The organism is Janthinobacterium salmonicoloratum, from assembly GCF_051380845.1.
Lineage (GTDB): Bacteria > Pseudomonadota > Gammaproteobacteria > Burkholderiales > Burkholderiaceae_D > Janthinobacterium > Janthinobacterium lividum_F.
In genome coordinates this window covers 57,672-115,342 of the sequence record NZ_JBNYXV010000008.1, presented here as the reverse complement: position 1 = coordinate 115,342, position 57,671 = coordinate 57,672, and the positions used below count along the sequence as shown (strand labels likewise).

36 protein-coding genes and 4 pseudogenes (2 of these 40 cut by a window edge) are annotated in these 57,671 nt (G+C 52.6%); 20 read left to right on the top strand and 20 right to left on the bottom strand.

Features of this window, described 5'->3' with window-relative positions; translation table 11 throughout:
- The 6 genes in view from trbC to ACQ4WY_RS25740 are tightly spaced (at most 38 nt apart) and all read left to right on the top strand, a layout consistent with a single transcriptional unit that may run on beyond the window.
- Positions 1 to 435, top strand: partial view of a type-F conjugative transfer system pilin assembly protein TrbC gene (gene trbC / locus ACQ4WY_RS25765; protein ID WP_436506529.1) — the 3' portion only. It extends 339 nt beyond the left edge of the window; 435 of the gene's 774 nt are visible here — the last part of the coding sequence; its start codon lies off the left edge, out of view; the stop codon is at positions 433 to 435.
- A gap of 2 nt (positions 436 to 437) precedes the next feature.
- The gene (traN, locus tag ACQ4WY_RS25760; protein WP_436506528.1) at positions 438 to 1,751 is read left to right on the top strand and encodes a conjugal transfer protein TraN; all 1,314 of its coding nucleotides are present in this window, start codon (positions 438 to 440) and stop codon (positions 1,749 to 1,751) included.
- Positions 1,745 to 2,158 carry a hypothetical protein gene (locus tag ACQ4WY_RS25755; RefSeq protein ID WP_436506527.1) on the top strand — a complete coding sequence of 138 codons (414 nt, stop codon included), beginning with the start codon at positions 1,745 to 1,747 and terminating at the stop codon, positions 2,156 to 2,158. Before traN ends, ACQ4WY_RS25755 begins: the two co-directional genes overlap by 7 nt.
- Positions 2,155 to 3,015 carry a conjugal transfer protein TraF gene (gene traF / locus ACQ4WY_RS25750; RefSeq protein ID WP_436506526.1) on the top strand — a complete coding sequence of 287 codons (861 nt, stop codon included), beginning with the start codon at positions 2,155 to 2,157 and terminating at the stop codon, positions 3,013 to 3,015. The genes ACQ4WY_RS25755 and traF overlap by 4 nt, the downstream gene beginning before the upstream one ends.
- Before the next feature lie 12 nt (positions 3,016 to 3,027).
- The gene (locus ACQ4WY_RS25745; protein WP_436506525.1) at positions 3,028 to 4,449 is read left to right on the top strand and encodes a conjugal transfer protein TraH; all 1,422 of its coding nucleotides are present in this window, start codon (positions 3,028 to 3,030) and stop codon (positions 4,447 to 4,449) included.
- 38 nt (positions 4,450 to 4,487) lie between these two features.
- Entirely contained in the window at positions 4,488 to 7,361 is a 2,874-nt protein-coding gene (locus tag ACQ4WY_RS25740) for a conjugal transfer protein TraG N-terminal domain-containing protein (RefSeq protein WP_436506524.1), read from the top strand.
- Positions 7,362 to 7,366: 5 nt separating this feature from the next.
- Here the strand turns inward: ACQ4WY_RS25740 and ACQ4WY_RS25735 are convergent, their stop codons facing one another.
- Positions 7,367 to 7,696, bottom strand: coding sequence for a hypothetical protein (locus ACQ4WY_RS25735; protein ID WP_436506523.1), 330 nt, complete (start codon positions 7,694 to 7,696; stop codon positions 7,367 to 7,369).
- A gap of 140 nt (positions 7,697 to 7,836) precedes the next feature.
- Between ACQ4WY_RS25735 and ACQ4WY_RS25730 the strand changes: the two genes are divergently transcribed.
- The 3 genes from ACQ4WY_RS25730 to ACQ4WY_RS25720 all read left to right on the top strand — a co-directional run bounded on the left by ACQ4WY_RS25730 (position 7,837) and on the right by ACQ4WY_RS25720 (position 10,801).
- Complete coding sequence (locus ACQ4WY_RS25730; RefSeq protein ID WP_436506522.1) at positions 7,837 to 8,406, top strand: hypothetical protein; 570 nt, start codon at positions 7,837 to 7,839, stop codon at positions 8,404 to 8,406.
- Positions 8,407 to 8,438: 32 nt separating this feature from the next.
- Positions 8,439 to 9,437, top strand: a complete 999-nt coding sequence (locus ACQ4WY_RS25725; protein WP_436506521.1) for a S49 family peptidase — start codon at positions 8,439 to 8,441, stop codon at positions 9,435 to 9,437.
- A 122-nt stretch (positions 9,438 to 9,559) separates the two neighbouring features.
- A complete protein-coding gene (locus ACQ4WY_RS25720) occupies positions 9,560 to 10,801 on the top strand; it encodes an RNA-guided endonuclease InsQ/TnpB family protein (RefSeq protein ID WP_436506520.1) in 1,242 nt (413 codons plus the stop codon).
- A 551-nt stretch (positions 10,802 to 11,352) separates the two neighbouring features.
- On the opposite strand, the gene ACQ4WY_RS25715 is transcribed toward ACQ4WY_RS25720, so the two are convergent.
- The 9 genes from ACQ4WY_RS25715 to ACQ4WY_RS25675 all read right to left on the bottom strand — a co-directional run bounded on the left by ACQ4WY_RS25715 (position 11,353) and on the right by ACQ4WY_RS25675 (position 23,334).
- Positions 11,353 to 12,351, bottom strand: coding sequence for a hypothetical protein (locus ACQ4WY_RS25715; protein ID WP_436506519.1), 999 nt, complete (start codon positions 12,349 to 12,351; stop codon positions 11,353 to 11,355).
- Between the two features lie 47 nt (positions 12,352 to 12,398).
- Positions 12,399 to 12,686 carry a hypothetical protein gene (locus tag ACQ4WY_RS25710; RefSeq protein WP_436506518.1) on the bottom strand — a complete coding sequence of 96 codons (288 nt, stop codon included), beginning with the start codon at positions 12,684 to 12,686 and terminating at the stop codon, positions 12,399 to 12,401.
- Between the two features lie 26 nt (positions 12,687 to 12,712).
- A complete protein-coding gene (locus ACQ4WY_RS25705; protein ID WP_436506517.1) occupies positions 12,713 to 13,084 on the bottom strand; it encodes a hypothetical protein in 372 nt (123 codons plus the stop codon).
- 166 nt (positions 13,085 to 13,250) lie between these two features.
- The gene (locus ACQ4WY_RS25700; RefSeq protein ID WP_436506516.1) at positions 13,251 to 13,538 is read right to left on the bottom strand and encodes a hypothetical protein; all 288 of its coding nucleotides are present in this window, start codon (positions 13,536 to 13,538) and stop codon (positions 13,251 to 13,253) included.
- 112 nt (positions 13,539 to 13,650) lie between these two features.
- Positions 13,651 to 14,019 (bottom strand): hypothetical protein, encoded by a 369-nt coding sequence (locus ACQ4WY_RS25695; protein WP_436506515.1) that lies wholly within the window; start codon positions 14,017 to 14,019, stop codon positions 13,651 to 13,653.
- Positions 14,020 to 14,687: 668 nt separating this feature from the next.
- Positions 14,688 to 15,479: a hypothetical protein gene (locus ACQ4WY_RS25690; protein ID WP_436506514.1), complete on the bottom strand. Its 792-nt coding sequence runs from the start codon at positions 15,477 to 15,479 to the stop codon at positions 14,688 to 14,690.
- A 547-nt stretch (positions 15,480 to 16,026) separates the two neighbouring features.
- A complete protein-coding gene (locus ACQ4WY_RS25685) occupies positions 16,027 to 21,165 on the bottom strand; it encodes an NACHT domain-containing protein (protein WP_436506513.1) in 5,139 nt (1,712 codons plus the stop codon).
- 532 nt (positions 21,166 to 21,697) lie between these two features.
- The gene (locus tag ACQ4WY_RS25680; protein ID WP_436506512.1) at positions 21,698 to 22,996 is read right to left on the bottom strand and encodes a phage exclusion protein Lit family protein; all 1,299 of its coding nucleotides are present in this window, start codon (positions 22,994 to 22,996) and stop codon (positions 21,698 to 21,700) included.
- Positions 22,993 to 23,334: a hypothetical protein gene (locus ACQ4WY_RS25675; protein ID WP_436506511.1), complete on the bottom strand. Its 342-nt coding sequence runs from the start codon at positions 23,332 to 23,334 to the stop codon at positions 22,993 to 22,995. The genes ACQ4WY_RS25680 and ACQ4WY_RS25675 overlap by 4 nt, the downstream gene beginning before the upstream one ends.
- A gap of 417 nt (positions 23,335 to 23,751) precedes the next feature.
- Here ACQ4WY_RS25675 and ACQ4WY_RS25670 point away from each other — a divergent pair, with 417 nt between their 5' ends.
- The 4 genes from ACQ4WY_RS25670 (at position 23,752) to ACQ4WY_RS25655 (ending at position 27,437) form a co-directional block, all read left to right on the top strand.
- Positions 23,752 to 23,931, top strand: a complete 180-nt coding sequence (locus ACQ4WY_RS25670) for a hypothetical protein (protein ID WP_436506510.1) — start codon at positions 23,752 to 23,754, stop codon at positions 23,929 to 23,931.
- 247 nt (positions 23,932 to 24,178) lie between these two features.
- On the top strand, positions 24,179 to 24,586 hold the full coding sequence (locus ACQ4WY_RS25665; protein ID WP_436506509.1) for a hypothetical protein: 408 nt from the start codon (positions 24,179 to 24,181) through the stop codon (positions 24,584 to 24,586).
- Positions 24,587 to 25,015: 429 nt separating this feature from the next.
- A complete protein-coding gene (locus ACQ4WY_RS25660; protein ID WP_436506508.1) occupies positions 25,016 to 25,933 on the top strand; it encodes an HNH endonuclease in 918 nt (305 codons plus the stop codon).
- A gap of 676 nt (positions 25,934 to 26,609) precedes the next feature.
- A complete protein-coding gene (locus ACQ4WY_RS25655) occupies positions 26,610 to 27,437 on the top strand; it encodes a hypothetical protein (RefSeq protein ID WP_436506507.1) in 828 nt (275 codons plus the stop codon).
- A 66-nt stretch (positions 27,438 to 27,503) separates the two neighbouring features.
- Here the strand turns inward: ACQ4WY_RS25655 and ACQ4WY_RS25650 are convergent.
- A pseudogene (locus ACQ4WY_RS25650) lies at positions 27,504 to 27,902 on the bottom strand (integrase core domain-containing protein); the annotation flags it as partial.
- A 376-nt stretch (positions 27,903 to 28,278) separates the two neighbouring features.
- On the opposite strand from ACQ4WY_RS25650, the gene ACQ4WY_RS25645 reads away from it, so the two are divergent.
- Both ACQ4WY_RS25645 and ACQ4WY_RS25640 read left to right on the top strand, forming a co-directional pair.
- On the top strand, positions 28,279 to 29,544 hold the full coding sequence (locus ACQ4WY_RS25645; RefSeq protein ID WP_436506506.1) for a hypothetical protein: 1,266 nt from the start codon (positions 28,279 to 28,281) through the stop codon (positions 29,542 to 29,544).
- A gap of 840 nt (positions 29,545 to 30,384) precedes the next feature.
- Positions 30,385 to 30,513, top strand: a complete 129-nt coding sequence (locus ACQ4WY_RS25640; protein WP_436506624.1) for a zinc ribbon domain-containing protein — start codon at positions 30,385 to 30,387, stop codon at positions 30,511 to 30,513.
- Positions 30,514 to 30,609: 96 nt separating this feature from the next.
- Here the strand turns inward: ACQ4WY_RS25640 and ACQ4WY_RS25635 are convergent, their stop codons facing one another.
- Positions 30,610 to 33,567, bottom strand: coding sequence for a KAP family NTPase (locus tag ACQ4WY_RS25635; RefSeq protein ID WP_436506505.1), 2,958 nt, complete (start codon positions 33,565 to 33,567; stop codon positions 30,610 to 30,612).
- Between the two features lie 894 nt (positions 33,568 to 34,461).
- Between ACQ4WY_RS25635 and ACQ4WY_RS25630 the strand changes: the two are divergent.
- From ACQ4WY_RS25630 to ACQ4WY_RS25620, 3 genes and pseudogenes are all read left to right on the top strand, one after another.
- A pseudogene (locus ACQ4WY_RS25630) lies at positions 34,462 to 34,773 on the top strand (Tn3 family transposase); the annotation flags it as partial.
- 157 nt (positions 34,774 to 34,930) lie between these two features.
- On the top strand, positions 34,931 to 35,602 hold the full coding sequence (locus ACQ4WY_RS25625; RefSeq protein WP_436506504.1) for a hypothetical protein: 672 nt from the start codon (positions 34,931 to 34,933) through the stop codon (positions 35,600 to 35,602).
- Positions 35,599 to 36,834, top strand: coding sequence for a hypothetical protein (locus ACQ4WY_RS25620; RefSeq protein WP_436506503.1), 1,236 nt, complete (start codon positions 35,599 to 35,601; stop codon positions 36,832 to 36,834). The genes ACQ4WY_RS25625 and ACQ4WY_RS25620 overlap by 4 nt, the downstream gene beginning before the upstream one ends.
- A 383-nt stretch (positions 36,835 to 37,217) precedes the next feature.
- Here the strand turns inward: ACQ4WY_RS25620 and ACQ4WY_RS25615 are convergent.
- Positions 37,218 to 37,393, bottom strand: a pseudogene (locus ACQ4WY_RS25615) (IS481 family transposase); the annotation flags it as partial.
- A gap of 249 nt (positions 37,394 to 37,642) precedes the next feature.
- Between ACQ4WY_RS25615 and ACQ4WY_RS25610 the strand changes: the two are divergent.
- The gene (locus ACQ4WY_RS25610; RefSeq protein WP_436506502.1) at positions 37,643 to 42,124 is read left to right on the top strand and encodes a hypothetical protein; all 4,482 of its coding nucleotides are present in this window, start codon (positions 37,643 to 37,645) and stop codon (positions 42,122 to 42,124) included.
- A gap of 242 nt (positions 42,125 to 42,366) precedes the next feature.
- On the opposite strand, the gene ACQ4WY_RS25605 is transcribed toward ACQ4WY_RS25610, so the two are convergent.
- From ACQ4WY_RS25605 to ACQ4WY_RS25580, 6 genes and pseudogenes are all read right to left on the bottom strand, one after another.
- The gene (locus ACQ4WY_RS25605; RefSeq protein WP_436506501.1) at positions 42,367 to 44,025 is read right to left on the bottom strand and encodes a glycoside hydrolase family 13 protein; all 1,659 of its coding nucleotides are present in this window, start codon (positions 44,023 to 44,025) and stop codon (positions 42,367 to 42,369) included.
- A 312-nt stretch (positions 44,026 to 44,337) separates the two neighbouring features.
- Positions 44,338 to 45,060, bottom strand: coding sequence for a hypothetical protein (locus ACQ4WY_RS25600; protein WP_436506499.1), 723 nt, complete (start codon positions 45,058 to 45,060; stop codon positions 44,338 to 44,340).
- A gap of 104 nt (positions 45,061 to 45,164) precedes the next feature.
- A pseudogene (locus tag ACQ4WY_RS25595) lies at positions 45,165 to 45,410 on the bottom strand (IS481 family transposase); the annotation flags it as partial.
- Between the two features lie 234 nt (positions 45,411 to 45,644).
- Positions 45,645 to 50,441 carry a calcium-binding protein gene (locus tag ACQ4WY_RS25590; protein WP_436506498.1) on the bottom strand — a complete coding sequence of 1,599 codons (4,797 nt, stop codon included), beginning with the start codon at positions 50,439 to 50,441 and terminating at the stop codon, positions 45,645 to 45,647.
- A gap of 48 nt (positions 50,442 to 50,489) precedes the next feature.
- Positions 50,490 to 51,944 carry an HlyD family type I secretion periplasmic adaptor subunit gene (locus tag ACQ4WY_RS25585; RefSeq protein ID WP_436506497.1) on the bottom strand — a complete coding sequence of 485 codons (1,455 nt, stop codon included), beginning with the start codon at positions 51,942 to 51,944 and terminating at the stop codon, positions 50,490 to 50,492.
- 32 nt (positions 51,945 to 51,976) lie between these two features.
- On the bottom strand, positions 51,977 to 54,073 hold the full coding sequence (locus tag ACQ4WY_RS25580; protein WP_436506496.1) for a peptidase domain-containing ABC transporter: 2,097 nt from the start codon (positions 54,071 to 54,073) through the stop codon (positions 51,977 to 51,979).
- A 221-nt stretch (positions 54,074 to 54,294) separates the two neighbouring features.
- Here ACQ4WY_RS25580 and ACQ4WY_RS25575 point away from each other — a divergent pair, with 221 nt between their 5' ends.
- On the top strand, positions 54,295 to 54,774 hold the full coding sequence (locus tag ACQ4WY_RS25575; protein ID WP_436506495.1) for a hypothetical protein: 480 nt from the start codon (positions 54,295 to 54,297) through the stop codon (positions 54,772 to 54,774).
- 191 nt (positions 54,775 to 54,965) lie between these two features.
- Here ACQ4WY_RS25575 and ACQ4WY_RS25570 read toward each other — a convergent pair whose 3' ends face one another.
- A protein-coding gene (locus ACQ4WY_RS25570) for an error-prone DNA polymerase (RefSeq protein WP_436506494.1) crosses the window boundary here: on the bottom strand, positions 54,966 to 57,671 show its 3' portion. The gene runs 444 nt beyond the window's last position; only the last 2,706 of its 3,150 coding nucleotides appear in the window; its start codon lies off the right edge, out of view — the gene reads right to left on this strand; its stop codon occupies positions 54,966 to 54,968.

Genomic DNA, 57,671 nt, shown 5'->3' with positions numbered 1-57,671 from the left:
CCAAACGCGCTTGCCGCGTTGAATGGCGACCGGCTACTGGTCTTTGTGACCTTTGCTATGCCGGAAGCCGCGCTGAATAAGCTGGCGATGCAAGCGGCGCAGCTGCAGGCGACCCTGGTGCTACGGGGCCTGGACGACGGATCACTGGTCAAAACCGTGGCGCATGCCCAAAAGATCATGGGCGAGCGCAAGGTGGCATGGCAAATCGATCCGCAGGCATTTGAGCGCTTTGCCGTACGCCAGGCACCGACCTTCGTTTTGCTGCGTGCCGGTGCACCCGCCCAGGCCTGCGGGGCAGGGAGTTGTTTCGCACCGGATGCTTATGTTCGCGTCGCCGGCGACGTCTCGCTTGAGTACGCGCTCAAAACTATCCAGCAGCGCGCACCGCGCTTCGCCGGCAGCGCCGGCCGCTTTCTGGACAAGATGGGAAAATAGCCATGCGCCGCCTGATCGCCCTGACGACCGCCTGCTGCTTGAGCAGCGTGCAGCCTGCCATTGTCCTGGCGCAAGTCGACGAGGATCTGGCCGGCGCCACGGCTGCCAACCAGGCGGCCCGGGCCAGCGTCACCACCCAGAGCGCCGCTGCCCACGTGCCCGGCTATACGCTGACGCCACCCGAAACCGTCTACCACGGCAAGAGCAACCTCAAAAGCGATGCCAATGCACATCTGGCGGCCTGCGCCCTGACACCCGGCGACCCGGCCTGCGCGGCGCAAGTGGGTGCCCTGAACTCGGCCAACACGCCGCGCCCGCCCGTGCTGGCCACCGATCCGGCTATCGCCGCCGCGCAAGCCATCGCCCGCGATCCATTGAGTGCCGAGACGGCGCTGGCCGCGTACACCACCGGCTGCCCCGCTGGCGCTACTTGTGCGCCAAAAACGTTCTGTCTCGGTACGCAATGCTTCAGTACCGGCTATACGAATGACGTCGATTTTGCCCAGGCGATGACCTATATGGAGGCCGTGCGCGAGGCCGGCGTCTATCTCGATCCGAAGACCATGACCTTGTTCAACGGCGAGGGTAATACGTGCCGCAACCGCTTGCTGAAGAATTGCTGCTATACGGACGGCGCCGGGGCCCACTTTACTAACCAGTCCCTGTTTGGCATCGGCTCGCGCCTGGTATTCGACATCTTGATGAACAGTGGCAACCGCGAGTTCATCACGCAAGGCGCCAAGGCACTGCTGACCAGTGGCGGTTTCAGCGGCAGTTATACGACGTTTGGTGTGACGGTGGCCGTCAATGGCACGGCGCTGCCGGCGGGATCGGTCACGCTGGCGACTACCGAACACCTGGCGATCGCGTTCAATCCCTGGAGCCTGGCGATGACTGCGGTGATGTACATCGCGGTGTCGATGATGTCCTGCAACGCCGGCGAGGGCAAGCTGGCGATGAAGGAGGGCGCCCAGCTATGCCACACCATCGGCACTTGGTGCAGCTCCTGCATCCGGGTATTTGGCAAATGCGTGTCGTGCATTGAGCACACGACCTCTAAATGCTGTTTTAACTCGCGCCTGGCCAGGATGATCAACGAACAGGGGAGGGCGCAACTCGGCATAGGGTGGGGCGCGCCGAAAAATCCTGCCTGTTCCGGCTTTAGCGTGGCGCAACTGGAAAGCATCGACTTCGCAAAACTGGATCTGGCCGAGTTCTATGCCTCGATCGTGCCGACGCTGCCCAACGTGGCGGCACTGAGGAACGCTGCCGCCCAAGGCGCGCCAAGCTGTTATATGGGGAGAGGGAAATGCTGAATCGAACCACTACGCGCAGGGTTTCGCTTGCCCTCTGCGCCGCCATGCTCTGCGCCGCAACCAGTGCGGCCTCGGAAGCCACACCACGCGTGGCGGTGAACGATCCAAAAGCACTTATGCTCGCGGCCATCGATGCACCCGACGGCCGCGCAGCCGGCATGTTGACGGGAGAACTGGCGGACGCGATCACCCAGCGCTTCTCTGCCACCTCTGCGCTCTTCATGGATGTCACGACACTGGCACGCTACGCTCAGGACGGCTGCCGCCGGCTCAACGTCCGCTTTTGGCAGGAAGGCGTCAGGCTCGCAGCAGGGCAGGCACCAAACAAGCAAACGATCGATATCGGCATCAATTATTGCCGCAATGGCCAGCCGCCCGCCAATCTGCGCCTGGAGAAAACGCCATGAGAAAGTACCCCTATTGTCTGGCAGTGCTGCTCGCATGTGGAGCAGTACACGCCCAGGTTCCCGCCAGTGTCCCTGCAATAAGCCACGCTTCTGGCGCGCAGGCCGATGTGCGGCGCGGCTGGCATTTCTATGACGACCCGGCAATGCACGAACCGCAGAAGGAAGTAATACCGCCTGCGCAAGTCGCGCCGCCAAAGCCCAAGCCCGCCGCGCCGCAGCCACCGCCTGAAGTGAAGGCGCTGCGTGAGCTGCAGGTGCAGCTGGAACAGCTCAAGGCCGTCGCCGTCATGAATCCGACTGTCACCAATGTGCGCCGCTACATGGAGCTCGAATCGAAGGTCGTCAGAAATGCTTCGCTGTTCGCCGACGTGTCGCAGAAAGTGGCATGGGCCAATCCGGACCTGGACCCCACCACGCAGGGCCGGCCCGTAAATGCCCAGGCGCTGGAAGTATTTGAACAGGTGCAGATGCAGGAGCGGTCATCCGCCCTCGCCAACATCGGAACCGACCACATCCTGATGTTCTTCTTCCGCGGCGATTGCCCGTACTGCCATGCCTTCGGGCCGGTGTTGCGGGCGTTTTCCACAAAATACCGCATCCAGGTGCTGCCGGTCAGCCTGGACGGCGGCAAGGTTCCAGGCTTCGCTGATGCGCGCACCGACAACGGCTCTGCCGCCACGCTCAACGTCAAGCGAGTGCCGGCGTTGTTCCTGGCTCAGCCCATCAGCGGCAAGATCATGCCGGTCGGCATCGGTGTCCTGTCGGAACGGCAGCTGGTTGAACGGATCGACGCCCTGCGGCCGCGCGCCGTTGAGACCGTCGAAACACCTTTCGGAAAAACACTTTCATCTCGTTAAGGAGGATTCATCATGCCAATACGCAAACTGATCATCGCGCTGTCCCTGTCCACCAGCGCGCTATACGCCCATCCGATCTTCGCTGGCGATCTGAATAGCGAGGTCAACAAAATGTTCAACGACCTCGGCGCCATAGGCAACTACACGGCGCCGGGCGCCTTCCGCGGGCAGGTCTATAACACCTTCAGCGGCGGCGGCCTGATGCTGCGCGCGCCAAACAAGACCTACCAACTCATGGCCATCGATTATCCGACGGCCAAAGCCGGCTGCGGAGGCATCGATATTTTCGGCGGCTCGTTCTCCTTCATTTCGGCGGCCGAATTCAAGAACATGCTGAAAAACATCACGGCCGCGCTGCCTGGCGTGGCGTTTCAGCTCGCGCTCGAATCGGTGTCCCCTCTGCTCGGCGGTATCACCAAGTGGACCAAAAACCTAGAGTCCATGATGACGAATGCCCAAATCAATTCCTGCAACACCGCCAAATCCCTCGTGTCGACTGCCGCCGAGGCCACCGGATTTAGCTCCAGCAAGGCCTGCGAGGACATCGCCGTCTCGCTGGGCCTCGAATCGGACTATGCCGCCGCGGCCGTCCGCTGCAAATCCGACAAAGGTTCCATTCTGGATACCGCGCGAAAATCTTCCGATCCTCTGGTTAAAAATAAGGCGCCGTTCGTCGGCAACCTCACCTGGGAATCGCTCAAGCTCGCCGGTAACTACCTGGACGACAAGGAGCGGGAAATGATCATGAGCATGGTCGGGACCGTCATTTTCTATTCGGAAGGACGAGACCCGAATCCGATCGCGCCGACCTTCACGTCGATCTCCCAGCTGCTCTATGGCCAGTCGGATGCCGGGGGCGGCAATGTCAACCAAACAGTGTTGCGGTGCAATAACTATACAAACTGCGACCAGGTCACCATTGATTCCGCATACGTCCATACCCCTTTTACGGTCAAGGTCGAAAAGCTGATGCGCTCGATCGCCTACAAAATCGAGACGCGCACACCGATCCCCAACATGTCGCCGGAGGTCGGTTTTGTGAACCAGACCAGTGAGCCTGTCTATCGCATGCTATCGATCGGCGCATCGTTTCCCTCTGCGACAGCCAATGAGCAGCTAATTGCCACGTATCGGGATGTGATTGCAGCGGATTACGCCTACATGTTTCTGGAAAAAAATCTCCGCCTTGGCATGAATGCCTTGGAAAAAGATTTCAATCTAAATAAAGATCAGAATGAGCGCTCCAAAATTATCCGGCAGCGCACCAGCGATATGCTGGCCCAGCTCTCCCGTGAAAAGGCTCTCGTCTACCAGAAAGTAGGCTCCATTACGGTGGTGTCCAATCACCTGGAGCAGCTGGAACGGCAAATGCGCGCCAATATGCCGCAGCAGGTACTCGATCTGCTGGGACGCCAGGCCGCCTATCTGCGGTGATAAAAAGGTGGGGAATTAAAAGGAGGAGGTAAATAGTCATGTGGGAAATTTTCGCTTACCAGAACTCGGACAGTTTGTACGGGCTGATGAATGCCGTGGCCGCCATGGTCGGCGCCAACACCTACCGAAATGCCCTCGGCATCGTCGCCGTGTGCGGCTTCGTGGCCGCCCTGGTGGGTTATGCCCTTGCTCCGGAAAAGATGGTGGGCTGGAAGTGGCTCGCCTCGGTGGTCCTGGTCTTGTCGGTACTCCTGGTGCCGAAGGTCACTGTCGGTATCGTCGACAAGACGGGCGGTTCGGCCGAAGTCTTCGTCGACAACGTCCCGTTCGGCCTGGCGGTGCTCGCCTCGCTGACCAGTACGGTCGGCAATAGTCTGACGGAACTCGAAGAAACGGCCATGCAGGTGATCCCGGGGGCGGCCGGCATGCCCGACAAGCTCACGTACCAGCAAAACGGACTGATGTTTGGGAGCCGGATGGTGCGTGAGGCTTCCAAAGTGGTATTCCAAAGCCCGTATTTCCGAACTGACCTCATCAATTTCATCCACAATTGCACCATGTTTGATCTGGCCTCTGGCTACCTTTCGCCGGAGGCATTTGCAACCTCGGGCAACGTGTGGGACCTTATGAACGACCCGAATCCCGCCCGGTTTAGCAGCATCACGAATGCGGCCGGCACCGCGGAAGTGCTCACCTGTCCCCAGGCATATACAAAGCTATCGGCGAAAATGCCGGCCGAAGTTCAGCGCATCCAGGGCACACTGGCATTCCGCATGAATCCGACGCTTCCTGGGACGGTAGCCTCGGCCCTGATCGCGGACCAGATTCAGCAAGCCTACCTGAAAGCAAAAATCGCCGACGCCTCGGCCACCGCAGCCAATATTATTCGGCAAAATGCTCTCATCAATGCTGTGAACGATACCAGTCTGATGGCCGGGCAAAAAATCAACGATCCGGCTACGATGCTGCTGGCCGTCGGCCGCGCGCAAGCGGTGGCCCAAACGAACGCCGCGTGGATTAACAACGGCAAGGTGGCGGAGCAAGCGCTGCCCGTGATCCGCAACGTGGTCGAAGCGGTGGCGTACGCGATATTCCCGCTGTTAATCCTCATCCTGATGTTGACCAACGGCAAAGATACCGTGGCCGGCTTCAAGAACTATGCGTCTGTGCTCATCTGGATCCAGCTTTGGCCGCCGCTCTATGCCATCCTGAACTATATGGCGACCATGTATGCGATGCGTGACTTGGCCGCCGCGGCCAGCGTAGGCAACGGCGTCAACGCCTTGTCGCTGACCACCTCCTCGACCATTTTTTCCAGCGCCATTTCAGGCGAAGCCGTCGTCGGCTATATGACCATCAGCATTCCTTTCATTGCCTGGGCTGCCCTCAAGCGCATGGAGAACTTTGGCACCGCGCTCGTCGATGGCATGCGCCCGTTGCAAAGTAATGTGACCAGTGCCACCAATTCGGCGGCAACGGGCAACGTATCCATGGGGAATGTCGCCATGGACCAGATGACCTTAGCGCCTGTCCGCTCGTCACCGTTCTTCAGAAATCGGCAAAACGATCTTTCAGGAAATAGCTATATTACTAATGCGTTGTCCGGCCTCACTGCTGGCAAAGCACTGGCCAATGAAGGACCAGTATCCAGAACAGTGGAGGGGAAGGTCACGGAAAATCATGTCGCAGCTGCCACGCAACAAGTATCCGCAGCCGAGTCGAAGGCTGTCGCAGCAACAAGGGACAAAGCTGCCGCCTTCTCGAATGCCCTGTTGCATGTCGACGGAACTAGCGCTACAACGAATCGGTCTAAAGGTGTCACAAGAAATAGTATTGAAGGATTTGGCGCGCGTGCGCAAGAACTTAAGCAAATTGCCGACGTAATTGGGAAAGCAGTGGGGGCCAGCGAGCAACAGGTCGCAAGTGTAGCTTTTGGGGTAGCGGCCGATCTTAACATTGGTACACCGCAAGTCGGCGTAATTCCGGGTAGTAAATTTGCAATATCAGGTCGCGGCAGCAAACAGTACGCCGCCTCCATAGACAAAAAAGAAACGGAGATCAAAAATTATCTCAGTAACGACGAAGTTTCCAAATTTCGGGACTGGGCGGAGACACTTGGAAAGAATACCAGTCTATTGAACTCCGTTACTTCTGAGCAACGGACAGCCACCGAAAATGCATCCCGAATCACACAGACGGTTGCGACTTCGGCGCGTGCAGATGCGACGTTGCGTGAACAAATAAACTATGCGACTACAGTATCGGCAGCGTATTCGCGTGGTGAATCTTTTAATCTGGACCTGGCAAAGGATCCGAAAAACATCCAACTGTTTGAGTCACTTTTGTCACACAACCAGAATAGTGCCTCCGCCAAAATCATCATCGATTCATATCTTGGGAGCATTGCAAACACACCCATATTGCCAACCACGAACAGCAATCTTCCAAACTCATTTGAATCAGTAAGAGAGGCGTATCGGGACATGAAAGAAAATCCGTCACTGCATCCCGACATCGATAAGCAGCATCAGGCTAACAAATCACGGACCCATTCGAAAATGTCAAATAATTCTGCAAACAATACGGAAAGCCACGATGGACCGACTCTACCGGTAGAAGGACAAGATTGGATGGTAGAAGAGCAAGCTAGAATTAAAAAAACACCTACGCAAGTTCAGTCAGATGTAGAAAAAATAGACGAAAAAGCCGAGGCGGAAAAAAATAAAGCGCGACAAAAATTTAGAAACGACAGTGGAATTGTCGAGACGCCGTCTGGCAACGTGTCATCGAACAAATCGTTGTTCGGTAAGGCGAATAAACAAGTTACCGAGGATCCAGACATCGTTGCAGAAGGCATAAAAGAAATTGCCACCAAAGGTCTGAAAAAGATAAAAGGAATTTTCAAGAAATGACAATTTTATTGCGGCTCTCGTATGAGCCATTGGGGATCTGAAGTAGGGTCGCCATTTTCATCTATGCGATAGGCGGGATTGCTAAAATATTTAGTTCCACCATATTCATAGTCATCCATATTAATGACCTTTTGTGAGAGATTAACTTGGCCATCCTTGGGGATTTTATCGTTAACAAATACAGCAAGAAAAATTATTCCATATAAAAATAGAAGTGTAAAAATCCCCATAATTGAAACCGCAACAGCTAATAGTAAGGGTTCGCCGCGGCTTAGCAATATACCAATTATCGCCCCAGCAAGTCCACAAAAAAACATCTGTTTAGCCGTTTTCATGACTCCCTCACAAATTAATTAAATATACTCAATAGTAATAGAATTTTTTATATTTTCAAGATGCGGTAGGAAATATATATAGATAAAATTTTTAATTATCATGCGGCATGAATTGGAAATTTCATGGGGAGCATCAAAAAATGAAAAAATATCAATTAATTCTGGTGTTTTATTTAGGGCTACATTTACAAATGAGCCATGCGGTGTCGCTAGCACACCGCGAGACAGACGACAGCGTCTGCGATCTTGCACCGTTAACTACGTATCGCCTAGGACTTAAGCCATTTGTGCCTGCGGGAACCAGGGATGAAGCCGAAATATATTTTCGTTTGGCGGTGAAGTTTATTACGAACGAATGCAAGAATAAGCAGACACTACTGCTCCATTCAGAGATGGGCACATCCTTCGATGATGGATATTTTAGGAAGGTAGGTAACCAAGTCTGCGCGGCTACGGAAATAAAACGCGAACCAGCTGGAACCCAAGAGTTTCCCCAGGGTTTCATTCTTCGTTGCACGATCTCAAAGCTCAAAGAAGCCACTGCGGCATTAGCCGAAATGGAAAAAGCAAAACCGACGGAAGCCATGATCGAGGAAGGTGCGCCGATGCGAAGTGCACAGCCAAACCGGAGAGAAGAAGAAAAAAAACCGTGCGGTGACAAGATGACCTGGGAAACTGTCGTACTGGGTTGGGGGGGCAGTTGTCGCTAACTTATCGCGCCTAGCCCCCCCAAGGAAACGCCATGGAAAACAAAGACGATAAGAGTCAAGCTGAACTGCAGGCCACCAATCTCGCACTACTAATGTTGGCTGAGATACGCGAACAACGCGCGGGATTCAGGGAAGAACGCCTGGCGCTTGAACGGGATCGAAAATTTGCTCGCCGCCTCACCTTGACGCTCAAGTCGTTGCTCGTTCTCATGCCACTCTTGTTCGGCCTGTACTTTTTCATGCAAATGTTGCAGTTTAAAATAGGTCCCTTCAGCCCGGTCATAGGCATTGTGCACATCGAAGGCGAGATCGCTGCAACCTCACTCGCGTCCGCAGACAAGATCGTGCCGGCCCTGAAGCGCGCGTTTGAGTCCAGCAACGTTACGCAGATAGTTCTGGCGATAGATAGTCCCGGTGGCGCGCCAGTCGAGGCCGAGCGTATCGGAAACGCGATTCACTCTTTCAGGAAAAAGCACCCGAAACCGGTAGTGGCGGCGATCAGCAACGTCGGCGCGTCGGCTGCCTACATGATTGCCTTGCACGCCGACAAGATCATCGCGGGAAAATACAGTCTGGTAGGATCGATCGGCGCCATCATCGCGCCGTGGCAACTGTCGCGTGCGCTGGACCGCCTGGAAATCTCGCAGCAGGTATATGCATCCGGTCACCTGAAGGCATTCTTGAATCCGTTCACACCGCCTAGTCAGGACGCGCAAGCCAAGGCGCAGGATTTGGTGGACAGGGTAGGGCGGACATTTTTGCGCGAACTTGAGGAACGGCGCGGCCGCGCCCTGAGGCACGACGTCAACTACGCCAGCGGGGAAATCTGGAGCGGGTTAGAGGCAAAGGAAATCGGCCTGATCGATGCCATCGGTACGGTGGATGACTTCGTGGATGCTCAAAAGGAGGGGACTGCATTCAACTTTGGACCACATCCTGGCGGATTTGGCCAAATGGGTGCCCTGATCTCAACCTCGCTCATTTCTTCGCTTGACGACATCATCGCGAGGCAGAGGTTTCAGCTCAGGTAGAGGAGGGCGAGCGGAGGTGCAATTCAGTACGGTATGCAATCCATGTCAAGCAAAAATACGGCGCAAATTGGCTAGCTTTCTTGTGGCCGATACTGCCTTCACACGAGTAAGCTTGAAGAATCATGGAAAGATATCAAGCCTACAGGTTCGAGTTGAGACCAACCGGCGAACAGGAGCGCGCCATGCGCCGCTTCGCTGGTTCGTGCCGGTTCGTCTTCAACAAAGCCTTGGCTCTGCAAAAAGAAAATCACGCAGCCGGCAACAAGTTCATCGGATATGTGGACATGTCGAAATATCTGACAGCATGGCGCAACTGTTGCGAAACTCCTTGGCTTGCTGCCGCACCTCGTTCAGCACTTCAATATGTGTTGAAGGACTTAGAGAAAGCTTACGCGAATTTCTTTGCTGGCCGTGCAAAATTTCCAAGATTCAAGTGCAAGGGCGACAGAATTTCCTTCCGCGTGGCAGCAAAAGGGGCAATTAGAATCGAACAAACCAACAGCCGCCTGCGTTTTCCCAAGTTAGGGTGGCTACGGTACCGAAAGAGCCGGGACATTGTTGGTGAACCTGTGAATGCAACCATAAGCCAGGCTGATGGTAAGTGGTTCATTTCAATACAAACCCGGCGCGAAGTAGATCCGGTGGTTCCTATCGCTACGAGTGCAGTTGGAATAGATGTCGGCATCGCTCGCTTTGCCACCCTAAGCGACGGCAGCTTCATAGCGCCGCTGAACAGCTTCAAGAGACACCAGCAGCGCTTGGCGCGCTACCAGCGCCGCATGGGCCGCATGGTCAAATTCAGCAGGAATTGGAATAAGGCGAAAGCGCGCGTCCAGAAGACTCACACCCGCATCGCCAATGCCCGGAAGGACTTCTTGCACAAATCCTCAACGACAATCTGCCAAACCCACGCGCTCGTCTGCATTGAGGATTTGCAGGTACAGAATATGTCCAGGTCCGCCAAAGGCACTGTCGAACAGCCGGGCAAGAGGGTGCGTCAGAAAGCCGCGCTGAACCGTGCCATTCTCGACCAGGGGTGGGGCGAGTTTAGACGGCAGCTCAACTACAAGATGGAATGGAGTGGCGGCATGCTGCTTGCCGTGCCACCGCACCACACTAGCCTGACGTGCCCGACTTGCAGGCACGTATCAAAAGACAATCGGCAGACCCAGGCGAAATTCCTATGCGTCAATTGCGGCTACGCAAATCACGCCGATGTAGTTGGAGCCGCAAATGTTTTAGAGCGGGGGCACCGCTTGCTAGCCTGTGGAGAGATGGCGCAGTCAGGCCGCTCGAAGAAGCAGGAACCCGCCGAAGCGCGTCGCATCTCATCGCGCCACGCCGTAGAAATCCCTGTCCTTTAGGCAGGGAGGATGTCAACGAAGCGTGTCGCAACTCATCGCGCCGCGCCGTAGGAATCCCCGGCCTTTAGGGTGGGGCTGGAAGCCAAAATTGTACGATGTACGAATTGGCAAGTAGCTCTCTGTCGCCCGATGCATTCGCCAGATCGGCGAATGACTGGGAACTGATCGGCCGACCGCGTTGCACGATCTAATCCGGCAACACGGTCGATCCGCATGGGTGACGCAACAGTCACCGAAGCCGCCTCAGGGTAATAGTCAACAGCCGGCCACGCCGGCGCTGTTGCCCTGATCGACCATCTGCTCGCGCCGCTGCAAGATCGACTAGCAACGCAGCACCTGGTCGCGATGAGGGCGGCACCGGGCGGCACCGATCTGGTTCATCAGTTGGTTGATGCGGCCAGCCGGGAGAGAAGGTGCGCCAGAAGTCGGGGCTGCACCGTGCCATTCTAGACAAGGGCTGGGACGAGGGGAATTCGGCCAGCCCATTGACCGCTTGCCGCTTTCCATATTTGCAAAATGACTTCAGTCATGATTTAGTTCTTTTCCTCGAACTAAACTACCCGACCAACAGGCGCGATTACAGTGTCCACCTGGGCCCCCTGCACACTAATAAGTGTCGTATCGACCACTTCTTCTTTGGTATCCAGAAGCTCTGGTTGCGCCAGCGGTTTTAGGGACTCAATCACGTCAATCAGAGGAAATTCCCTCCGATCCTCAAGTAGTCGAGCTACCATCCGATGAGATGCAATTGGTAAGCTAACTTCTTTCGGCACCTTGGCGTCGGCCGCAATAAATTGCTGAACGATTCCCCAAGCGACGTAAAATAATTCCATAAAAGCCCCATCATAAGGTAGGGGGCAAATAACTAAATTCTTGGCGTCATCCATCTGAATTCTGTCATTTTTACCTTGAAGCGACGGAACGATTGCCAAGCGCAAGCCCTGCGCGCCTTCAAGGCTTTTAGGGTTGATTTTTACTGTGGTCCCAATCCATCTATCCGAATCACTCATCCCTAAGAACAAATCCGCTTTCCAGAGGCCACTAATGCTGTAGGGCAGGGCTAGTCTGGTCGACGGCCGACGAAACGCCGCCGCCAAGGTGTTGATGTAGCGTTTAAGTTTTGGGGGTTGGGCTTGCATACCAGTCAGCAAGCGCGAATCGTCGGTCAACAGATTTTGTGCTGTCTCTAGGAGTTGGATTGCCCCAGACTTCTCAGCTCCGAACAGAATGGACGCCATCTCCGTGCCTGGCATTTTGAAGCGCTTCATCCCATCGTTCAATTTTTCAACGATGACTGGATCGCCCCGCTTTACGGCGTCGTGCACAGCATATTCGAAGCAAATGCCACAGTCGCCGTCACCTGGGCGGTACAGTCGCGGAAGCATAAAAACCTTTACATCAGCGTGCGTTCCCACTTCCGCAACCACGTCCTGCTTCAAGGCGTGAAGTAGTCCGTACAGTATTGGTCGAATCACCGCAACAATCGCAGAGACTTCATCACCTACCGCATTCAGTTGCACCTCTTCACGGACCTGTATATTTGTTGCCATATTTACCCTATAAATGGTTTATACGTTTTTCTGCTTACCTTGGAGGATCAAGAGTTGAGCAACTCTGGTGGCATTGCAGCACGGTATTCATCCAAGTCTAACAACACATCATGGACGACAGCAGGATCAAATTTGTCTAACAAGATAATCACCATCGCCTGAGCAAGCACAGTAGCTTGGCGAGTCTCAAAATTTGCTTTTCTTGTATCGGCGCGAGACGCAAGTTCGTTGCGGTTGTATACGTTGGACGCACCAGCCGAATCCGGCCAAGGCACTAAACCAATTGCTCCGGTATCAACATTCCAACAAAGCATCGTGTTAGTAGCGTTTCTCATGTTTTCCTTGTCGGCCTAGTTGCTGTTTAGATGGGTGATTCCGTGACCACCAGCGTGTCGCCGTCCACGAACCGTATGGCGAAGAATTTGCCCTTGGCCTCAATTTGCATCACGCGCGCCACGTTGACCAGCATAGGGCCACCGGCTTTGCCGTGCATGGTACTGTAGTACACAGCGGCGACCAGGTGAGAGAGTTTGCCCCTCAGCGTGGAGATATCGTCCATCACGGCAATGGTAGTTTTACCGCCTTTCGGACCGCCCTGCAACGCCATCCTGATGATCGAGCAGCCTGCCTGGCCGTCAGAGGACTCCTCCACGTAATTGATGTAGTCTGCGTTGATGGTCGTGTCATACAGTGCCTTGAGTGAATCCTGCACCTGAAGGGTTACAAATTTCATGCGATACTCACTCTTCAATCGGCTGCCGGCCGTTACGGTGCGCTCCCGCGTTATTTGGTATTTGCCGCTACTAGGCGGGTTTTCTAACGGACACTGCTCAATGCAGCGCCCTCATGCAGAAGGTCCGCTCGTGGCGGGCCAGTGTGGTGCTGGACGATTTCCTCGATCAGACCAACCTGTTTCGAACGGACTGGTCGGAGTCTTGTACCGTCAATGTGCCAGCATCGAACGCGGCTTTGACGGCGGCAGAAGATTCGTCCTCGGTCAGATCCCAGGACAAGAGCCTTTCTTGAATAACCAACTGATACATAGACTCAACTCCGTGCGACTCGAACGCTGCGACCGCTAATGCTGCCAATCGATCCGCCTGATTCGCAAACGGCGTTGTGCCGTCTAGGATATCGGCTACTCGTTTAGCTAGAGTTACGTCTTCAATATTTTTGAAAGTCTTCATACTCGTATTATCCTCGCTGTCCCGCACCACGCAGGCTTTCTCAATGCACCACGCCGCGTCGTGCGCGGCCGTGTGGTGCTGCTGGGCGTTTCACTTTACAGGTGTAACTCGACTACTTTTTAGTATCTCGCCAATTAAATTTGCGGTACCTGTCCACCGTACAGAGCACAATTGCAACTTGTTTGGTTTGAGTAACTATATGCACTACAGAATCGTTCGGTTCGTTGTATTTGGTTGTAATATAAAACTGGACGGTATCCTTGAATTCTCCAGCGCCTTCGTCACGATTTATTTTGATGTCGCCTGGCTCCGTCCCTCCACTCGTAAAATATGGTGGAAGAAAACTTGTATGGATATGTAGAATATCGCCGACCCTTGGCACTGTTTGCAGGTCCAATTCAAATTGGCTCCCTTCTGGAGGAGGGACGAGCTCCTCGCTACCCTGGGTGGTTTGCTTCAATGCAACTCGTACCTTGATCATCGTATTTTCCCTCAATTTAAACCGAGCATATGGGTTGTCGGCGTACAACTTTCAAGTGCGAAGATAAATAATATGCAATCTTGCCTTATCATAATACATCAGCAAAAGCTTGACGAAGCTTTTCCTTCAAAACATCAAGATAGGAATAAATATGGTCCAATCCATGCCCAACCATGAGTTGAATGGATTCCAGATCGAGGGTAATCCCCCCATTTTTAGAGCGCTCTAAAAGTAGAAGTTAAGCGACCACGGCGAGCTTCCGTTTGGGCGCGATGCCGTCAGGTGCCATGCCGCGCCGGCCGTGATGGCAATTCCACCACCAGTGTGCAAAGTCCCCATTTGGCCGAGCGCACGAAGCAGTTGACGGGCTAGTTTATCGTAGGCAACTGTGCCGCTATCGCGTTCGAATGCAGGCGCTCTGCTGCTGCCTCAATCGGATATGCCATCCTTCGCCGGCAGTTATTGCTAGGGAAGGCCTGCTTTTGCTAGCGCGCGGTAGCAGTCTCTGCAGGGCAGGGGAGATAGACAGGCCAGAACCGATCTCGTCGTTTGATCAGGCAGCTATCGCGCACCAAGAGTCTGGCAGGGTGTCCATGCCCAACACGATTCATCGGTTTTTCATCTTTCAAGAACCATGGACCTGGAAAGTCAAAGCTATTGGCGGCGATTCAGTCGATGGAAACTATCCAACCAGCGGGTACGATCGAGTTGAAAACCATTCCGCAGTCAACTGTCAAGGTCCGAGATTGAAATTCCGGATGCGCGAGTCGATAGCTCCACGCTTTAAGAAACTCTCTGGCTAGATTAGGAATCTCGTCTCGGGCTTGCATTTCATCGACGCTGAAATGAGGATGTGCCGCATTAAGTGCTAGAACTCCAGGGGTGGCAATCCGGATCAAAGTCGATCGACCATCGCGCGCGAGCAGATCCACTCCGCTCTTTCCAAGAAGTGCGCATGCGACGTGCTGATCGAACTCGGCCCCATAAGTCAGGTAATGATTAAAGCGTTCTTTCAAGCCGGCCTTGGAAAGTGTGAGATGTACTTGATGCTGTCGCCGACCAGCAGCAGACTTTTGTCCATACTTGCGTAAGGTTGAATCGAGTTGGTCTGCCACGTTCGGCCAGTCGACATGCGATGATAGCGCCCGCACGAGCCGATTTCGACGCGCTTCGGCTTTCAATGGGATCAACCCAGTTAAGCGAATCGACTCCACGTCTGTGGTAGTCAGTCGAGAGCCATGATAGCTTGCAATAGTTGAAGACTGAATCCAGGTCAGAGTCGCAGCAACAACAGCGCATCGAGAGCTTAAATCGAAAAGGCATGCCATTGCATTATCAGGGTATTGTGGTGCCGCCGAAGCCAGTTTTGTTCCCACGTAGCTTGGGACATGTTGGCTTAGCGCAGTGGCAAGCTTGGGTGCCCAATCGTCGATCTCGTCAAAGTCAATTATTGGCGTCATGGGTGTTTGATTGTGTATATCTCACAAAGTGCCGAAAGCTAAACTCAAGCTGGCCTCGGAGCCAAATCGTTCCGTCATTTTAACGCTCTTGTCAGAATAAGCGATGTCGTCCAGCCAAAGCCCTAATATGATCCATCGGTTTCTCATCTTTCCCAAACTATGAATCACGAGTGTCCACAGTGGTCGCCGCGATTCAAGGTGCATCGCATTCCGAGCAATGCTCAATGCCGTCATGGTCTGAGCTACACATTCTCTGAAATCTTGGCGTGCCAGCAGCAGTCTCTCTGAATTTTGAATCGCCACGAGTTCGCTAGACGCTCTTTAGACGCTCCAAATACCGCTTTTCGCAATTGAGCGGGCTGGACGGCTCATGATGACCAGTCCACCTCCAGCGCGCAAGTCCCCGATCTGGGCGAGCGCACGAAGCAGATGACGGGCTAGTTTATCGTAGCCAACTGTGCCGTTACGGCGCTCAGAAGCCGGCGCACTGCTGCTGCCTCGGTCGGATATGCCATGTTTCTCTGTCCTGTATGGCGAGGGACGGCCACTATTGCTTAAACGCTTCATTCGCCGCCTCGACTCTTAATTCGAGCTCATGAGCCTCGGCAACGCCAACACCAACTAACCACCCGAGTGCACGGTCGATTCGAGCGCGCAACGGATGCGTCGGCGCGAGCAATCCGGCCTCCTGAATGATCGCCGCTTCCAGCCATTCGACTACCTTTCGTCCGATACCCATGTCGATCCACAGTCCGGGCGCCTTCGTACGACCAAACCAAGCCTCCGTCGCTTCGAGTAGGAAATCGAGGTGACGCGCGCGCGTCGCAACTAGGAGCAAGTTCATGGTGCACAGCGCCACGAAGGCCGTCGGTCCGCCTGGTAACAGCGGTCTTATCGCTGGGAGGAGCGGGTCGACGCGGTCAAACAAGACGGACGGCAGATAGCTCTGCGTCCCGCTAAATGGGTCGTAAGTGTTCAGCATTATCTTTGCGACGATTCCACCGCTCTGCATGTCGATTCGCGAACTAGAAGGGTCATCTGCATTTCGCCACCTGTGGAGAGCCATCACGCGTTGCGCAAAGCGGGTACGCAAATCGGCAGGCCGTGTAGCCGAACGCTCCGGATCATTAAAATAAAGCGCATCGGCCGTGTGGATGACAGTCTGCGCTACCTTGCCGAATGACTCGTTCGGCAGATCTATCACGAGTTTCAGGTCAGCTTCGAACGACGCATCGGTAGCGTCGAGCAACCGCTCGGCGAACAGTGCGTAGTAGTGCATATTCCAATCTTGCGGATCGCGATCGATCTCGATATCTACAGGCAGACCTAGTCCGTTCATCCGCGCGGTCCAATCGACATAGGCCCCGACCACCTCCGGCCTCCAATCGATTGCCCCCTTGGGCGCGGCTTGAACCATCGCCAGCCATTGCGCTGCCGCCTTGCTGTTGACGTGGATGATGGTTGATGCCTCGGTAATCGCAGACTTGATCATATCTTCTTCCTCGAGCTCGGACGACATGATGAGTTCAGGTACTTGGACGCGTGAACCGGGCCGCAGAAGCGGGGGTTCCTCGGGCCAAGCCGGCCAAGAAGGTTCGGACTCGCCATCCAGCCAGGCAATCTCGGCCGCGACTGCGGTATCGACCGCCGCAGTCCGCTCTGCGCCGAAGCGTGCATGCTCGGCCTCATCCTCCTCGTCGTGGCTCCTCCAGCGCCAAATCACGCTTGCGAATGCAGCGCGCATTGCCGCCTTGAAGAGTTTGGGCTCGATTTTTAGGATATGCGAGAGTCCGGCTGAGTATGCCGGCGCCGCACTGCGATCCTCACGTGTCGCGAGCCGAATCAACGTGTTGCGATCCGTCTCACGCCCCTTCCGAGCCCAGAGATGGATCAAGGTAAGGATGGCAATCGCCGGCCGATTGAAACGCAGCGTATCCAGTGATCCGATACCACGATCTGAATGCTCATTGAGCGCGATGGCAATGACCTGACGGACCCAGGCCTCCTCGGCCGCAAGCAGACCGTCCTCACCGTCGCGCGCCACCAGCAAAGCCGTCGTGATCAGGCGGGTTGAGCGCGACTTGAGGACATCGGTATCGCTATCGTCGGGAAGGTCGCCGGCCGCATAAACAACCGCATCGCGTGCCGTCGCGGCGGTGGCATATTCGCCTCCGCTCGCGATCGCCAAATCGATGCACGATTCGATTTCGTTTGAGCGCATGAATGCGACCCGCTGCTTCTTCATCGCTTCGAGATGGGCAGCCTCGTCCGCTGGCGGTCGATACTCTAATTTTCCGCCCCCGATGTCAGTCCAGTTCGATCGCTGTAGCATATTGTTGGCGACCCGTGCGATCAACCGCGCGTCACTCCAGTTCGAGTAGGATTGAATGGGCTCAAGGCTCGCCACCGCGAGACCCAGGTGCTCGCGCAAGCGGTTCGACACGGGATCGTCTCCCAGATAACAGTGCACCACATCGAACAATGTCACGCGTCGCGACGGGCGCCCCTTCAAGTCAGCAAGCCTGACCTTGGCATCCGGCTCCTTCCCGATCGCAAACTGATCAAGCCCCAATCCAAGCTGATCACGATCCCGACGCATACGGTCGCTGGCCAGCAGTTCTGGATCTGCTATCAACGGCGCTAGCGCATCGCGCGCTACGTCGAAATGCGACAGCAGCGCATCGGTCGCAACCAGGAGGTATGCCGCACAACTGCCATCGGGCCCGAGAATATCGGTGAGCACCTCATCGACCGGCGCGCCATCATCGAGTCTTTGCTGGCTCCAGGCTTCGAGCGCCAAAAGCCCGGAGGCCGCCGAATAACCGCTGCATTGATCCCGTGACCAAAGATAGCTGTCGGTCCGAGGGAAAAAACGTGGACCATCGCCGAAATCGATGGTGAAACCTGAATCGGCGGACGCGTGTGCGCTGGTATTAAAAGCAATCGCTTCCGCGACTAGTGTCCGGATCAGCTTTAATCCTTCGGCGGGCGCGGATTTCAACAGATCGATGAATGGGGGCTGCGCTGGCGAGGTCGGCAAATAGTTGCTGTCGGCGAAAGTGAAGGCCTGCTCCATTATGTGGTCACGGCGGCCTTGCCGACCCCGTGTCGGGAGGAGGCTCGCTAACACAAGTTCAGCTAGTTCGGCGGGCGCAACCGGCGCAATCACGCTTGAAAACTGCCGGATCGCATCAACCTTGTAGCTGTCGCGTTCATTGCCGACCTCCCTCAGATATGCCTTTAGCTCATCAGGCGCGAATTTTCCGAGAAAAAGAGCCACCAAGCGAAGTTGTTCTATCATGTTGCTTCGCCCATCGCTCGCTCCCCGCCCAAGGTTCCGCTTATCCGGGATCGTTACTCCGGCGCCACGGACATCGAGCTGTCGTAGCCAGCCAAATAACATGACAGCAGTTTGTTGGGCTAACGACTGAAGATGGTTGAGGAGATAGAGCTGTATTTTGACCAGTTCGACCACCGTGCCGATCGTTGATATCGATATCTCGGCCACGTGCGCCAGTACCCATCGAAGCACTACGATGGCGGAGCCGGTGACATCGGTCCGATGGGAACGCGGCATATCGATCTTGGTATCGTCCGGCATCCTCATCAGGTCGGAAGTCGCCACGGTTTCGACCGCGGCAATCGTCGTGCACAATTCGACGAAGAGAGCCGCCCCGTCCTCAAGCAATCCGGCGCTGCACTTTTCAAGCAGTTCGTATCCGGCCTCCGAGCGCGACAAACCTAGGATCGCCTGACGCCGCCAGGACCCATGGGCCTCGGGGGCAGAGAACTGCCCGAGCAGCTGGGTCCACCCGGTGCAATCTGCACCCGACTCAAGGGCTAGGCGGGCGGCGAATTCGATACCGCGGGCAATGCGCGGTGAGACCGGCACAGTCATGTCCACAGCAGCCAAATGCTGGGGATCTTCTGCAATATAGCTGCCTATTGCCCAGTCGCGCAACACGTCGTGATAGAAGTCGAGCCAGTCGCGTCGCACCTCCCTGAGCGTCATCGCTCCAATTAAATGCGAACGCGCTGCCGAATCTTCTGCAATTTCAAGTCCGCCTTCGCCTCGCAAGGCACTTGCGGCGAGAGCCGCCATCAACCGCTGCGCGGCGCGAATATCGTTTGCAGGTGCGCCATCCGCATTCTTCCACCAATAGGCGGCCATCTCAGCTTCGGTCCGGACCCCAGTAGCGCTGGACAACTTCAGCAGCCGGGACAACCGGTAGAGATTTCGGACAAGTCCGGCGGCTGGATGCTTCGGATACAACAGTGATCGGAGTTCCGGCGCTTGATCGATTAGGGTCGCGACTTCGTCCTCCGATAAGGAGTCGACTTGTATCGGGTACGCGCCACCCATTGCGGCAACGATCTGATCGTCGAGCCAGCGTTCGACATTCATATTGCCGGCTGTCCGCATGGTGGCGATCACCTTGAAGTCAGGAATCTGGCTCGCTGCCCTCATGAGCTCGGCGATAGTGCGCTGGCGACCGATATCGTCGAACATGTCCAAGCCATCGATAAAGAGCATCGCACCGCCGCTTGCGGCCAGATCGGTCAAAAATTCAAGCGCCGATCCCGGGATGCCGAGAGTGTTTGAAAACGGCAGCCAGCCTCCCGGAGGCGTCGCATCCCGGTCGAGGACTATGATCGGTGCCTGGCGTGCGACACGCTCGGCGAGATGGCGAAGTACCCAGGATTTACCGACACCTGGGGCCCCGCGGACCTCGACGAAACGATGCGCTTCGGAGGCATCGTCGACTGCAGCGACTGCTTCCAGCCGCGGCAAGGTCACCCCCGCCACACTCGTGCCGATATGCGCAAGTGTGTTCTGCGCGAGCTCGGCAAGTCTGACGCGTGCCGGACCATATTCGCGGCCGCCAGCAAGCCGGAATCCCGCCTCGGCCAGATTGGCCACTAAGGCCGTTCGGTCGATTTCACCGCCGGTAGTCCCAGTCTTTATTGACAAGTCGACCAACCGGCTCCACAGCGCGCCGGCACGGTCTACGTCCTCGTCGGCGAGCGCCATCCGTGCGAGTGCATGCCCATAGGTTCGGGTGATTGGTGAGGTCGCTTCGAAGTCAAACTCGAGGATGAGTATCCGCCGCAACAGCCGCCAGATCGCATCGTTGTCATCGGCGACCCCGCCCGCTACAAGATGCCTTCTTGTTGTTGCGACGAAATCGCGCATATCCTTGCTCGCGATGCCCCTAGCGTCTAGCCGAGTGAAGAACGCCGCCGCGCTCTCCATTGTCCGCGCCCATTTGAGTACATCTTGATAAGCACCAGAAATTTTGCGGCTGGTCCGCTGCGTCGCTATGCCTAGAAAGTGTCGATCCGCCGGCACGGAACCCACGACACTCCGTGCGATCTGGGATGCAACGTCTTGATAGACGCTGTCCTGCGGCGAGAAAGTGATATCGCGCTTTGATTGAATTTCGAGGACGGAGCCACCGGACGGTCCCACGCCCGAAGCGATCAGGTCATCCAGCTTGAACCCTTGCTCAGTGCCTTGGAATCGGACACTGACAATCCGTGCATCTGGCATGCCCGGCGCCCGATTGCCCGTTAATAAGGCCAGCAAATAGAGAGCACCCAGTTCGCCTTCGATATAAGCGCCGGCTGGTCCTCGCGAGGCCGGGCTTGAACCGCGCTCCATTTCTGAAATGAGCTGTAATTCCATCGTCGATCCGGAGTGTAAAGGGTTGTCCTGCGGTTCAAACAAGCATACATGAAGCTGAAACTGATGATGTTAAAGTCGATACGGATTAAAGCGACCCTTGGCGACTGGCCGTCTTTGGGGTGGACTCAACCGATCCACGCAACACTTTAACTTAAATGCATCATTGCAGAACGAAAATAATGTGGAAGAAAACTCGAATCGATTGTACCGCGACACGCGAAACCTGAGATCAATGTCGCAAGGAGTCTTGCCGTGGGAACGTTAGTGCAGGAACGCGCCGAAGCCCAAGCAACTCGTGCTTGAGCGCGGTAGGAGTCTCTGCAGGGCAGGGGAGATAGGCAGGCCAGACCCGACCTCGTCGTTGGATCAGGCTGCTACGAGATCGCACACCAGTAGTTTGGCAGGACACCCTGGCAACCAAACATTCACTCGGCAGCACTGCGCCGTCAAGCAGCGCCGGCGGCAGACCACCAGCGTTGGATGGAAGGTCAACCGTCGCAACCGAATGCCACCCGCTGGGAGTGGCAGCATCTCAATTTGGCTCGGTAGGTTCGAACCGATCGGCCGTCCTGCGAAGGGCTTGTTGAACCGAGTAATCCTTGATCTGATTAATCCGTGGAATGACGCTGTCTATCAGGCACTTTGACCGCTCAAGGAATATCGAATCATCCTCGCTCGGATTCTCCGCCATGCTATGGGCAATGCCATTCCTCGCCTCTACTAGGTGCTGTATCACTTTCGTGGGGCTGCCTAGGAATAGCCATAGAGCAATTTCGTGAAAGAATTCGTCATTTACATGCGGTGTAATATCGGCTGCACAAAATCGATTGAAAATACTATTGAACGGTGAGGGGAGCATCTCACTCCCCTCGATCTCTTCGATGACGTTTAGGAGAGATTTCGCTATCGCATCAGCAAATTTCACCGCATCGGGGTTAGGTTCGAGATCCGTTCGAGCCAGGGTCTGACTGTCGCCCTGGGGGATTGACCAATACATGTGCCCACCACCTGTCGTGAACTCGACGCGCAAGCGATAGAGACGCTCATAAGCATTCGGATGTGCGTGTGGGGTTTCGAAAGCCGCTTTGTACCGAGCGTACCGCTCGAATAACCCAAGAACACTGAAAAATAACGTGGGGCCAGAAAATTCTAATCCAGGAAAAGATTGAGCAGATGATCGGCGTATTGAAGCATGGAGCCGCGCTGCTAACTTATCAGCTGCGTGTTCTTGACCGATCGAAAACGTGGCAATTTGCAAATCCACCATTCGATTTCGGAGCAAATGGACGTGACCTCGATCATGTCCAAGCAGAATGTGTGCAAACTCATGCAGCACCAAGAACTGCATGGCATCCTCGACTAGGGCCTTGACGAATGGCACTCGCTGGGCTGAAGGGGACACGGCATTGCCAAGTGGACAACCGATCTCTAGAAAAGCTGCCACCCTCTCGGCGACACGTTCAGCAGCAACCTTTTCGTACGTTCCAAGTCGAAGTGGCTCACCATCCTCCTCCTTGCCGTAGCCAAACACGTCGAAGGCTATGGTCTCCAAGGCAGTTATCAAACCCTGATTGATTCCAATTGCATACGCATCCTGCTCATCAGGCTTTTTGAACCACGTGGCTGTCATCGAGGGCTCGTTGACCAAACCCACTTCGATCCGCGAGGAGAGCGGCTGGCCGTTGAGAAAAAAATGCGCCGCGCTGGCGATGGTATCTGACCCAAACTGCCACTCACCATCGACACCTCGCAAGCGGTAAACCTCCTCGTTCACCAGGCCAAGGAACGCGTCCCGCCGAACCTGGAACCGCGAAAGAAAGGTGCTGTTCATGCATTCACCGCAGGGCACAAAGCCCTTAATCCCATCCGGGCAGTTAGCATAGCCAATGTTGCTGTCGCTCTCGGAAGCTGAAAGTGTCCGGAGAGGATCTCGGCGATCGTGCCTGCGACTGCAAAAACATCATCTTTCTTGATGAAGGATTCGATTATTTGTGATCCGCACACAATCGCGCGTATCTGGGGCAGAGCGCCTTGAAAATATTCGTAGCCGCGCCTTTCCACTTCCTCTGTATCGGTCGGAGCGGCGTGGCCACCTGCAAGCGCGTCTCCCAGTTCTTGGTAAAGTTCCGCCTCAGACATGCTCAGATACGAAGTCGGTATGCTTGCCATTGCCCCCTCCCTTGTTGGTTTTTGTTCCACAGAACCCCTGTGTTGCCCCGAATTGTCCTGCCGCTCGACTGCCTTTTCAACTTTACTACTTTTGACCGTAGTGGGTGGGGTTTGTTCCGTACCTGTGCTATAGCACGAGACACAGCCCGCCCCGAGTGTCAAGCGCTTTCTCGGGTATTGACTCAAAATTTATCGCCGCTTGTAACACGACTTTTTGTTTCTGTCCTAGAACTGTGCTCTGCCGCCGTTGCGAGAACGTAACACTTCTACTTGCTTACCTTTTCCTCGGAAAAGCCGCTGCCAGCATGCACTCGCGGATCTCGGGCGTGGCTTGGGTTCGAGCCGGTCGCTGAACCTCGCACTGATCTCTGTCGCCTTGGCATGGAACTGGTCAGCTCGGTACCGCTGGCGCGGCTGGTGCCCGCTCGCGTTCTCGGCCCGAACTACGTGGCAGTCGGCTGCGCGCGGCGCGTGAAGGACGAAGTCTTGGCCGCTGCTGGAAACACGGGCGCCATACGCGACCCGACCTCGAGTTTCGAACTGGTCGCTCAAGAGGCGGAACGGATACTCGTGCTCGGCAAGGCATCGAAATACTGAGTTGGTGAAGCTCAGTACGCTAATATTCCAGTTGAGATTGACTTTCAAGTCATGCATATATGATAATTATTTTCAAGAGTATCGGAAGCGCCGCAATACATACAGCCGCGTGGACGCCCACTTCCAGGCAAAAATTGACCCCGATCTTTAATTTGAGTTTCATAGCATTAGACTTTCTGATGGCAATGAACTAATTGTTGACCAGTTGTCGTAAGACGAAATCAACGGAATAAAAAGAAAATTTCGGATGAGCGATACCAAGCCAAAATCCAGACGCCTAGTGGCTCCGCACGGAGAGGAGGCGATGCGCACCTATTCCATTCGGCTCACCAAAGCCCAGTACGAATACGCAAAAGAGGTAGGCGAGGGAAATTTCTCGTTGGGCATGCGCCGGATAATTGAAGCTTATGACGAGTCAAATCCATTGCAACGCACTACAGTCGAGCGGGGAGGGCTGCGCCTCCCTACCAAGTGCATCGTACGGAAACGGCCAACTGGTAAGAGCCGGGGACGTCCAGTGTTGCCCGCATCGATAATACAGACTGCGCAGCGCATGTACTCGGAGCAAGGGCTGCCCGTCAATGAAATCGTGACAATACTGAATATTCACATTTCCACGTTCTACAAATATGTGAACGTTAGAAAGAAACAATGACAGCGGGCTCGCTGCAGCGGAGACGATATTCGCTCCATTGGGTGGAACGGCGGCCGATGGGAGACACTGCAGTTAATGGAAACCACCGCTTCGATACACTCCGCCTTCCGTAATAATCCGTATTGTCACTGTTGAGGCTAAGCTGCTGGTGGCGATTCATTAAGCGGCCATGGCAAGCTTCTGCTTTGGCGTGATGCCGTCAGGTGCAACTCTACCGCCAGCGCGCAAAGTCCCCAATCTGACCGAGCGCACGAAGCAGATGACGGGCTAGTTTATCGTAGCCAACTGTGCCGTTATAGCCCCTCAGAAGCAGGCGCGCTGACTGCTGCTGCCTCGGTCGGACATGTCATCCTTCGCCGTCCGTTATGATGGAGGAAGACCACACTGTTTAACCTTGTGTATGCCCGCACTCATTTAAGGTAATTTTCTATGCCAGACCTGTCAGCCTATACGGGAAAACCACTTAACGAATTCGCAAAGAACTTCTTTCAGGCCCTGAAAACGGAGGGGTTTCATGTTGCCGTAACGAATGTCGGCCCACGGAGCTCACAACGTAAAACAATGCGCATAACATGGAGAGGCGTCTATATCGCTGTAACAAATCCAATGCTCTGGGGACGGAAGAGCCGTCAGTATTGTTGCGAATATAGAGTTCCCGATGAGAATTCAATTCCCCGCGCCAAATTGCCACCGGACTTTGACCTGGCGGCCTTTGCCGAACAACATCATTGCGATCCGAATCGCTTTTACATCCATGATCAGAAAAAAGAGGGGCGATATTTACGGATCGAAGACTCTGCCACAGCCCTTATCCTGATGCGAGACTGGAAGAGGCGGATTGACTACGAACTATTCTCGCCGCGCAGAGTGGAGGACGATATGGTGGAGGACTTGCTTTCTATCATGAAGGACTCATCTAAGTCAGAAACTGAACGTCTGGCTCAGTTAACTATCCGGTTGGGGCAGGGAGGATTCCGCCAAGCGCTCGACAAGGAGTTCGAGGAAAAGTGCGCCGTGACAGGTCTTGAAGTTCGGGCGGCACTGAGAGCATCACATATCGTGCCTTGGACTAGCGCACTTGGAAGTCAGCGGATAGATCCAAAGAACGGCCTGCTTTTGTCGGCAAATATCGACGCGCTCTTCGACCGATATATGATCACATTTGGCCACGATGGTAGGCTGAAGCACTCCCATATGCTGACGAAGCGGGACTGGGAAATGCTCGGACCGATAGGCGATCTCCGAGCAAAACCATGTGCTCCCCGTGCAGAATACCTAAAAAAACACAATGTCGAATTTGAAAAACGCGAATGCGAACGCTCGCTGTATGTAAACAAGAGCACATAACAAATCATATGAATGGATGGCCTGCAGATGAGTATGCAAGCAACCGTGACCAACGTCCAGTCAATATCGCCCCAGCGTTCATAACCGGTATGCAAGCTGCTAAACCGCACGTAGATCTCGTGAAAATAAGATGGAGGAAACAATTATGCGCTACTGTAGCCGCTGCAAACGGGACACTGAGCACTATCTATCCAACGGTCGCTTGCTATGCAAGCTGTGCACATGGAAGCGCAGCGGCTGAAACGGGAACAACCGGCCCTGCATATCGCGTAGTGCTGCTAGGCGGCCATACGCCTGGACCGGCCGTGGCGGCGACTCCCAAACCGCCGACACGGCGACATACCAAGTCAAAGTCGACGATTCGCGACCTTGGATTCAACGTCGCGAGGCGTTTAGCCATGGGAGAATTCATGCAGAAACCAGACGACGCCCATGCAACTCGTGCTGGAGCGCGGCAGTAGTCTCTGTAGGGCATGGGACCCTATCTCGTCGTTGGATCAGGCAGCTACGAGATCGCACACCAGGTGCCCGGCAAGACACCCATGCCGCAGCATGATCCATCGGTTTTTCATCCTTCAAGAATTATGGATCAGGAGAGTCTAGGCTACGGATGGCAATTTAAATATTTACCCCTCTTTCTGCTGTCTAATTTACATTGAAAATCCTGAGCAGGCTAATGGATAACACCAATCAACACTACGTCTACTTCTATCGCACCAAGGCGGGCAAGCCGCTTTATATCGGTTATGGTCTCCGCGCTGTACGCTCAGCAGCACATCTGACCGACAGGGCTCACAACAAAAAGTTGACCGACGCCCTTTTAGATGGCAACTATACCCTTGAGATTGCAGGTCCGTTCGGTGATGAACAACGCGCCAGGGCGGTTGAAACCGCCTTGATTTCTGCGTATCAGTTGGAATCCACTCTATGTAACATCAACAAGGGTCATGACGCTTGGCGTTTTCGTTCTCTGGGCGTACCTAACGCCTTCGTGCACCGCGTCGACTCCTTGCCATTGAATCGGGAGGAGTGGGTAAAACTTGCTAAGCGCGCTGGCGGCATTGTAGTTGTCAACATCAACGACTGTGACCTGGAGGATGGACGCGCCGGCGACTTGCTTGCGAATATTCGCAGCGACATTGAAATTGCCAATCGCGTCGACCGCTACTGGCAACTTAAAGGATTTGCTATCCGCGAATGGGTAAAAGCCCCCACCTTCAGTCCCGGACTTTTGGTAGGAGTGAGCGGACGTGGTGCGTTACGCATGGTGATTGCGAGTATTCGTATAGACCGCAGTGGGTGGGGGGATGCCGTGGCTGAGGCGAGGCGGCACGGCTTGCTACGAATTCCACATGATGCAGAAAATCTGGGAGAGCTCGACTATCTCAAATTGCGCGGCCGTCGCATTGATCCGGCTGCCGGGCAGCGCTTCGGACGTTTACGTCACGAATTATTCATCATATTGGATAAAAACGGCGAGGTTATCCTAGGAGGCAAGAAATAGTCGGCAATGCTTTGCCCCTGCAAAAGCGTCGTAATAGGGGTACAACACCGAGAATCGATAAGATATTTAAGTGTCCAGTCCCGTTTGATCATAAACGCGCTTTACGAATAGCTCCGGCTTCTTTTGCTGCCATTCTTTGAGCGCTTGGATGGGTGTTTTGGCACCGATGGCCCGTTGTGGAGTGCGGTGGTTGTAAAGCATTAAATAGTTGAGCAAGGTCGTCTCTAGATCGGCCCGGCTGTTGAATCGGGTCTGCTGTAATAGCTCACTGATACGGCCGTTGAATCGCTCGACCATGCCATTCGTTTGCGGATGCCGGCGCGGGGCCAGGCGGTGTTCGATGCCCACGGCGGTGCAGACTTTATCGAAGGCGTGCTGGCCACTGGGCTTCCTGTCTTTTGTTGTGAGGCGGTCGGTGAATTGCGAACCGTTGTCGGCTGGCATTTTGATGATCCTGATCGGCGAGGCCAGTTAGAGCCGGCGCAGAGGTCAACGCTGCTTTTGTTGGTTAGCTCAGCGCGTCATGGAGTAATGGGTAGGGGACACACCGCTCGTGCCCGATCTCGTCGTTGGACCAGGCAGCGACGAGATCACACATCAGAAGTCTGGCAGGACACCCAGGCCCCAACACGATCCATCCGTTTTTCATCGTCCGAGAACCATGGATCAGGAGAGTCTAAGCTACTGCTGCCGATTCACCGCCCGGTCATAATGCCATCATACGGGTCAGGCGCGCCAAGTAAGTTAAAAGTACAACGTCATCTTCTATTCCTGAGAGCTTCTGGCAACGAAATTGTATTTACAGAACTCATTGACTCAAAATCTCTCTTGAAAAATTTCCTTGCGTCACTATTTTATGTATTGGCAATTTCGCCATTGGCTGACCTTCAGAGGGCATATGACGCTTGTAGCTAGATTTTTTGTTGGGGATATTCCTGTCCTTATTTCGGATGCATTGCTATCCACACCCGCTCCTTTGAACACAGGGTCAATTGCTCTCCCATCAATTCGTTCAAGCGAAAAGTATCACGGCGATGCGCCAACAACCATGGCCGGCGTGGTACAAAAAATGACATTGATCGAAGAAAATGCCGTGCTTTGCTTCGCTGGCGATTACACCCTTGGACAAGAAGTATTGAATTACTTGAAAAGACTTCTAAAAGAGGGGACACCGCCAGCAGTTGCGTGGGACACCATGAAAAAGCATTTTTCACTTAACGGCTCTAGCGGCTTGGAGTTGATATTTGAGGCGATGCATCCGACAGGCGATGGCCACCTTAGCCTCGTCTCAAAGTCAATTGGATTGGGGCGGGGCGAGAAGGAATATCGATTGTACAGTGAGGCAATTTTCGCTGGATCAGGAGCAGAGCTTGCCAAAAAACTACTAACCGAAGGGAATCATGGGGTTGCCCCACAGATTGACGGGAAATATGAGCTAGCCGTTCAGCGGGCGCTACATGTAGTAGCAGAACTGCTCGATATGGATATGAGAGGGGGTGGCAGCTTCGACAAGCACTTCGGAGGATTCTACGAGATAGCTATTTGGTACGGGAATCGATTCAAGAAAATTGATGGTGTTCAGTTCGTCTACTGGAGCATCGATATTGGCGAAGAAAATAGTACCCTGAGATTAGATCGCATTCTCCTCCAGCACTATCAGGGGGAGACTCTATGCGTGGACGAAGTCTTAGTCGATGAATCGACACCAGAAAAAATTAGTCTAACAAGCGAGCAGCGACTACCGATCTCAAACGTATTGCATCATCGGATACCACCATTGAGCCAAGGGTATGAAAGTCAAGAATTCCAAATTAATAGCCTTACGCACTTCCAGCACAAGCTCACGGTCCACTGCTGTCGGATTTCTGCCTATAACGGTTTTACTACGACCGGCACAATCATAAGCGGAACAATTCAAAGCCCAAGCGAAAGCGAAACGGTCAAGGTGGGCGAATATGACGTCACTCTCGCGAAGGATATCGGTAGATTTCTGCAGAAACATCTGGTCACGTCAATGGAAAACTATACCACGACTATGGATGCCGATATACACGCCAATGGCCGGAGTATGGCAACGCGTATTAAGGATTTCTTTGGGGTTTTGTAACGCCCCACTAAATTCCTGCCCACGTCATAACTAAGGAATTTGACACTTAGCACGAGAATGACGAACAGTTAAAACTCTGGAATGCAAAAAGAAAGAGTGCCCTGGTACTAGAAATTTTCGGAGGCAAACGACGGTCGGCAAACTCAGTATGAAAAACGTGCAGCGCGCCAACACAGCTAGCGCGCTGCCGGCAAGCTGGATGGTAATCCCCCCATTTTTAGATCGTGCTAAAAGTAGAGGTCAAGCGGCCAAGGCAAGCTTCTGTTTTGGCGTGACACCGTCAGGTGCCCTGTCGCGTCAGCCGTGATCGCAACCCCACCGCCAGCGCGCAAAGTCCCCGATTTGATCGAGCGCACGAAGCAGATGACGGGCTAGTTTATCGTAGCCGACTGTGCCGCCACAGCGCGCAAAAGCAGGCGCTCTGCTGCTGCCTCGATCGGATAAACCATCCTTGGCCGGCAGTTATGGCTAAGGAAGGCCCACTTTTGCTTGAGCGCGGCATGAGTCTCTGCAGGGCAGGGAGGATACCTATCATCCGAGGCCTTCGCCACATCGGCGAATGACTGGGAACTGATCGGCCGACCGCGTTGCACGAGCTGATCCGGCAACACGGTCGATCCGCATGGGTGACGCAACAGTCACCGAAGCCGCCTCAGGGTAATAGTCAACAGCCGGCCACGCCGGCGCTGTGGCCCTGATCGACTATCTGCTAGCGCCACCGCAAGGTCGACTAGCAACGCAGCACCTGGTCGCGATGAGGGCGGCACCGGGCGGCACCGATCTGGTTCATCAGTTGGTTGATGCCGGCAGCCGGGTAAGTAGGCCTGGCAGAAGTCGGGGCTGCACCGTGCCATTCTAGACCGGGGCTGGGACGAGTTCGGGCAGCGAATCGCCTACAAGAGGGAATGGAACGGCGGCGTGTTGCAGGCCGCGCCACCGTACCATACCAACCAGACGTGTCCGGCTTAGTGGGCGGCGGGGCAGTAACGGCGCGTGCGCCACCGCGTCAACAACAAGCTGCTCCCAATCCTACTAAAAGCCGCATTTCAAACGACTTGCGAGCGTCTAGTGAATTCGTGGCAATTCAAACTGAGCTTGTACTTGATCTAACACAGCGTAGACGAGTGGAATATCCTCTGCATACGATGCCACGTAGTTCAAGCTAATGACTTGTTTGGCAATCGCTGGATAGTTTTGAGACCTAAACCAATTTCCGTGTGTATCCCAATACCGTGCTAGCTCGTGTGGATCCATCACACTTGTCAGCTCCTGTACACTCGGCTGATATCGTTCGTTACCGTGTGCCCAATTGTCGCTACTCAAACTGAGCAAGCAGTAGTTCAAGAAGTGCTCTGCATTCTCTGGGGCGATATTTGGGTTGAAGCACACTTCGAAAATATACTGATTCATGAGGTTTGCGATTTCGCCTTGATCCGCATCGCCAATTGAGTCATAGAATCCGCAACCAACGCCAGATCCTGTCGGTGCATGGCGATTTAGCAGTTGGTAAACGACGAACGATTTCGCCAAAGTGCGTGTCGCCTCTACGGAATTTTCAAGACGATCCATTTGACCTCGATGCGTGAACGAGGTGACGTAATAGGGCAACGACTCACCGAGAAGATCCGCTTGAGTCAGCGTGTCGAATTCGTCAAAGAGATTAACGCTTGGGGTAATATACCTCGCTCTAAATTTTGCGAAAACCCTTTGAGTTATGGTCCGCATTCCAGATACAGCAAGGGCATTGAGAGATCCAGATGTTGGAGCAGTCAGATCATGATAGACAATCAAAGCACTATGCAAGTTGTAGATCTGCCCTTGTCTATCCGCACTGCATTGGAGTCGGAACAACAGCAGATCGTAGATACCCAGTACTCCACGACTATGAGCGGCAAGACGGTCAATCAACCCTTGCCCCAAGTGACTTCCTTCGCCAAAGATACGGTAGGCGATTTGAACTATGTTTTCCGGTGTATTGTTAGCTCGCTGCGCATCTGTTCGTCCCCAACCAGCGCGGTCAAGCAAGCGGATAAGATTGTAAATCGACCGGCCACGAAGCCCGCGGTCTCCCAAATCCACAAGGGAGTACCGTGGAATCATTTCCACCAATTTATCAATAGACTGCTGAGCCGTAGCTGTGTCGAACGAGTGCGATTGGCTGACCAGAATGCGCCAGAATTCATCATGGGTGTGATTCCCGTCGCTCAAGGAAAACTCTGCATCAGATAAGACGTCTGAGATTGAGCTGCCGTTCGCAACTCTTGTAACAGCATCTTGATATAGTCTGAAAGTCTCTCTCGGTTCTGGCGCTGCAAAGCGTACGATTAACAGGAGAAAGGCTTCGAGATTTCGGTGCGGAGTTGAGTTGAAACACGCTCTAGCAACGCGTACGCTTTCATCTATAGATCCGTATTCGCCAAGATCCAGTGTGTCGATCTCAAATAGCTGTCTAAGCAAAAATTCGCCGAGCTCAGCGTTTGTTTGTGTGTACTCTAAGAATCCAGGTGAGTTTACGTACCTAGTGCGTTGGTTCTCTCGATCGGTTTTCAGAGAAAAAATCCCTGATCTACCTTCTGTCTCTTCAACGTAAATTCGCCGGAAGATACCCGGGTAGTTCAAGTGTAGAAGCATCAGATTTATCAAGTCTCGAAGATTAAAATCCATGCGTGCGAGATTTGTCCTCTCCAATCGCATTTGTAAGACAGCGTTCACAAAGCGTTTTAGTTTTCTCAAGTCACCGATGAGGCGCATGTAGGTCGCTGCATTTTCACCCTCCAACATGACCGCAAGCTCGCTCAAAACTCCTTCGAGCTTCAGCATAGTGTCCGCCGGAATCGACGGGAACTGACTGCCATTACTATTCCAGTCAGTTGTCAAGAACGACCGAAGCGAGGCGCTATCAATGAAAAGGCTCAACTTGATGTTGACAAATTTCTCTAAGAACTGTCTTGCTCGACCTCCATCGTCATTGGAATCCACTAGAATTTCGGTATCATAGCAAAGGATATAGGCCGCCTGCTTGAGCCTAAACGTTCGCCTCACCGTGAAGAGTACATCGTTCACAGCCTTGGCGTCCAGCCGGTCCAAGTCATCAATCACCACCACAAGCCGAAGGTTATTTCGCTCCAAGACAAAATCAATGTCATCCAAAAGTTCATCAACTGTCTCCGGAGAAGGTTCCAGCGAGAAACTAAATCCAAGGAAAGAAAAGTCGGCTTTCCCTTTCAACATTCGCGAGTATCGGTTAGCAGCTGGCCGAAATTCAGGAACGTAGACTTGACTTTGAATTTCGGCTGTCAGGTCACGAATCAGTCGATCTGTAAGGTCAGGATCCGATGCATATCGCAGCGGTTCGAAACGAACAATGATTACTTGGTTGGCAGCTTCTTGCCGCCAATAATTGCAAGCGAAATTCAGGAAACTCGTTTTTCCGACGCCCCAAGGGCCATCCACCCCATATATCAATCCGTTGCTTGATCCACTTGCCAATACCCCTTTTGCGAACTCTACAGCGCTCTCACGACTGGCGAGTACATCATTGGCATCGTTAGTGACTTCGTCGTCGGTCAAGAAATACAGTTGGGGTGGACGTTCTTTGCGCCACATCGTTAGTGCACGAATTAGTGGCGATGCGATGACCAAAAATACAAATGCCAGCAAGAGCAGGATCCAATGACCATCAATTTTGCCGATGTGAGTGTGCGCTTCCGTCACAATAGGGACAGGGATCATCGTTGCTGATCCACCGAGAATAAAAATGGCCAGAAGATCGATCCGTCTGCTTCTCATAACTCTTTTTGCGGTCGTACCGAAGCCGCGAATGAATAGGTACCAGATAACGAGACAAACGCACCCACCGATACCCAGTAACCAAGCAAGATTATGTCGATCACTCAAGACGCTGGAAAGAGACCCACCGGCAATATACGAGATTTTGGCTAGCTCAACTAAGAGCGCTCCAAGAACCAAGGTTTTTCCGAAGACTTGTAGCTCGGGCATTTTTACGGTTGTGCTGTCAATCATAGTTTCCAAAGTTTCCAAAGACGTGTTGATTTCGCGGGGCGGTAATCCTCCCCATTTTTAGAGCGCCCTAAAAGTACAGGTTAAGCGGCCATGGCAAGCTTCTGTTTTGGCGTGACACCGTCAAGTGCCATGTCGCGCCGGCCGTGATCGCAACTCCACCGCCAGCTTGCCAAGCCACCGATCTGGCCGAGCGCACGAAGCAGATGACGGGCTAGTTTATCGTAGGCAACTGTGCCGAAATAGCGCTCAGAAGCATGCGCTCTGCTGCTGCCTCGATCGGATAAACCATCCTTCGCCGGCGGTTGCGGCTAGGGAAGGCCTGCTTTTGCTTGAGCGCGGGAGGAGTCCGTGCAGGGCAGGGGAGATAGACCGGCCAGATCCGACCTCGCCGGTGGATCAGGCAGCCGCGAGATCGCACACCAGGCGCCTGGCAGGGCGCCCAAGCCCCTACCACGATCCATCGGTTTCTCATCCTTCAAGAACTATGAATCAGACGAGTCTGAGCTACTCGTGCGATTCAACGGCACCGTCCGCTTCCGCCCCAGGCTGTGTAAAAATGCAGAAAAATTCTGGTCCTTCAAAAATCGGCCTATCAAAACGCGTGCTACGCTGTTTTCTCGGTGTTGGGAATGGTAATCCTTCCCACGAATATTTTGAGATTTGGAGTTTCACACAGCCTGGCCCCATTGCGGACCTTCGCACTGGCTGAAACCGTCACGCACGCACCAGCGCGCGGCTTTCGAATCAGTATTTGCTGTTGCGCGATTTTCCTGTCTCTCGGATCAGAAGCGGCCAGCGTCCAGACTTCAGCGACAGCTATAGCTTGCCGCCGATTCTACCGGGCCTGTCCCTCGATAGCGTACTTTTTGCGGAAAGACACACAACGGCAAGATCAACGTATTGACCCGGGCAGTCTTCATTCACCGGCTCGGGAAGATCAGGGACAGGAGCTTCGAGCATTAGCGCTACCGCACCAGCGAATTGAACCTGGTGATGGCCGCCATAGTGCTGTGCGATATCGTATACCTTGAACGGACGACGTGGGCCCTGCGCGAAGCCGGCAAGCGGCCCGACGACGGCATACTGATATACCTGTCGCCGTTGGGTTGGGAACACATCAATCTAACCGGTGGCTATGTTTGGCAGCAAAGCCGGAACCTTGAAGAGGGAAAACTCCGTCCGCTTCGGACCGGCGGAAATCCTTAGCGTACTATTTTTTCCAAATTCTGTTGGCGCCCCAATGATCGCTACCTGCCGCCTTGAAATCAAAAATATGTTGTTTATTTGATAGTAGTTACCACAAAGCATTCCGGCTTACTTATAATGGGCAAGGAATTGCAAAATAAACACTTTTAGGGGCCCCATGAAACATCTCAAACATCTCCTGTATAGCTGCTTGATGGCGCTCACCCTCGGCTTCCCACAATCACCGGCGCTGGCCCAAGACACGCTACTTCCCGGTCTGCGGACTAACGGCTGCGGGGCGGCGGACGGGTGGAGCAGCAAGCTGGTTCCCAACAAGGCGCTGCTGGGGTACTGTCAGTTCGAGGACTCGTGCAAGAAGCATGACATTTGCTACGGTCGCTGTCTGGAAGGAGGAGAGCTTTTCGGCCAGCCCGAGTGTACCGACGAGCCCGGCAACCCCGCCAAGAAACAACGCCAAATGCTATGTGACGTGGCCCTCGGCGCCGATATTGTCGCCTTCAACGAGGGTAAACCGGTATGCTCGTTCTACGCCTCGCTCTATCAATGGGCAGTCGAGCAGTTCGGGCAAAGCAGCTTTTCGGGCATTGGGGAAGGTGACCCCGCCTTCGCGGTCATTCGCGAGTTTTTGAACTATGCTTCCAAGTACCCGGAAAAATACTCGGACCAGGACCAGGCACTACTACTCTCCGCGCTCGGCAACATGGCCAATAAGCCGAACGACAAATTTGTGGCGAAGTTCGATCGATTCTCCGGTAAGTTCACGCTCGAGCATATCGTGGACGGCAAAACTGCGGCTGTCGTCACCGTACCTCAAGGAAAAGCGCAATGATCAGCGTCAAAGCAGTTGGCGCAGTGATGTTGCTGGCGTGGGCTGGCGTCTGCCGTGCAAGCACCTACTCCGAGTCCGTAGATGGCGAACTTGCCTGGACTTGGGGCGAGCTGCAAAGCGTCATGACTGCGCCAGAGCTGGCCAAGGCCAAGAGCTTGAAGCTGACCTTGCTCAAGGCCGACACCGGCGCGATGAAGGTTCGGATATCGTCCAGCGGAGAAATCGAGATGTCGCTGGGCGTGCACATCCGGGCCCAGGAGGCGTGCACCATGGTCGAATACGTGCGGCTGCTTTCATCCCCCAACGTCAACAAAGCACACCTTCTGCAAGGCTACAGCAGCTACTTGGCGGAGGCCGAAGCCTTCGGACCATTCTTTCTCTCAGCGCGCGCCTACCTGGAACGGGTGGACAGCAAGACCGATTACCGCGGCCTGTACGGCGCTGCCGATGACAATCTGCAGGTCGCGGCATGCCGTACTGGTTTGCTCACCTTCCTGCTGGCCCATGAGTTTGCTCACGCGTTTGCTGGCGACCCCATCTCCATGGACAAAATGGCGGCGGACGAGGTTAACAAGTTGGAACAGAAGGCGGACGCGGCGGCGCTTGACTTGCTCGCGCGCAGAAAGACATTTCCGGTTGCCGGCATGCTCCAGTTCCTGCTGGCTGCAAATCACATCATGCACGAACCTGCACAGACCGAATTTGCGTCATTCGACCATCCGCTGCCGTTCGACCGTCTGCTCAAGACACTCAGTTTCGCCATCGCCAACTTCGACAAGTACCTAAGCGCGCAGGAGCGCAAAGTGCTGGGCCCAAGCATCCAGGAAGTCCCCAAGCAACTGGCGCTGCTGCGCGACCAAGTAGCCAAATGGAAAGCGGTACAAGAAAAATACAACAACACGTCCGCAAAAAACGATGGCCTGATGTCCTTTTTTCTCAACGACGCCACCTACGCGATCCGGGTGCCGTCGGTCTACCTTCACGGCAGTCACGGCAGCGAGGTCGACCTGCCGCGCGCCCGCATCTATTTCCAGCGGGCCGCACAAGTGCTACCGCCGAGCTTTTACTACCAGCAGGCTGCGGCGCTGTATGGCGCGGGCCTCGTCTGGAGCACCGAGCCTAATCCTTCATACGAGCGCGCCTGCTCGTTCCTAGCGCGCGCCGAAGCAATGCACCTGCTCGCTGCAACCGAGCGCCTGAAGATGTTGCGGAAAAACGAGAAATGCAACTAGCGAAATTTCGCTAGCCGAAGGGGATGATTCCAAAAGCAGCGTCGCGCAGTCGTCAGCGTTCACCTATCCCGCAAAGCACACCAAGCCTGTAGCTGCCGAAAACCGGCCTATGCGCTCTCTGTACGGAATGCCCAGTGGGAAGATTCGATTCGAATCGTGTCGCCCGATTGCAGCTCTATTTCACATAGGCCTTCGTATGGCTTCGCTAAAGAATTGACTGACGAAGATTGCCCACCAACTTTCACGTCGCGGCAGCTCAATGTTCGTGAATCCCTCAAACACAAGAAGGTGAGATGGTAAGCCGACAGGTGAAATAGCCCCCTGATTCACTAGACACAGCGTATGCATTATTCTTACGGATAGGAATAGCACTGTGCATATGACTAGGTGTCCAGTCCCGTTTGATCATAAGTGCGCTTCACGAATAGGCCCGGCTTCTTGTGTTGCCATTCCTTGAGCGCCTGGATGGCGTTTTTGCGCCGATGGCCCGGTGTGGAATGTGGTGTTTGTAAAGCTTTAAATAGTTGAGCAAGGTCGTTTCCAGATCGGCCTGGCTATCGCCACTAGAGTTGATGGCTGCAGCGACTCGATTCTGACAGATGGCTTTCGCCCCAAGCGGACTTTCGCACAAGCCTGTGACAATGCGTGAGTTTTTCTGATTGGTAACTTGTTATGCTCTTGGGCGGCTAACGGCCAAGAGCGGACTTTACGTAGGTTAACTCTAGCTTCTACTTTGCAGCGTAAGCGATCGCTGGAACGGCGGTCATAGCTGAGTTTGGATAGCGCCGAAAAATAAATGGAGGCAGTGTTGGCGTTGAACTTGGACTTTAGACGTATTCGGGAACATCGAGGAACTCAGAACGGCGGCTTCGAAGAACTCTGCTGTCAGCTGGCAGCCCTGGAAGACCCGGCGGCGGGCTCTCGGTTCATCCGTAAGGGCCCAGGGGCAGACCAAGGGCTCGAGTGCTACCGAGCCTATGCGGACGGTCACGAAGTTGGCTGGCAAGCGAAATACTTCATCGGCGGTTTCGAGGACGGACAAGTAGGTGACCTGGCCGATTCGTTGAAGCGAGCCCTTAGCGCCCATCCACAGCTGACGAAATTCGTCGTGTGCCTGCCCGTTGACCTGCGTGACAACCGGTCGGGCAGGAAGGCCAGCGAAGTTCAGCGCTATGAGAGGTGGCGCAAGAAAGGCGTCAACGACGCAGCAGCCAGCGGGCGCACCATCGAAATCGAACTCTGGAGCGCGTCCAGCGTCGGCGAGCGCCTTGGGCGCGACGACCCCATGTACTCTGGACGGGCACGCTACTGGTTCGATTCGGTCAAGTTCAGCTCGGCTTGGTTCCGCGACAAGCTCGACGTACAGCGCCACAATCTGGGTGAACGCTACAGCCCCGAAAGTCACGTGGAGCTGCCCATCCAGCAGGCCTTGCAAGCGGTGGCTCGCGATCCAGAACTACTCGCGATGCCCGCGACCTGGGCTGCCGAGATTACGTACAAGATGGACGGAGCGTCCGGTAGCTTGTCGCGCGAAAAGCTGTTGACGATTACCGACCGAGTACGACACACCTGCGAACTGCTTCTGCAAAGCCTTGGTGCACCTCCCGCAGCGTTGGAGGCATCGGTGCCGCTGGAGAGCTGGGCGGCCTTAGCGGTCGCAGCCATCGACAGCATCTCCGAAGCACTGGCCGAGGTCCAAGACAAGGTTTCCGACAAGAGCCGTTACCTCCCTCGCAAGGACCTCTTCGACCTCTACTCGGCGGTCGACCGTGTCCGCGATGAGATTGCGAGCGAGCGCTGGCAGCTCATGAACAAGCGGGAACTGGTCATCTCGGGCCCAGGCGGCATCGGCAAATCCCACCTCGTCGCTGACTTCGGACACAAGCAGCTTGAGGCAGCTTGTCCCTTCATCCTGATCCTCAGCGGAAGCCTCACCGATGGGGACCCCTGGGAGCAAATCCGTGGTCAGCTTGATTTGGCCCAAGTCACCAACGTCAACTTCCTCGGCGCGCTCGACGCCGCAGCAGAGGCCGCTGATTGCAGGGCAGTACTGGCCATAGATGCCCTCAACGAGCGACATGGCATCGCGCTTTGGGAGACGCGCTTGTCCGGGTTCATCCGGCTGGTACAGAAGTTCCCTCGGCTGGCACTGGTGTTGACCATTCGCAGCACCTACTTCCGCTTCCTCCCGCTTAAGGAGCTCGCGCGCGTCGTGCATCCCGGTTTCGCAGGCCACGCTGGCGCCGCAGCAAAGGCCTACCTCGACCGACGTGGCATCGCGCGACCCAGCTCTCCGAACCTGGCCAGGGAGTTCGAGAACCCACTGTTCCTTCGAACCTGCTGCGAGTATCTCGACGCCGAGGGTCTGAAGCAACTACCCAAGGGTATGGACGGCGTCACCGCCATCTTCGACTTCTACCTGACCGCAGTGGCGAACAAAGTCCAGAGGGAGCTGAAGCTCATCCCCGAGCTGACGATTCCGCGCAAGGCGTTGGAGCAGTTCCTGGAAGCGTGCGCGGTCCAGGGCGACGGCGGAAGCCTGTCCATGGAAGACACCATCACGCTGCTGGAAAGCGTTCACAGCTCGGGCGGCTATACGGAGCGTAGCCTCTTTTCAGCCTTCCTGTCTGAAGGCGTGCTCACGCAGGACGTCGAGTGGCAGCCAGACGGCTCCCAAGAAGAAATCATCCGATTCACGTTCGAACGATTGTCGGACCACCTACGTGCCAAACGGCTCATCAGCCAGATCGACCGCACAGACGTAGATGGCTCGTTCCGGCGCGCGCCGCTGGCCGCTTACTTCGAGCCGTATGAAAGCTGGCGGTTTGCCGGGGTCATCGAGGCACTGGCAGTGCAACTGCCGGAGGAGTTCAACCTCGAAATCTTCGATGTCTTGTCCGAGGAGGCCATCGACGACCCGTCTCTCCTCGACGCTTTTGAGAGTTCGCTGGCGTGGCGAAGCCCGACGGCGTTCACAAGCCGGACGGCCGGATGGGTAGACAAGCTCTGCGAGGTCACTGGCCGCTCGGCCTACGGCTTGATGCTGCTCGTAAGCACCGAGCCTGAGAATTTGTTCAATGCCAACTGGCTACACAACAAACTGTGGCCGGGTCCAATGCCGCAGAGGGACGCTGTGTGGTCGGTGTTCCTGGCCGTAGATGACCTGGACGAGGGCGGTGCCGTCGCCTCGCTCATCGACTGGGCTTGGGAGGCCGACGCCAGCGAAGTCGACGAGAAATGTCTCCGGCTCGCGACGGTCACGCTGACCTGGTTCTTGTCTACCAGCAACCGGGCCGTTCGTGACCGCGCCACCAAGGCCCTCGTGAACCTCCTGTCCTGTAAGCTCGGTCACGCTGCTGCGCTCGTGGACCAATTTGCCGGCGTCGACGACCCATACATCACAGAACGCCTTCTCGCTGCCTGCTACGGCGCGGCAATGCAGGGCACGGACCGAACACGTTGCGGTGTGCTCGCCGCATCTGTCTGGAAAAACTACTTTACTGAAGGTAAGCAGCCGCCGCTTAACCTCATGGCTCGCGACTACGCCTTTGGTGTCCTACTCTATGCCCAAGCTGCCGGGGAGCTGCCCACGCAGATCAACCTCGATGCATGTAGGGCAAAGTTCAAGTCAGCCTGGCCGCTGGAACCTGTGACGGACGAGGACCTTAATAAGTACCGAGACCGCGGCTACGGCGATTCGATTTGCTCTTCCACGGACCAACACGGTGACTTCGGCAACTACACTTTGCGCAACTGGCTGCACGGCATCATAGACGCGCCGCGCACTCATGCTGGCAGCACTACGAAGGAACTCTTCGAACACTGGCAGGACGCGCTCATGGACAAGGTGACCACCGAGCAGGCAGAAGCCTACCTTGCGCTGCGCCGGCTGACGGTCGATTACCGGCTGCGGCCCATGCGCGGCTCCTTCAGCGCAGCGAGCAGGCGGGAGTCCGAGCGCCTATTGGCCGAGGTCGGGAGAGCCAACGATGTCTTCCAGGAGGCGCTGTCGGAGGCGTTGCGCACCGAATACGCCGAATTCGCCGAGCACTTCCTTCTTGAATCAACGCGGATGAGCGATGACAACAGGCGCCCGCCGGAGCCCGACTATGGCCCTGTACGACGATGGATTTGCGAGCGAGCGCATCAGCTCGGGTGGACCGAGGAGCTCTTCGAGCAGTTCGAGAGGGGCGGTAATATCAGCCACGACCGTATGGGTAAGCATCGAGTGGAGCGCATCGGCAAGAAGTACCAATATATCGCGCTCGCAGAGGCTGCAGCCCGTATGACTGACAACCTCGCGATATGTTCTTGGGGCGACGAAGGCAGGCTCAGGGTATTCGAGCCAGGCCCTCGAGGCCGCGACATGAAGAGAGACCTGGACCCGTCGCTGCTCGTTCGAAGCACCCTCGAAACAGGCTGGCAATCTGCACCGGTCACATGGTGGACTCCATCGGCACCCCGACTACCGTCTGGCGATACCGACCTGCTCCTGGCATGGTTGCACGTAGAGAGCGACCTGTGCAACGAAGTCGGTCAAATCGATGTGACCAGCCCCGACGGCGAACGTTGGCTGACTGTCTACGGTTTTCGTCGCTGGATCGTGCCGGGCCAGGGTCGGCGGACGCATGCGGATGCCTGGTCGCGCATCTGCTGCTTGGTCACCGCTCTAGGCAACGGTCCCCAGCTAGCAAAGGAACTGCTCGGCAGGCACCGTGGCGACGCGTCTCGTTTGTGGGAAAGCGACTCCCTGAGCCCCTTCTTGGGAGAGCATGGGTGGCGCGATACACAGCAAATCGAGCTGGAACAGAACATCAGGGCTGGCATCAAAATACCGTATGCCGGCATCGTGGAATCACTGAACGTTGAAGGCAACGGTAACGACAATTCGGTTGACGACGGTTTCTCGCTCTACCTGCCCTCATCAGGCGTCATCAATATGCTGGATCTGCACCTGCGAAGCGGCAAGGCTCCGGAGTACGTCGACGTCGGCGGCACTCTTCGTTGGCAGGACCCCTCACTGCGTTCGCGCGGGTCAGGAGCTGGCGTCGTATCCAGAGACTACTTCCTGAACAAGCTTGCGAGCGCTGGTCTAGAACCCGTATGGGTGCTGGCCGGCGAGAAGAACGTGTATGCAGGCCAAGATTTTGGCGTCTCTAGAGGTGGATTCGGAGGGAGCCTGTATCACACCACGGCCTTCGCGATGGATGCCGGTACCTTGACGTCATTTGGCACGCGGACTGATTTTCATGCACCCAGCGCAGATCAACTTGATAAGCTGAAGGCCTGATGGGCTATCAGCTACATCGGACCTCGACATCTATGCGTTGCCGCCAATGAGAGCAGGGTGTCGCAAAAGGTACGTAACGCTCTAGTTTCAAAGGGATGGCACATCGAGACCGTCAGCTAACTTCTTGGTTTCCGCATGTACGCAGGCGGCGGAAGCGGTGCAGCCAGCCCAGTGTGCGTTCGACCACCCAGCGCCATTTACTCATGCGATCGCGCGACTCGATGTGATTGCACAACAACGCTTTACCCGCGCCCCGCCTCACACACATAAGCGATAGCAAACGATTCGTATGGCTGCAGGCTGAGGTGGTCGGTCCAGTTGTCACGTTGGGCATAGTTGCTGATCAAGCCTTGCCCGGCAATGCCGTGCAGCATTGCCGGCAGATCCAGTTCGACGTGTTCGCCGGAGAAATTGTTGACGACAACGAGCTGTTGGCTCCCCAAGCTGCGACGGTAGGCGAATACCTGCGGGTGCTGCTCCAGCAATGGCAGGTATTTCCCGTAAACCATGACGTCCCAGTGTTTGCGCAGTGCGATCAGCTTCTGGTAGTGGAAGAAGATCGAATCGGGTTGTTCCAGCGCGGCCGCGACGTTGATCTCGGGGTAGTTGGGATTCAGCTTTAGCCATGGCGTGCCGCCACTGAAGCCGGCGTTGTGTGTGCTGTTCCACTGCATTGGGGTGCGTGCATTGTCCCGCCCGTTGGCGTGGATGCCGGCCATCATCGTCTCCGGTGACACGCCGGCGGCCGTGCGTTCGTGGTAGAGGTTGAGCGATTCGATGTCGCGATAGTCGTCGATGGAATCAAAACGGACATTGGTCATGCCTATTTCCTCGCCTTGATAGACGTAGGGGGTGCCCTTGAGAAAATGTAGCGCGGTGGCCAGCATCTTGGCCGACTCGACTCGGTAACGGCCGGGGTCGCCGTATTTGGATACGGCGCGCGGCAGGTCGTGGTTATTCCAGAACAGCGAATTCCAGCCGGCATCGGCCAGCTCGGTCTGCCATTTACTGATGACCTGCTTGAACTCGATCAGATCGAACGGCCGCGGTTTCCATTTCCCCTCCTTGGTATCGTGGGTCATTGTGATGTGCTCAAACTGGAAGACCATCGACAGCTCCTGACGCGCCGGGTCGGAATACAGCTTGGCGGTCTCCGGGGTGGCGCTCCAAGTCTCGCCCACCGACAATACATCGCGTGCCGCCAAGGTCGCTTGGTGCATTTGCTGCAGCAGCGGGTGCAGTTGTGCGCCGTTGGCGATAATCTGCTGATCGACCTGTTTGCCGATGAGATCGATCACATCCATGCGGAAGCCGCCGATGCCCTTGTCCAACCACCAGTTCATCATGCGATGCACCTCTTCCTGCACCTGCGGATTTTCCCAGTTCAGGTCCGGCTGTCGTTTCGAGAACAGATGGAAGTAATATTCCCCGCTGGCGGCATCGTATTCCCATGCACTCCCGCCAAAAAACGAACGTTGCTGGTCGGGCGGGGAGCCATCGGCGCCTGCATTGCGCCAGATGTAGTAGTCACGGTAGGGGCTATCCTTGGATTTCTTCGCCTCGACGAACCAAGCATGCTCGTCAGAGGTGTGGTTGACCACAAGATCCATCAGGATACGGATGTCGCGCTTGGCCGCCTCTGCGATCAACTGCTCCATCTCGGCCAATGTGCCGAATTCAGCGGCGATATCCTGATAGTCGGAGATGTCATAGCCGTTATCGTCCATCGGCGACCGATACACTGGCGACAGCCAGATCAGGTTGATTCCCAGATGTTGCAGGTAGTCCAGTCTGCCGATGATGCCGGCCAGATCACCGACCCCATCGTGATTGCTGTCTTGAAAACTACGTGGGTAGATCTGATACACGACGGCGTTATGCCACCACTTCTTATCCAACATGATGATCTTTCTCGCTTATTGATTGGCGGGGTAATCACCCCATTTTTAGAGCGCTCTAAAAGTAGAGGTTAAGCGACTATGGCAAGCCTCTGTTTTGGCGTGATGCCGCCAAGTGCCATCTTTGGCCTCTCGTGATGGCAGGTCCACCTCCAGCGCGCAAAATCCTCGATATCAACGCACGCTTCAAGCAGATGATGGGCCAGGCTGTCGTAGCCTACTGTTTCGCTATAGCGCGTGGAAGCAGGCGCTCTACCGCTGGCCCGGTCGGATATAAGTTCCTCCGGTCCGTTACTGATAAGTTCATCGTTATGTTCATGGCGCCAAGCGAAGGAAGAACTCTTTCAATTGCGCATCGAGAACGTCCGTCGGATTTTCGCCATAAGACTTTGCGCGAATAAGATCCTTTATCTCATCATCGGACAGGAACAGTATGAGTTTGTCGGCCTCGATCCAAGCTCGACGTCGAGCCAGCACTGCGGATTGGGATGGTTGGCTGCGACTACACAAAACTCCGAACATGCGCCTGGCCTTTGCATAAAGATACTGCTGGATTGACTCCACTTCACGCTGACGAATGCGCTCTGAGTAGTTCTTGAACTCTGCAATCATGGACCGGGTTGAGCAAATTTGTTTGATCTCCTGCCAAAACGTGTGATCACTTGCTATTGGCAAGACTGCGTCGCGCACATCGAGGCAGTCCTCGCTCCTGCTCTGAACCGAAGGAATGCCTAGGTGAGGAATGAACACGTAGTTTAAGATTTCCACGCATAAGTCTTCAAATTCCCTAAAATTTTCTCTGCCTGGACGCAATACCTCAAGCCTGCTGATTAGCTCCTGTGCTCTTTGGTCTAGGGCCAGTTGCTGTTCAATCGGCCTCCGAGCAGTGGTATGCGCATCGAGTAGAACCTGAAAGTCTCGGTCAATTTCCGGATGGCGGCTCAATAGCTCGTTTAGATGGCGAGAGTCCCAGACCGATATTCCCTCTCGTTGAGCAGAGCTCAACGCCGTACGACGCGCCGTTTTCATGCGGGTCATGTCAGAACTAGAAAAGCATACAGAAGAACAGGGTTGAAGGGTAGATTGGGAGCGCCAAAACCTATCTTCCGTAGATAGGCATACGGGCACGACAGATGGACATCTGGCAGGCGGAGCAACTGGAGTAGTGACAACACGCTGCTGCTCTCCTGCGTCGCTGTTACCAGCGTATGCAGCGTATGGGCTCGGCACAAACTGTTTGGTACATCGTCCCGCTTGAGCCACTTGGCGGCTGCGGTGCAGCTAATATCGAAGAACTCGGCGGCCTAGCGGTCGGACAGGCCTGAGTCCTTGATTTCCTGGCGGATTTTCGAGGTGGGGCTGGCTTGAGGATGAATGCGTGAGCTCATAGACCGAAGTTTATGCGATGTGCTGCAACCGGTGGGACGATCTCGGTGACAAACCGCCGAGCAACTCGCCGAGCACGGCTCTGGCACGGAACAGGGCCATGCTGCGATGAGGAATATGATCACACGAAACTAAACACTTAACCTCTACTTTTAGCACGATCTAAAAATGGGGGGATTACCATGGTACGTGGCTAAATCATGAATGATATGGTTTAGCCACGTTGATCGCAGATATTAGCGAAGCTTTCCAAATTTTTCGTCCTGCAATACACTGTGGATGGTATTCGGGGATAGTCCATTCCCGTTTCCGCCATAGGCATAAAATGTTGCTATTTCACCGCCTAGTAATGTTGTCAGATCACCCTGTGCTGGATTCTCACTTAAAGCTTGCGATAATTTCCACTCATCATTCATCTCGCTTCCATGCCGTGACGCATTGAAATAATTGACGATGCCCTGAAAATCATAAATCATCATGCTGTCTTTCCCCAGCGAAGCGGCTGGCTGGGAGACTCCTTTTGATTCAGAAAAAATTTGAAGATGTTTTATATTTGTATTTAATGAGCTAGAATCATACCAGTTTTTAAAAGTTATTTTTTCTTGTTCGCCAACAATAAAAATAAGATCTCTCTCGTCCTTTTTGAAAGCAAGCTTGTTAATATCGGTTGTGGCACCTAGAGAAACAGTTTTTTCGCCACCAATCGAAAAAATCGTGTCATTCCCATCGCCAATATTAAACGAAATCACATCATCGCCATCGCCAGCATATAAGATGTCATCACCAGCCCCCCCGTATAAAAACTCCGCAGCGCCGCTTCCTTGCAAAATATCATTTCCACTGCCACCATCTAGCAAAGACTGCCCTAATTGATTAGTCAATACGTCGCTGCCAGCCCCTCCAAAAATTGCGTTTCCAATGCCTCCGACGATGGAAATGTTATCGTCTCCGTCATTCCCAGCAAACACGTTGGCATTCCCGCCCCCGAATAATATGGTGTCGTTTCCAGAATTTCCACTAATGGTATTTTCATCGCCGCTAGATAAATTAATCGAGTCATCCCCTTCACCGGCATCCAAATAGTTTGTATTTCCTGAGAAACTAATTTGATCGGATCCAGATCCAGCATATATAAAATTTCTCTCACCGGATCCGTCAATTGTATCGTTGCCTGAACCGCCTTCAACCTTGGAATTGGCACCATAAATTACAATATGATCGTCACCTGAGCCGCCATTTATATTTGTACTTCCTGAATAGCTTTCTAATAAGTCATTTCCGTCGCCACCATTTATGACATTATTCTTGCCAGAATACACCGTGATGTGATCGACGCCATCGCCACCATCAATGCTGGCATCATTCATATGCACTATAATAGTGTCGTTACCGGATCCCGAATTAACAACGCTATTTTTCCCTGATAAAATATTTATCGTATCGTCATCATCCCCAGAAGAAATGACATCTCCATTTGACTGTGAAACGTTGATCAAGTTACTGCCATTTCCAGCGTTTAGAATACTATTTTCCGAAGAAACAATGTTGAAATTATCGTTACCATCGCCACCAAATAGAAACGAACCAGTAATTTTATTATTTATGATAAACGTATCATCTCCATCGTCCCCGTTTATAGTACTTTCCATAACCGTACCAGATAAAATAATTTGATCATTACCAGCACCGCCGCTGAACGAAGCTTGTACTAAGTTGCTCGCAATTATCACATCATCACCGTTCTCACCATTAATGATGGAATCTATGCTATTATCATTTATAAGTTGATCATTCCCGTCTCCACCGAACATCACGCTATTTTCAGTGCCTATCATCGTATCATTACCAGCTAGTCCTGACATCTCCGTGCCATAGTCGACAAAAAGCGTATCATTACCACTCGTAGGAATGGCTGGAGCCGGAACACTTCTTACAATATCTTCGAAGCGTAAAATGCTACCGTTATGAAATCTAATTTCGGCGCCATTTTTCGATTTCTTATTCGAAAAATAATTTGTTATCGTTACAGAACTATTACTATCAGTGTCTGTCAATAAAAGATTGAAGCCGTTCCTGCCAATAGCAATGTCCTTTACTTCAACACCTTCTGCATACCTTAATACGTCCTGGTCACTGCTTCCCGCCTGCCAGTCAGCAATCATATCGTTTCCACTGTTGGCGCCGATAAAAAACGTATCATTGCCTAATCCACCATAAAGAACATTATCACCGGATCCTCCATTTAACCAATCATTCCCCTCATCTCCATATAAAATATCGTTTCCAGAAAAACCCAGAAGTGTGTCATCCCCATCTAATCCATGAGCCACTATTGCACTCAAACTAGATTTTCCGCTAATTATATCATTGCCGTTGGTCGCCAAAGAACTTAGGTCATGATTCTCTAAATTCGGTATCCATTCGCTACCATCAGAAAATTCAATCTCGTATTTGTACCAACGATTGGTGAACCAATTTTCAATAGTTATACTATCACTCGTTCCTACAAGAGAAACTTTCAAATCAACACCTTCTCTTGATAAATTTACATTATCTTTAGTGCGGTCTCCTGTTAGTTTTATTCTTATATCTCCTGCTACCTTGCTGGCGACCATATCTATACCATCCCCATCAGTAAAAACGATAGTATCGCTTCCTCCTCCTGCGTAGATTATATTATTTCCGGGGGATGCATTAATAAGATTATCGTTATTATCTCCCACTATACCTGTCAAATTTTCACGTCCATCTCGGAACCTGTCCTCAGCGTCGCGAACTATCAGAGCGCCGTTGTCATCCCATACGTTAGTTTTCCAGTTATATCCGTCCAAGTACCTTGTTGATATCTTATTTCCGTTAGCATCAACACGAACTGTTTCGCCACCGACATTTTGAATTTCTCTGGTTCCATCTGCGTAATAAGTTACATTGCCATCTTTATACTTTATCCAACTATAGGTGATACCATTTTGTCCAAATGGATCATCTTTTGTAACTTCAACAACAGACACGTCATAGTAATTACTGCCACTCCTTTGATATATGAATCCATTATCTCCAATATTTTTTATACCGTACTGACCTTCTCTGCTAAATGTGTAATCCTCAATTGAGTCTGGATCTAAAGAATTTTTCAACGCAGACAATTGATTCTTATACAGCTCCTGTTCGACGCCGGCTGTTCTAATAGATGTGTAATCCTCATAGAATCTTATGTCACCGTTTCTGTAGCTTAGCGAAGATATAAGACCCGTTTCCTTATCTTTCTTTAGGTAAATAAACGGGACCGAGTAATCTTCTCCATCTTTAGGGAATATTGTGACATAACCGATGTCTGTAAATAACGCATTTTTAAATATAAAAGATGGAGTTGAAATATATTCGGTATATGTCGTTTTATCGCCCATGGTCGATGAATATGATGTTTTCTTCCCATCAAAAGTCCAACTAGTAATAAATTCTTGAAGTGGCCCCCCTCCGGCTGGAAATGCCCAACCGTTAAGTTGTCCAGTTGCTGTTCCGTCAACATTATATGTCCAGTTATTAAAGGTACCATCTGGCGATATAGTTTGCTGGCTAATTTTTCCATCTTTTCTGGTAACAATTACATCCCGAATCATGTAAACGTCATCTTTCGGAACGCTAATAGCTCCTGATGCCGTAAAATTTAGATTTTCTTGCAAATCCAATTTGGATTGATAATCGCCGATTTTTGTCTCAATATATATATTACCTAAGCGATCACCGGTCATTTTTGTTTGATTATCAAGTCCATTTTCGTTTTCTATCTCTATTTTGAACTTTTTATCTGTATCAAATTCGGTACTCACAGTAGTTAACTTTTCGCCTTGAAAAGTATATTTTGATGAAAATGAAGAGTTATCCCCTGCACTAAAAGAGGACAATTTTTCCCCTTTGAACTTATTAGTAGATGAAAATGATTCTGGAGATTGAGTCACTGACGTAGTTTTCTTGCCATCAGCGCTAGAACTTTCAGTCGTTACTTTTCCTTGACTATCGACTCTGCTACGTCTTGTTTCTCCTGTGATAGGAGACCATGTAGCGACTTCTGAACCATCAGCTGAGGTGGTAACGGTCATTGTTCCGGTCACGGCCCTTTTTTTATCATGCGCTATTAATATAAAGTTTCGACCGTCTTCGCTTACAGTAATATCAGTAGGGAGCACCCCATCGGGCCAGGGAATATTCTTTTTCGTGAATAGCTCATTCATAACGGCATTTGCGGCCGGAATAAGCTCATTATCAATACTTCTAACGTTTAAAACGCCGAGACCAGCATCATATGCACTGTTCAGATCTTGATTTGCCGCAGCAATTTGTCGTGCTCGCGCAGAGTCATATGCGCGCATATTGGCACTACCACCAACCGCTTCGTCCTTATGTTTCGAGTACATTTTCATGACCTCGATTGCATCATTGTATGTAACTTTATTCTCGTCGTTATAAAGGGAAAAAAAGGCACTATCAAGATATCGACGCTTATGAAGCTCATTTTTATGAACATAACGAAGCTGAAACCAAGATTCTGCCCTCGCCCTGGCGGGATTTCCGATATGGGCCGCTTCGCCCAACTTTGGACCTATTACCCCGTTAAAGGCAGCGGAGGTAGCTGCCAGTAGCTCGTTGCTGAACGGCAACCCTGTTATACGGATCGCAGTGGCTACATAGGATTTAGCAATTGTTGTGAAAGCAGTCAACATTTGGTCGGAATCCATTAAGAATGGCTTACCGTAAATTTCTTCAAAATTGGAACTTAAATCTTTATTAACTTTTCCTGTCGTATCTTTTATCACCGCCTCGAGCGCAGCAATCGTTTTTTTGCTGGTAATATCCATTGCAGCAAATACCGCATTTCTCACCGCTTCAACTTTAAGATTAAAACCAACGCCGATAGTCGGCACACCCACTGTATCACCGTATGGGTTTGTTTTCGCTCCTTCAACGATTTTGAAGTACTCAAAAAGTCGTGAATAAAATAATTTTTCCGAAATTTCTTTAACCTGTACGCTCATGTTCTCTCCAAATTAATAAAAATTAATATTAAAATATGTAGCTTCTATCTAACGTTCACGTCCTGCCTCAAGTGAGATTTTTTTGATCGGCGAAATAAAATATTCATAGACTCTTCGATGGCCCTGATTTATCTCGGCAATCACTCGCATCCCCGCTTTAATCTCCATGCCCATACCATCCGTGCTAGACATTCTCTGATCACTTAGGGCGATACGTGCTCTATAAATTGACGTAGAATTGGAAGGGATTTCTCCCGTATCGCCGGCTGCTGACTCAGCTGATGACTGACCTAACATTCGATTAGAGTTTGCATTTTCATTCGCGTCTTTGCTTAAACGTATCACTGTACCTGTAAGCAATCCATATTTTTGAAACGGGTAGGCAATTATTTTTACTTGTGCATTTTGCCCCATTTTTACGAACCCAATATCATTGTTCATAATCTCAACATCCGCATATAAATCTTCCTCGTCTGGAATCAATGTCATCATTACCGAACCTGGCTGAATTACCGCACCTATTGTTGTTGTTGCAAGATTTTTTATCACTCCAGATTGGGGGGCTTTTAGTTCTAGTAGTTCGTTCCGAAATCTATTTTTCTTCAAGTTAGCTTCAATCTGATTTTTTTTTACTCTGATTTCAGCAATTTCGTTTTCTGACGCATTTCTATAGCTACTTCGAATTTGTTTAATTTTATTAACTTGGGATTCTATTCCCTCGTCCAACGCTGAAATAGTGGAGTTTTGTACGTCCAAATCGCGTGACTTTTCGATTGTTTCCCGCATTTTTTCTGCTGCAATTAAGTGTCCCATATATCCATCCCTCTCCAATTTTTCGTAAGCTGATGAAATCTTCGAATAGATAGGTAATGTTTGCTCAATTTTATTTTTTTGCTCAATAGCAGCTTTTCGCTCGTTGATCAACTTTTTAAAAATCGCTTCTTCCAGCGCGATATTATCTTTATATGCTGACACTTTGGATAAAAACTGATTGTTCACCCAAGTATATCGCTCCAAATTTTCATTCGGTAAATAGGCCAAATTTTTTCCCGCTAACTCGGCTTCAATACGTCGGATTTGCAAATTTTGGTTTGCTAAGTCATTGCTTAATTCCAAATACTCCGCCTGAATGATTGTAGGATCCAATCTGGCTAATACGTCACCTTTTTTAACTTTCTCCCCTTCGACGAATAAAATTTCCTTCAATATTCCTGTTTCTACAGGTTGTACGATTTTAACCAAGGTTTTTGAAACTAGCTTTCCTTCAGCAACCACGACGATATCTAATTTTCCGAAAATTGACCACAATATCAATAAAAAGACTAACAACATAACTAACCATAAGACAATTCGGAAATTTGAACTCGGCTCGTCTTCCTTCATTAAGGAAAGAGGGTCGTGAAGTTTTGATCTAATGATTTTAAGAAGATCTTCTTTAACAATAGAGTTAGCTCCAACTATTTCAGATTCTTTTAGTTTTTTTTCATGCATTTCATTATTCATGTGGCTAAAAATTTTCTAAATTTATACTAGTCTTACAATTGAAATATTCTATCTACGGATATTCCCTTAGGGAGGCCATGAGTTATGAATAAAATTGTAACCTTTCCTTTTAAATTGTTAATTGTCCTTGAGAAGTTTTCAGCTGTCTCGCTATCTAAAGCACTAGTAGCTTCATCGAAAATTAGAATTGACGGGCGCTTTAAAAGAGCGCGAGCAATCGCAATCCGCTGCTTTTGTCCACCAGAAAGCCCCGCACCGCGCTCACCGATTTCGGTTTGATATCCTTTTGGCAGCCCTTCGATTGTAGAATGTATTTCGGCCATTTTACATGCTGCAATTACTTGCTCTAAATTGCAGCGAGGATTAGCGATGGACAAATTTTCAAAAATTGTTCCCGAAAACAGTGTCGTTTCTTGGGGGACAACCCCGAAATTATTCCTAAGTTCATTTACAGACAGATGTACAATGTCGATATCATCTATTTTTATTGAACCGGATGTCGGTCGATAAAATCCCAACATTATTTTCGCAAGTGTACTTTTACCTGAGCCTGACGGCCCCATCACTGCAATCATTTCTCCAGGTAAAATGTTAAAACTCAAATTTTCATATAAAAGAGGGCTTTTTTTATTGTATTTAAAAGAAATTCCTCTTATTTGAATCGCACCTTTTTTTCGCCCTGAACGAGCCGGTGTGGTGGAATAGTGCTCTGTCGGTGCGTCCATAAGATCCCCAAGTCGTTTGATAGATAACGATGCTTGTTGAAATTGTTGCCATAAACCAACTAATTTTAGCATTGGTTGAGATAATTTAGAGGCGAACATTTGAAACGCGATCAACATTCCAATTGTAAAATCAGCGTTATTCATCACGGTATAAGCTCCCAGTCCTAATATTGCTAAGGTCATTAGCTGCTCAAGTAGATTAGCTGACGTATTGTAGGTATTAGCCAGTTGCTTCATCGAAAAACTGGCGGAAAGGTAACTACTTAAGTAATTGGAGTATTTTGAGCCGAGCTGCGACTCTAATTGCAAGGATTTCACAGTTTCCATTCCAGAAATATATTCTGTTAAAAATGCTTGATTACGAGCTCCAAGTTGAAATTGCAATTGTAATTTTTTTTGGAATAATGGACTCGTTAGAAGACTTATTAGTACAATTAACAGCAAGATAGCTACAACAATAATAGTTAACTTAATACTATAATAGAACATAATTGCTGCAAATATTATCAAAAATGGCAAGTCAAGCATTAGTGTTATTGCTGCACTGGAAATAAATTCCCGTATTGTCTCAATCCCGTGAAGACGCGCTGCTATTACCCCGGTTGGTCTTGATTGAAAGTAGTTAGGAGGGAGCTTTAATAGATGGTCAAATACTTCAGTCCCGAGCATTGCATCAACTTTATTTCCGGTGTGAAGTATTAAATATTGTCTTACCCATGAGATAATAGCGCTAAAGAACATAAAAATCGTCATGCCTACGAGCACAACAATTAGCGTGCTTTGGGTCCGGTGAACAATCACTTTATCTATGATTGTTTGAGTAAACAGTGGTGTGGCCAATGCAATAATTTGTATTACTAAAGAAGCTAATAATATTTCTTTCCATATTTTTTTATGTCTTAGTAACTCTGGCAAAAACCAAGAAAATCCGAATTTCGCATCTTGGCTGTTTTCGCTTTCTATATTTGTTGATAGAACCTTATTGAAGAATAAGATATTTTTATTTTCTATTTTAATATATTTTTTATCGACTATGAATGTCTCTTTATTTCCTGGTGCCGCTATTAATGCTTGCTCATCGATTATATTTAATACCAATATAACCTCATGATTATCGATTTCATCGTACTCCTCTAATTCAATTTGTTTTAGCACCGTCTTATTTATGTTAATTAGCAAACATGGAAATTTAAGCTTGTGGATTTCTATTTTTACTCCTGAAATACCGTTAATTTCTAGACCAATATCTGCGCCACACTTTAGAATTTTTTCCATGTTGTAAGGAGCAGCCGAAATGTTTTCTACAATTTCCTCTGAGAATGGATGATTATGGAGGGCGCACATCGCTTGAATGGCCCACAGAAAACTAACGTGACTAATCTCTGATTTTGTAATTTTTTCCATGATTTCAATTTGACATATTTGTCGCGATTTTATATTGTTTTGAGTCTTAAATTCTATCCAAATGTCACATCTATCAACCAGCAATGTGTGATTTTCTTAATACGTTATCACACCATTGTTTTTTTCTATAATTTGTGATAGGTTTCATATAAAATTTTTCTTTAATATTAAATTTAATGAAATTAAATAGCTATTTTAATATCTTTCTTTGGGAGTTTCACATGGGAATTATAATAATCGTATATTTCTTATTTTCATCGAATGCTTATTCAGCATTCTCCTCTTGTGTTGATAAAAAAGAATGCTGGCCTGAAGATAGTGCCAACTATATTTCTTTGCAAACAGCTGAAGATATTGCGAAAATTGAAAAGGAGATTCAGACAGCTGCGGCAAATTTGACGAAGAAAATGGCAAGTTTTGAGGATGATCACGATTTCATGATTGACGTAGTAATACCTGCTTTTCTTTTACAGCAGAGTGAAGGGAATAGATATGTAAAATACAAATGTGGTTTGACTGGCGTGATTTCTCAGGCTGGAGGCTCATGGCCGAGTGCACATATTTTGGAATGCGAACTTAATGAAAAGCGAACTCAGTTGGAAGGGCTTATTGCTACGGCCCAGTGTATCGATCGATTTCGGATGCCGAGCGAATTTATTGATAAAAGAAATTGCCTAAATAGGATAATTGGAGATAAATAATTTCACTAACATCTATTTCATAAATTTAATTCTCATAAAAAATTAACTGCTTAACCATGCCTAACAATAACGTTAAATTAGAAACCTGCAGATAGTTATGCCGGCAAGCGAAAGAAGCGTTTGATGGACATTGAATCGCCATGATTGCTGTAGGCACTTTGTTACCATAATTAATTACGAAAGCGCATTCGTTAGTGAAAATTCCGGCTCCTCGTGTCAAGCTGTCCAAGCAGATGCGAGCAATCGACCAGTCGCTTGGCAATCAGGTTGCGCACGCCACTTTTCGATTGCCAAATTCCGTACACCCCCAAGAGCGAGGCATTCATCAGTTCGGCCCGCTGCTTTTCCACCAGAGTGGGCCAGACGATGATGTTGATGGTGCCAAATTCGTCTTCCAGGGTGAGGAAAATCATCCCCTTGGCCGTTTCCGGCCGCTGTCTTACCGTGACGATGCCGCAGCCCCTGGCTAGCTGGCCGTCGCTGAAGGTGTTCAGGATATCCGACGGTACAAAGCGCATCTTGTTGAGCCGTTCACGCAGGAGAGCGAGTGGATGACGGCCCAGTGTCAGGCCGACATGCCGGTAGTCCGCCACGATGTCATCGGCTTCCGTCGGCGGCGCCAGCTCCAGCACGGGTTCGGCAATGGTCGTCGCACGCATCAAATCCCGCTCCGGCACGCTCGCTGCAGCATCCCACATGGCCATGCGCCGGTTGCCCGTCAGCGTTACCAGGGCATTGGCCGACGCCAGGGCCTTCATATCACCCGCATCGAGTTGCGCGCGCATGGCAACATCGCGCGTGTTTTTGAAGGGGGCTGCAGCGCGGGCTTCCTCAATGCGCCAGGCCGCCTCTCTCACCATCCCGTTGATATTATTCAAACCAAGGCGTACCGCCAGTCTGCCGTTTGCCCTCGGCTCCAGGGATGCTTCCCACCCGCTCGCGCAGACATCGACGGGTCTTACCTCGACGTCATGCCGGCGCGCGTCCTGCACCAGAGAGGAGCGGCTATAAAAACCCATGGGCTGGCTGTTGAGCAGGGCGGCCAGGAACTCGGCGGGATGATGGCATTTCAGCCAACTGCTGGCGTAGGCCAGTAGGGCAAAGCTATGCGCATGGGATTCCGGAAAACCATATTCGGCAAAGCCGCGTATCTGGCCAACAATGGAGGTGGCAAACTCGATGCTGTAGCCTCGCTCGGCCATGCCGCTCATGAGTTGATCTTCGAACTGTTCCAGGCCACCTTTTCTTTTCCAGGCGGCCATGGCGCGGCGTAGGCGATCCGCTTCACCGGCCGTAAAACCGGCTGCTGTCATGGCGATCGACATGACCTGCTCCTGAAAGATGGGCACCCCGAGCGTGCGCCGCAGCACGGCTTCGATCTCGGGACTCGGATATGTCACTGCTTCCAGGCCCTGGCGCCGGCGCAGGTACGGATTGATCATGCCGCCCTGGATGGGCCCTGGCCGGATGATCGCCACCTCGATGACGAGGTCATAGAACTCGCGCGGCTGCATGCGCGGCAGCATCGACATCTGCGCCCGCGATTCGATCTGAAACACGCCGACGGTGTCCGCTTGAGAGATCATCTGGTAGGTGGCAGTATCCTCATGGGGAATATCGCCCAGTTCAAAACGTTCTCCACGCTGCTCCGAGATCAAAGCCAGGGTGCGGGCGATACACGACAGTATGCCGAGCGCCAGGATGTCGATTTTCAGGAGGCCCAGCTCATCGATGTCATCCTTATCCCATTGAATCACGGTGCGCTCTGGCATGGCGGCGTTTTCAATGGGTACCAGGCGGGAGAGGGGGCCGCGCGAAATGACGAAGCCGCCCGGGTGCTGGGAAAGATGACGTGGAAAACGCATCAGGCGCTCGGCAATTGCCGCCCACTTCTCGGCGATGGGGGAGTGTGGATCGAGTCCGCAGGTAATCAGACGCTGCTGCAGATCGGCCCGCCCACCCCAGCTATGCGAGGCTTTGGCAACCTTGTCGACCACCGATAAATCCACGCCCAGCGCGCGTCCTACATCGCGCAAGACACTGCGCGGGCGGTAGGAAATGACGACGGCCGTTAAAGCGGCCCGCATGCGGCCATACTTGCGATAGATGTATTGAATCACCTCCTCGCGGCGCTGGTGTTCGAAGTCGACATCGATGTCGGGCGGTTCATCGCGTTCGCGTGAGATAAAGCGCTCGAAGAGGAGGGTGCCGCGCGAGGGATCGACTTCGGTGATGCCGAGGCAGTAGCACACCGCCGAATTCGCGGCCGATCCGCGCCCCTGGCAGAGGATTTTTTGCGAGCGGGCGAAGCGCACGATGTCGAATACCGTCAAAAAATAGGGTTCATATTTCATGTCGCCGATCAGTTCCAGCTCATATTCCAGCTGTGCCTGCACGTTGTCCGGAATGGCGTGCGGGTAGCGCCAGTGCGCCCCGATATACGCCTGCTCGCGCAGGTAGCTGGCCGGGGTCTGCCCCTCTGGCACAATCTCGCCCGGATATTCATAGCGCAGCTCATCGAGCGAAAAGGTGCAGCGCTGGGCCACGCGCAGGGTTTCATCCAGTGTGTCGCGCGGATACAGATTGCCCAGCCGCAGACGCGAGCGCAGATGCGCTTCGGCATTCGAGGCCAGTTGATAGCCACACTGCGCCACCGGCGTATTCAGACGAATCGCGGTCATGGTGTCCTGGATGATTTTCATCGAGCGCAGGTGCATAACGACGTCGCCCGTGGCCACCACTGGCAGGCTGAATTCGGCGCCGATGGCTTCGACCATGGCGCGGTGCCGGTCATCCTGGGCACGGTGGTGCAACGTCAAGGCGACGCGCGCGCGGCCCGGTGCGCTGCGCACCAGCCATTCGGCTTGCCGCTCGATCTCTTCATAGGGGGCGTTATA

Bases quoted from the DNA above. Each gene is read 5' to 3' on its own strand.
- traN (WP_436506528.1), top strand. From the start codon at position 438: ATGCGCCGCCTGATCGCCCTGACGACCGCCTGCTGCTTGAGCAGCGTG.
- ACQ4WY_RS25755 (WP_436506527.1), top strand. From the start codon at position 1,745: ATGCTGAATCGAACCACTACGCGCAGGGTTTCGCTTGCCCTCTGCGCC.
- traF (WP_436506526.1), top strand. From the start codon at position 2,155: ATGAGAAAGTACCCCTATTGTCTGGCAGTGCTGCTCGCATGTGGAGCA.
- ACQ4WY_RS25745 (WP_436506525.1), top strand. From the start codon at position 3,028: ATGCCAATACGCAAACTGATCATCGCGCTGTCCCTGTCCACCAGCGCG.
- ACQ4WY_RS25740 (WP_436506524.1), top strand. From the start codon at position 4,488: ATGTGGGAAATTTTCGCTTACCAGAACTCGGACAGTTTGTACGGGCTG.
- ACQ4WY_RS25735 (WP_436506523.1), bottom strand. From the start codon at position 7,696: ATGAAAACGGCTAAACAGATGTTTTTTTGTGGACTTGCTGGGGCGATA.
- ACQ4WY_RS25730 (WP_436506522.1), top strand. From the start codon at position 7,837: ATGAAAAAATATCAATTAATTCTGGTGTTTTATTTAGGGCTACATTTA.
- ACQ4WY_RS25725 (WP_436506521.1), top strand. From the start codon at position 8,439: ATGGAAAACAAAGACGATAAGAGTCAAGCTGAACTGCAGGCCACCAAT.
- ACQ4WY_RS25720 (WP_436506520.1), top strand. From the start codon at position 9,560: ATGGAAAGATATCAAGCCTACAGGTTCGAGTTGAGACCAACCGGCGAA.
- ACQ4WY_RS25715 (WP_436506519.1), bottom strand. From the start codon at position 12,351: ATGGCAACAAATATACAGGTCCGTGAAGAGGTGCAACTGAATGCGGTA.
- ACQ4WY_RS25710 (WP_436506518.1), bottom strand. From the start codon at position 12,686: ATGAGAAACGCTACTAACACGATGCTTTGTTGGAATGTTGATACCGGA.
- ACQ4WY_RS25705 (WP_436506517.1), bottom strand. From the start codon at position 13,084: ATGAAATTTGTAACCCTTCAGGTGCAGGATTCACTCAAGGCACTGTAT.
- ACQ4WY_RS25700 (WP_436506516.1), bottom strand. From the start codon at position 13,538: ATGAAGACTTTCAAAAATATTGAAGACGTAACTCTAGCTAAACGAGTA.
- ACQ4WY_RS25695 (WP_436506515.1), bottom strand. From the start codon at position 14,019: ATGATCAAGGTACGAGTTGCATTGAAGCAAACCACCCAGGGTAGCGAG.
- ACQ4WY_RS25690 (WP_436506514.1), bottom strand. From the start codon at position 15,479: ATGACGCCAATAATTGACTTTGACGAGATCGACGATTGGGCACCCAAG.
- ACQ4WY_RS25685 (WP_436506513.1), bottom strand. From the start codon at position 21,165: ATGGAATTACAGCTCATTTCAGAAATGGAGCGCGGTTCAAGCCCGGCC.
- ACQ4WY_RS25680 (WP_436506512.1), bottom strand. From the start codon at position 22,996: ATGAACAGCACCTTTCTTTCGCGGTTCCAGGTTCGGCGGGACGCGTTC.
- ACQ4WY_RS25675 (WP_436506511.1), bottom strand. From the start codon at position 23,334: ATGGCAAGCATACCGACTTCGTATCTGAGCATGTCTGAGGCGGAACTT.
- ACQ4WY_RS25665 (WP_436506509.1), top strand. From the start codon at position 24,179: ATGAGCGATACCAAGCCAAAATCCAGACGCCTAGTGGCTCCGCACGGA.
- ACQ4WY_RS25660 (WP_436506508.1), top strand. From the start codon at position 25,016: ATGCCAGACCTGTCAGCCTATACGGGAAAACCACTTAACGAATTCGCA.
- ACQ4WY_RS25655 (WP_436506507.1), top strand. From the start codon at position 26,610: ATGGATAACACCAATCAACACTACGTCTACTTCTATCGCACCAAGGCG.
- ACQ4WY_RS25635 (WP_436506505.1), bottom strand. From the start codon at position 33,567: ATGATTGACAGCACAACCGTAAAAATGCCCGAGCTACAAGTCTTCGGA.
- ACQ4WY_RS25625 (WP_436506504.1), top strand. From the start codon at position 34,931: ATGAAACATCTCAAACATCTCCTGTATAGCTGCTTGATGGCGCTCACC.
- ACQ4WY_RS25620 (WP_436506503.1), top strand. From the start codon at position 35,599: ATGATCAGCGTCAAAGCAGTTGGCGCAGTGATGTTGCTGGCGTGGGCT.
- ACQ4WY_RS25605 (WP_436506501.1), bottom strand. From the start codon at position 44,025: ATGTTGGATAAGAAGTGGTGGCATAACGCCGTCGTGTATCAGATCTAC.
- ACQ4WY_RS25600 (WP_436506499.1), bottom strand. From the start codon at position 45,060: ATGACCCGCATGAAAACGGCGCGTCGTACGGCGTTGAGCTCTGCTCAA.
- ACQ4WY_RS25590 (WP_436506498.1), bottom strand. From the start codon at position 50,441: ATGAGCGTACAGGTTAAAGAAATTTCGGAAAAATTATTTTATTCACGA.
- ACQ4WY_RS25585 (WP_436506497.1), bottom strand. From the start codon at position 51,944: ATGAATAATGAAATGCATGAAAAAAAACTAAAAGAATCTGAAATAGTT.
- ACQ4WY_RS25580 (WP_436506496.1), bottom strand. From the start codon at position 54,073: ATGGAAAAAATTACAAAATCAGAGATTAGTCACGTTAGTTTTCTGTGG.
- ACQ4WY_RS25575 (WP_436506495.1), top strand. From the start codon at position 54,295: ATGGGAATTATAATAATCGTATATTTCTTATTTTCATCGAATGCTTAT.